The 56,770-nt window shown below is 56.5% G+C and carries 58 protein-coding genes, 6 tRNA genes and 3 rRNA genes (2 of these 67 running past the window's edge); 6 read left to right on the forward strand and 61 right to left on the reverse strand.

Annotated features, from left to right (window positions below):
* Nucleotides 1-1,315, forward strand: partial view of a DEAD/DEAH box helicase gene (locus MOQ67_RS28375; RefSeq protein ID WP_126589129.1) — the end only. 2,933 nt of this gene lie to the left of the window's left edge; the window shows 1,315 of its 4,248 coding nt (coding positions 2,934-4,248); its start codon lies off the left edge, out of view; the stop codon is at nt 1,313-1,315.
* 165 nt (nt 1,316-1,480) lie between these two features.
* Here MOQ67_RS28375 and MOQ67_RS28380 read toward each other — a convergent pair whose 3' ends face one another.
* On the reverse strand, nt 1,481-2,452 hold the full coding sequence (locus tag MOQ67_RS28380; RefSeq protein WP_126589130.1) for a GlxA family transcriptional regulator: 972 nt from the start codon (nt 2,450-2,452) through the stop codon (nt 1,481-1,483).
* Nucleotides 2,453-2,549: 97 nt separating this feature from the next.
* Here MOQ67_RS28380 and MOQ67_RS28385 point away from each other — a divergent pair, with 97 nt between their 5' ends.
* Nucleotides 2,550-3,113, forward strand: a complete 564-nt coding sequence (locus MOQ67_RS28385; protein ID WP_102617004.1) for a cysteine hydrolase family protein — start codon at nt 2,550-2,552, stop codon at nt 3,111-3,113.
* Between the two features lie 21 nt (nt 3,114-3,134).
* Here MOQ67_RS28385 and tam read toward each other — a convergent pair whose 3' ends face one another.
* On the reverse strand, nt 3,135-3,896 hold the full coding sequence (tam, locus tag MOQ67_RS28390; protein ID WP_046381880.1) for a trans-aconitate 2-methyltransferase: 762 nt from the start codon (nt 3,894-3,896) through the stop codon (nt 3,135-3,137).
* A 253-nt stretch (nt 3,897-4,149) separates the two neighbouring features.
* Here tam and MOQ67_RS28395 point away from each other — a divergent pair, with 253 nt between their 5' ends.
* On the forward strand, nt 4,150-4,974 hold the full coding sequence (locus MOQ67_RS28395) for an alpha/beta fold hydrolase (RefSeq protein ID WP_126589131.1): 825 nt from the start codon (nt 4,150-4,152) through the stop codon (nt 4,972-4,974).
* Nucleotides 4,975-5,054: 80 nt separating this feature from the next.
* Here the strand turns inward: MOQ67_RS28395 and MOQ67_RS28400 are convergent, their stop codons facing one another.
* Nucleotides 5,055-5,570, reverse strand: a complete 516-nt coding sequence (locus tag MOQ67_RS28400) for a single-stranded DNA-binding protein (protein WP_017849542.1) — start codon at nt 5,568-5,570, stop codon at nt 5,055-5,057.
* 9 nt (nt 5,571-5,579) lie between these two features.
* Nucleotides 5,580-6,974 (reverse strand): MFS transporter, encoded by a 1,395-nt coding sequence (locus MOQ67_RS28405; protein WP_017849543.1) that lies wholly within the window; start codon nt 6,972-6,974, stop codon nt 5,580-5,582.
* 178 nt (nt 6,975-7,152) lie between these two features.
* On the opposite strand from MOQ67_RS28405, the gene uvrA reads away from it, so the two are divergent.
* The gene (gene uvrA, locus MOQ67_RS28410; RefSeq protein WP_017849544.1) at nt 7,153-9,987 is read left to right on the forward strand and encodes an excinuclease ABC subunit UvrA; all 2,835 of its coding nucleotides are present in this window, start codon (nt 7,153-7,155) and stop codon (nt 9,985-9,987) included.
* Nucleotides 9,988-10,053: 66 nt separating this feature from the next.
* Here uvrA and bfr read toward each other — a convergent pair whose 3' ends face one another.
* From bfr to tyrS, 55 genes are all read right to left on the reverse strand, one after another.
* On the reverse strand, nt 10,054-10,518 hold the full coding sequence (gene bfr / locus MOQ67_RS28415) for a bacterioferritin (protein ID WP_017848805.1): 465 nt from the start codon (nt 10,516-10,518) through the stop codon (nt 10,054-10,056).
* A gap of 155 nt (nt 10,519-10,673) precedes the next feature.
* The gene (locus MOQ67_RS28420; protein ID WP_017848804.1) at nt 10,674-12,122 is read right to left on the reverse strand and encodes a catalase; all 1,449 of its coding nucleotides are present in this window, start codon (nt 12,120-12,122) and stop codon (nt 10,674-10,676) included.
* Nucleotides 12,123-12,361: 239 nt separating this feature from the next.
* Nucleotides 12,362-12,748, reverse strand: coding sequence for a 50S ribosomal protein L17 (rplQ, locus tag MOQ67_RS28425; protein ID WP_003176402.1), 387 nt, complete (start codon nt 12,746-12,748; stop codon nt 12,362-12,364).
* A 41-nt stretch (nt 12,749-12,789) separates the two neighbouring features.
* Nucleotides 12,790-13,791: a DNA-directed RNA polymerase subunit alpha gene (locus MOQ67_RS28430; protein ID WP_003176403.1), complete on the reverse strand. Its 1,002-nt coding sequence runs from the start codon at nt 13,789-13,791 to the stop codon at nt 12,790-12,792.
* Nucleotides 13,792-13,813: 22 nt separating this feature from the next.
* Nucleotides 13,814-14,434, reverse strand: coding sequence for a 30S ribosomal protein S4 (rpsD, locus tag MOQ67_RS28435; RefSeq protein WP_003176404.1), 621 nt, complete (start codon nt 14,432-14,434; stop codon nt 13,814-13,816).
* A gap of 18 nt (nt 14,435-14,452) precedes the next feature.
* Entirely contained in the window at nt 14,453-14,842 is a 390-nt protein-coding gene (rpsK, locus tag MOQ67_RS28440; protein WP_002555466.1) for a 30S ribosomal protein S11, read from the reverse strand.
* A gap of 30 nt (nt 14,843-14,872) precedes the next feature.
* Nucleotides 14,873-15,229 (reverse strand): 30S ribosomal protein S13, encoded by a 357-nt coding sequence (rpsM, locus tag MOQ67_RS28445; RefSeq protein ID WP_017848803.1) that lies wholly within the window; start codon nt 15,227-15,229, stop codon nt 14,873-14,875.
* Nucleotides 15,230-15,358: 129 nt separating this feature from the next.
* Entirely contained in the window at nt 15,359-15,475 is a 117-nt protein-coding gene (gene rpmJ / locus MOQ67_RS28450; protein ID WP_002555468.1) for a 50S ribosomal protein L36, read from the reverse strand.
* Nucleotides 15,476-15,502: 27 nt separating this feature from the next.
* Nucleotides 15,503-16,831, reverse strand: coding sequence for a preprotein translocase subunit SecY (gene secY, locus MOQ67_RS28455; protein WP_003176406.1), 1,329 nt, complete (start codon nt 16,829-16,831; stop codon nt 15,503-15,505).
* On the reverse strand, nt 16,832-17,269 hold the full coding sequence (rplO, locus tag MOQ67_RS28460) for a 50S ribosomal protein L15 (protein ID WP_003176407.1): 438 nt from the start codon (nt 17,267-17,269) through the stop codon (nt 16,832-16,834).
* 3 nt (nt 17,270-17,272) lie between these two features.
* Nucleotides 17,273-17,449 carry a 50S ribosomal protein L30 gene (gene rpmD / locus MOQ67_RS28465; RefSeq protein WP_003176408.1) on the reverse strand — a complete coding sequence of 59 codons (177 nt, stop codon included), beginning with the start codon at nt 17,447-17,449 and terminating at the stop codon, nt 17,273-17,275.
* A 2-nt stretch (nt 17,450-17,451) separates the two neighbouring features.
* Nucleotides 17,452-17,952, reverse strand: a complete 501-nt coding sequence (gene rpsE / locus MOQ67_RS28470; protein ID WP_003186035.1) for a 30S ribosomal protein S5 — start codon at nt 17,950-17,952, stop codon at nt 17,452-17,454.
* 3 nt (nt 17,953-17,955) lie between these two features.
* Nucleotides 17,956-18,306 (reverse strand): 50S ribosomal protein L18, encoded by a 351-nt coding sequence (rplR, locus tag MOQ67_RS28475; RefSeq protein ID WP_003186037.1) that lies wholly within the window; start codon nt 18,304-18,306, stop codon nt 17,956-17,958.
* 10 nt (nt 18,307-18,316) lie between these two features.
* Nucleotides 18,317-18,850 carry a 50S ribosomal protein L6 gene (gene rplF / locus MOQ67_RS28480; protein WP_003176412.1) on the reverse strand — a complete coding sequence of 178 codons (534 nt, stop codon included), beginning with the start codon at nt 18,848-18,850 and terminating at the stop codon, nt 18,317-18,319.
* Between the two features lie 12 nt (nt 18,851-18,862).
* On the reverse strand, nt 18,863-19,255 hold the full coding sequence (gene rpsH / locus MOQ67_RS28485; protein WP_017848802.1) for a 30S ribosomal protein S8: 393 nt from the start codon (nt 19,253-19,255) through the stop codon (nt 18,863-18,865).
* A gap of 207 nt (nt 19,256-19,462) precedes the next feature.
* A complete protein-coding gene (gene rpsN / locus MOQ67_RS28490; RefSeq protein ID WP_003176414.1) occupies nt 19,463-19,768 on the reverse strand; it encodes a 30S ribosomal protein S14 in 306 nt (101 codons plus the stop codon).
* Nucleotides 19,769-19,781: 13 nt separating this feature from the next.
* Nucleotides 19,782-20,321 (reverse strand): 50S ribosomal protein L5, encoded by a 540-nt coding sequence (rplE, locus tag MOQ67_RS28495; protein ID WP_003194642.1) that lies wholly within the window; start codon nt 20,319-20,321, stop codon nt 19,782-19,784.
* 22 nt (nt 20,322-20,343) lie between these two features.
* On the reverse strand, nt 20,344-20,658 hold the full coding sequence (gene rplX / locus MOQ67_RS28500; RefSeq protein WP_007896770.1) for a 50S ribosomal protein L24: 315 nt from the start codon (nt 20,656-20,658) through the stop codon (nt 20,344-20,346).
* A gap of 11 nt (nt 20,659-20,669) precedes the next feature.
* Nucleotides 20,670-21,038, reverse strand: a complete 369-nt coding sequence (gene rplN / locus MOQ67_RS28505) for a 50S ribosomal protein L14 (RefSeq protein ID WP_002555479.1) — start codon at nt 21,036-21,038, stop codon at nt 20,670-20,672.
* Nucleotides 21,039-21,061: 23 nt separating this feature from the next.
* The gene (rpsQ, locus tag MOQ67_RS28510; RefSeq protein ID WP_003176419.1) at nt 21,062-21,328 is read right to left on the reverse strand and encodes a 30S ribosomal protein S17; all 267 of its coding nucleotides are present in this window, start codon (nt 21,326-21,328) and stop codon (nt 21,062-21,064) included.
* A 2-nt stretch (nt 21,329-21,330) separates the two neighbouring features.
* Nucleotides 21,331-21,522 (reverse strand): 50S ribosomal protein L29, encoded by a 192-nt coding sequence (gene rpmC, locus MOQ67_RS28515; RefSeq protein WP_002555481.1) that lies wholly within the window; start codon nt 21,520-21,522, stop codon nt 21,331-21,333.
* Nucleotides 21,522-21,935, reverse strand: a complete 414-nt coding sequence (rplP, locus tag MOQ67_RS28520) for a 50S ribosomal protein L16 (RefSeq protein WP_003232424.1) — start codon at nt 21,933-21,935, stop codon at nt 21,522-21,524. The genes rpmC and rplP overlap by 1 nt, the downstream gene beginning before the upstream one ends.
* A gap of 12 nt (nt 21,936-21,947) precedes the next feature.
* The gene (rpsC, locus tag MOQ67_RS28525; RefSeq protein ID WP_003176422.1) at nt 21,948-22,634 is read right to left on the reverse strand and encodes a 30S ribosomal protein S3; all 687 of its coding nucleotides are present in this window, start codon (nt 22,632-22,634) and stop codon (nt 21,948-21,950) included.
* A 13-nt stretch (nt 22,635-22,647) separates the two neighbouring features.
* Nucleotides 22,648-22,980 (reverse strand): 50S ribosomal protein L22, encoded by a 333-nt coding sequence (gene rplV, locus MOQ67_RS28530; RefSeq protein WP_003103908.1) that lies wholly within the window; start codon nt 22,978-22,980, stop codon nt 22,648-22,650.
* An 11-nt stretch (nt 22,981-22,991) separates the two neighbouring features.
* The gene (rpsS, locus tag MOQ67_RS28535; protein ID WP_002555486.1) at nt 22,992-23,267 is read right to left on the reverse strand and encodes a 30S ribosomal protein S19; all 276 of its coding nucleotides are present in this window, start codon (nt 23,265-23,267) and stop codon (nt 22,992-22,994) included.
* Between the two features lie 16 nt (nt 23,268-23,283).
* Nucleotides 23,284-24,108 carry a 50S ribosomal protein L2 gene (gene rplB / locus MOQ67_RS28540; RefSeq protein WP_003210080.1) on the reverse strand — a complete coding sequence of 275 codons (825 nt, stop codon included), beginning with the start codon at nt 24,106-24,108 and terminating at the stop codon, nt 23,284-23,286.
* A gap of 14 nt (nt 24,109-24,122) precedes the next feature.
* Complete coding sequence (gene rplW / locus MOQ67_RS28545) at nt 24,123-24,422, reverse strand: 50S ribosomal protein L23 (protein ID WP_002555488.1); 300 nt, start codon at nt 24,420-24,422, stop codon at nt 24,123-24,125.
* Nucleotides 24,419-25,021, reverse strand: a complete 603-nt coding sequence (gene rplD, locus MOQ67_RS28550; protein ID WP_003210082.1) for a 50S ribosomal protein L4 — start codon at nt 25,019-25,021, stop codon at nt 24,419-24,421. The genes rplW and rplD overlap by 4 nt, the downstream gene beginning before the upstream one ends.
* Before the next feature lie 12 nt (nt 25,022-25,033).
* Nucleotides 25,034-25,669: a 50S ribosomal protein L3 gene (gene rplC / locus MOQ67_RS28555; protein WP_007253310.1), complete on the reverse strand. Its 636-nt coding sequence runs from the start codon at nt 25,667-25,669 to the stop codon at nt 25,034-25,036.
* Nucleotides 25,670-25,750: 81 nt separating this feature from the next.
* Nucleotides 25,751-26,062, reverse strand: a complete 312-nt coding sequence (rpsJ, locus tag MOQ67_RS28560; protein ID WP_003186070.1) for a 30S ribosomal protein S10 — start codon at nt 26,060-26,062, stop codon at nt 25,751-25,753.
* 158 nt (nt 26,063-26,220) lie between these two features.
* The gene (gene tuf, locus MOQ67_RS28565; protein ID WP_017848801.1) at nt 26,221-27,414 is read right to left on the reverse strand and encodes an elongation factor Tu; all 1,194 of its coding nucleotides are present in this window, start codon (nt 27,412-27,414) and stop codon (nt 26,221-26,223) included.
* Nucleotides 27,415-27,444: 30 nt separating this feature from the next.
* Complete coding sequence (fusA, locus tag MOQ67_RS28570; RefSeq protein WP_017848800.1) at nt 27,445-29,550, reverse strand: elongation factor G; 2,106 nt, start codon at nt 29,548-29,550, stop codon at nt 27,445-27,447.
* Between the two features lie 30 nt (nt 29,551-29,580).
* On the reverse strand, nt 29,581-30,051 hold the full coding sequence (gene rpsG, locus MOQ67_RS28575) for a 30S ribosomal protein S7 (protein WP_002555493.1): 471 nt from the start codon (nt 30,049-30,051) through the stop codon (nt 29,581-29,583).
* 118 nt (nt 30,052-30,169) lie between these two features.
* Entirely contained in the window at nt 30,170-30,541 is a 372-nt protein-coding gene (gene rpsL, locus MOQ67_RS28580) for a 30S ribosomal protein S12 (RefSeq protein WP_002555494.1), read from the reverse strand.
* 217 nt (nt 30,542-30,758) lie between these two features.
* Nucleotides 30,759-34,958: a DNA-directed RNA polymerase subunit beta' gene (gene rpoC, locus MOQ67_RS28585; RefSeq protein ID WP_017848799.1), complete on the reverse strand. Its 4,200-nt coding sequence runs from the start codon at nt 34,956-34,958 to the stop codon at nt 30,759-30,761.
* A 64-nt stretch (nt 34,959-35,022) separates the two neighbouring features.
* Nucleotides 35,023-39,096 carry a DNA-directed RNA polymerase subunit beta gene (rpoB, locus tag MOQ67_RS28590; protein ID WP_017848798.1) on the reverse strand — a complete coding sequence of 1,358 codons (4,074 nt, stop codon included), beginning with the start codon at nt 39,094-39,096 and terminating at the stop codon, nt 35,023-35,025.
* A gap of 219 nt (nt 39,097-39,315) precedes the next feature.
* Nucleotides 39,316-39,681 (reverse strand): 50S ribosomal protein L7/L12, encoded by a 366-nt coding sequence (gene rplL, locus MOQ67_RS28595; protein WP_017848797.1) that lies wholly within the window; start codon nt 39,679-39,681, stop codon nt 39,316-39,318.
* Nucleotides 39,682-39,759: 78 nt separating this feature from the next.
* A complete protein-coding gene (rplJ, locus tag MOQ67_RS28600; RefSeq protein ID WP_016969477.1) occupies nt 39,760-40,260 on the reverse strand; it encodes a 50S ribosomal protein L10 in 501 nt (166 codons plus the stop codon).
* A 165-nt stretch (nt 40,261-40,425) separates the two neighbouring features.
* The gene (rplA, locus tag MOQ67_RS28605) at nt 40,426-41,154 is read right to left on the reverse strand and encodes a 50S ribosomal protein L1 (RefSeq protein WP_448675731.1); all 729 of its coding nucleotides are present in this window, start codon (nt 41,152-41,154) and stop codon (nt 40,426-40,428) included.
* Entirely contained in the window at nt 41,154-41,585 is a 432-nt protein-coding gene (rplK, locus tag MOQ67_RS28610; protein WP_003176435.1) for a 50S ribosomal protein L11, read from the reverse strand. The genes rplA and rplK overlap by 1 nt, the downstream gene beginning before the upstream one ends.
* A 116-nt stretch (nt 41,586-41,701) precedes the next feature.
* Nucleotides 41,702-42,235 (reverse strand): transcription termination/antitermination protein NusG, encoded by a 534-nt coding sequence (gene nusG / locus MOQ67_RS28615; protein WP_003176436.1) that lies wholly within the window; start codon nt 42,233-42,235, stop codon nt 41,702-41,704.
* Between the two features lie 9 nt (nt 42,236-42,244).
* A complete protein-coding gene (secE, locus tag MOQ67_RS28620) occupies nt 42,245-42,613 on the reverse strand; it encodes a preprotein translocase subunit SecE (protein ID WP_003194658.1) in 369 nt (122 codons plus the stop codon).
* Nucleotides 42,614-42,658: 45 nt separating this feature from the next.
* Nucleotides 42,659-42,734: transfer RNA gene (locus tag MOQ67_RS28625), tRNA-Trp, on the reverse strand.
* A 161-nt stretch (nt 42,735-42,895) separates the two neighbouring features.
* Nucleotides 42,896-42,971, reverse strand: a tRNA-Thr gene (locus MOQ67_RS28630).
* 26 nt (nt 42,972-42,997) lie between these two features.
* Nucleotides 42,998-43,071: transfer RNA gene (locus MOQ67_RS28635), tRNA-Gly, on the reverse strand.
* A gap of 24 nt (nt 43,072-43,095) precedes the next feature.
* A tRNA-Tyr gene (locus MOQ67_RS28640) sits at nt 43,096-43,180 on the reverse strand.
* 142 nt (nt 43,181-43,322) lie between these two features.
* Complete coding sequence (locus MOQ67_RS28645; RefSeq protein ID WP_017848796.1) at nt 43,323-43,769, reverse strand: hypothetical protein; 447 nt, start codon at nt 43,767-43,769, stop codon at nt 43,323-43,325.
* 7 nt (nt 43,770-43,776) lie between these two features.
* Nucleotides 43,777-44,526 (reverse strand): pantothenate kinase, encoded by a 750-nt coding sequence (locus MOQ67_RS28650; protein WP_017848795.1) that lies wholly within the window; start codon nt 44,524-44,526, stop codon nt 43,777-43,779.
* Entirely contained in the window at nt 44,516-45,475 is a 960-nt protein-coding gene (gene birA, locus MOQ67_RS28655; RefSeq protein WP_017848794.1) for a bifunctional biotin--[acetyl-CoA-carboxylase] ligase/biotin operon repressor BirA, read from the reverse strand. Before birA ends, MOQ67_RS28650 begins: the two co-directional genes overlap by 11 nt.
* A gap of 168 nt (nt 45,476-45,643) precedes the next feature.
* Nucleotides 45,644-45,759: ribosomal RNA gene (gene rrf, locus MOQ67_RS28660) — 5S ribosomal RNA — on the reverse strand.
* 156 nt (nt 45,760-45,915) lie between these two features.
* Nucleotides 45,916-48,807 (reverse strand): 23S ribosomal RNA (locus tag MOQ67_RS28665).
* Between the two features lie 247 nt (nt 48,808-49,054).
* A tRNA-Ala gene (locus MOQ67_RS28670) sits at nt 49,055-49,130 on the reverse strand.
* A gap of 27 nt (nt 49,131-49,157) precedes the next feature.
* A tRNA-Ile gene (locus MOQ67_RS28675) sits at nt 49,158-49,234 on the reverse strand.
* 82 nt (nt 49,235-49,316) lie between these two features.
* Nucleotides 49,317-50,853: ribosomal RNA gene (locus tag MOQ67_RS28680) — 16S ribosomal RNA — on the reverse strand.
* Together the 16S, 23S and 5S rRNA genes with 2 tRNA genes alongside form the textbook arrangement of a ribosomal RNA operon.
* Before the next feature lie 552 nt (nt 50,854-51,405).
* Entirely contained in the window at nt 51,406-52,605 is a 1,200-nt protein-coding gene (gene tyrS / locus MOQ67_RS28685; RefSeq protein ID WP_017847777.1) for a tyrosine--tRNA ligase, read from the reverse strand.
* 209 nt (nt 52,606-52,814) lie between these two features.
* Between tyrS and MOQ67_RS28690 the strand changes: the two genes are divergently transcribed.
* Nucleotides 52,815-54,233, forward strand: coding sequence for a peptidoglycan DD-metalloendopeptidase family protein (locus MOQ67_RS28690; protein WP_126587668.1), 1,419 nt, complete (start codon nt 52,815-52,817; stop codon nt 54,231-54,233).
* Between the two features lie 3 nt (nt 54,234-54,236).
* Nucleotides 54,237-55,328 carry an anhydro-N-acetylmuramic acid kinase gene (locus tag MOQ67_RS28695; RefSeq protein ID WP_448675732.1) on the forward strand — a complete coding sequence of 364 codons (1,092 nt, stop codon included), beginning with the start codon at nt 54,237-54,239 and terminating at the stop codon, nt 55,326-55,328.
* Nucleotides 55,329-55,406: 78 nt separating this feature from the next.
* On the opposite strand, the gene erpA is transcribed toward MOQ67_RS28695, so the two are convergent.
* Nucleotides 55,407-55,757, reverse strand: a complete 351-nt coding sequence (erpA, locus tag MOQ67_RS28700) for an iron-sulfur cluster insertion protein ErpA (RefSeq protein ID WP_007906865.1) — start codon at nt 55,755-55,757, stop codon at nt 55,407-55,409.
* A 165-nt stretch (nt 55,758-55,922) separates the two neighbouring features.
* Nucleotides 55,923-56,770: the 3' portion of an N-acetyl-gamma-glutamyl-phosphate reductase gene (argC, locus tag MOQ67_RS28705; RefSeq protein ID WP_017847781.1), read on the reverse strand. 187 nt of this gene lie beyond the right edge of the window; 848 of the gene's 1,035 nt are visible here — the last part of the coding sequence; the start codon falls outside the window, past its right edge; it ends in the stop codon at nt 55,923-55,925.

Here is a 56,770-nt window from a genome sequence, read left to right on the forward strand (position 1 = left end):
ACTGCGCGCGCGCCTCGGGGGGTTCGGCCCGCTGAGCCTGATCGAAATCGCCGCGCCCCTTGGGCTGCCGGTGACCGACATCGCCCAGGCCCTGGCCCGCCTGGAGCAGGAAGGCTATGTGTTGCGCGGGCGTTTCAGCCCCGGCGCCCGCGAGGAGCAATGGTGCGAACGGCACCTGCTGGCGCGGATTCATCGCTACACGGTCAAGCGCCTGCGCCGGGAAATCGAGCCGGTGGCGTTGCAGGACTTCATGCGCTTTCTGTTCGATTGGCAGCACCTGTCCGACGGTACGCGTGGCCAGGGCAGCGCGATGTTGCCGCAGATCGTCGCCCAGTTCGAAGGCTACGCGGCGGCCACCTCGGCCTGGGACAGTGACTTGCTCAGCGCGCGGCTCAAGGATTACGCATCGACCTGGCTCGACGACCTGTGCCGCAGCGGCAAGCTGGTGTGGACACGCCTGAGCAACAAGCCCGGTGCCACCGCCCTGCGCAGCACGCCCGTGGTGCTGCTGCCGCGCAGCCAGGTGCCGTTGTGGAGCGGGCTGACCGAACAAACCGACAGCACGACGTTGTCGCCCAAGGCGCAGAAAGTCCACCAGACCCTGCGCGAACACGGCGCGTTGTTTTTCGATGAGCTGGCCCACGAAGCCCATCTGCTGCGCAGCGAGCTGGAAACGGCGCTGCAGGAACTGGTCGGCGCCGGCCTGGTGAACGCCGACAGCTTTGCCGGGCTGCGTGCGCTGACCACGCCCGCGAGTAAACGCCAGGCGCGCAGCAGCCGGCGCGGGCGCGGTGCATTTGTCGGCGGCATGGACGATGCCGGGCGCTGGGCGCTGATCCGGCGCCCGTCGACCGCCGCCGGCCCGCACTCGGCCGAAACCCTGGAGCATGTGGCGATGACCTTGCTGCGTCGCTACGGCGTGGTGTTCTGGCGACTGCTGGAGCGCGAGGCGGATTGGCTGCCAAGCTGGCGCGAACTGTTGCGCACCTTTCACCGCCTGGAGGCACGCGGGGAGATTCGCGGCGGGCGGTTCGTCAGCGGGTTGGCGGGCGAACAGTTCGCCTTGCCGGAAGCGATCCCGCTGCTGCGTGAGGTGCGGCGGCGGGCCCATGATGGAAGCCTGATCGCGGTGTGCGGGGCTGATCCGCTGAACCTGGTGGGCACGCTATTGCCGGGCAGCAAAGTGCCGGCGGTGAGTGGTAACCGGATTGTGTATCGCGATGGGCTGCCGGCGGCGGTGATGGTGGCTGGCAAGCAACAGATACTGCTGGATGTGGATCAGCAGGCGGTGCAGGAGAGGCTGATCAGGCATTGAGTCAGGGTGACTTTGAAGGCCTCATCGGGGGCAAGCCCCCTCCCACACGTTGATCTGTGAACACAATCAAATGTGGGAGGGGGCTTGCCCCCGATGAGGCCAGAACATCATCAGGCCTATAGGAAGCTGACGAGGCGAGCGCGGGCGGTGACGACGAAACATTCTTCACACACCAAACCGGCTGCGATACTCGCTGGGCGCCAGGCCGGTGATTTTCTTGAAGGTGGCGCGAAACGCGCTGGGGTCCTGATAGCCCACGGTCCAGGCGATATGGTCGATGGTGCCGTTGGTGAACTCGAGCATTTGCCGGGCTTTGCCCACTCGCAGGTGCTGGCAGTATTCGGTGGGTTTCAAACCCGTCGCGCCGCGAAAGCGCCGCAGGAACGTGCGTTCTTCGAGGCCGGCTTCCTGCGCCATCGCCGCCACCGAGACATCCACCGCGCCACTGGCTTGCAACCAGTGCTGCACTTTCAGGATCGCGCCGTCGCCATGCCCGAGAATCGGCGCAAAGTTGCTGCCGCACTGGCTGGCGCTGTCGCTGTGTTCGATCACCAGAAAGCGCGCCGTGTCCGCCGCAACGCTCGGCCCCATGAGGCGGTCGACCAGGCGCAGGCCCAGTTCGGACCACGCCATCAGCCCGGCGGTGGTGATCAGGTCGCCGTCATCGACGATCGGCTTATCCGCTTCCAGACGCACCGCGGGGTAATGCTCTGCGAACGTACTGGCGGAAGACCAATGGGTGGTGGCGCTGCGCCCGTCCAGCAAACCACTGCGCGCCAGCATGATCGAGCCAATGCACACGCCACCGAGCACGGTGCCCGCCGCGTGTTGTTGGCGTAGCCATTGCAACAACGCGGGTGGCGTCTGTTGCTCGGTGAATTCGCCAATCGACGGTGGCACCAGCACGGCCATCAGCGGTTGGCCGGGGCCGGGATGGCTGGCGAATACGCGCGCGGGCGTACCATCTGCCGCCACCTGCCAATGGCTGACCCGCAGCAGCGGCAATTGCGCGGATTGGTGCGCGCCGGCGATCCGGTTGGCCACCCCGAACAGATCGGTCAGGCCATGCACCGCCGCCAGTTGCGCGCCCTGATAGATCAACACACCCAACTCGATGATCGAGCGTTCCACGGCCATTGTCAGTTTTCCCCCTGCTATTGTCGGTGCAGCCAATCCCCGGTCGGTGCGCCAGCTAAGATACTGGCGCCCATCAACCCATCACGAGGCAACACACATGGCCAAGCAAGCGCTCATCCTAATCGATATCCAGAATGACTACTTCCCCCACGGCAAGTGGCCACTCGACGGCGTGGAAGCCGCGGCAGACAAGGCCGCGCAGGCGCTGCAGGCATTTCGCCAGGCGGGCGATGCGGTGATTCATGTGCGCCATGAGTTCACCTCGGAAGATGCACCGTTCTTCACCCCAGACTCCGAAGGCGCGCATCTGCACCCCAAGGTGCTGAACGAAGGCAGTGAGCCGGTGGTGCTTAAACATTTCGTAAATGCGTTTCGCGAAACCCAACTGCGCACGGTGCTGGAACAACGCAGCATCACTGACCTGGTCGTGGTCGGCAGCATGAGCCATATGTGCATCGACGCCGTGGTACGGGCGGCGGCGGACCTCGGTTACAAGGTCACCGTGCTCCATGACGCCTGCGCCACGCGGGATCAGGAGTTCAACGGGCAAGTGATTCCGGCGGCGCAGGTGCATGGGGCGTATATGGCATCGTTGGCATTTGGGTATGCGAGCGTGGTGTCGACGCAGGAATACTTGCAGGCGCAAGCGGCGGCGGCCTGACCGCCACATGCGGGCGTGGGGCTAGCGGGTTGCGATAATGAACAGGCGCGGGAAAGGCAGCAGCACGGTGCCATCAGCCAGGGCCGGATAAGCCTGGGTAATTCGCGCCTGATAGTCCTGCAGGAAAGCGGCTTTTTCGTCGTCACTCAACGGTGCGAGGAACGGCCGCAATGCCGAGGCCTTGAACCACTCCACCACAGCCGCGTGATCCGCCAGCGGGTGCAGGTAGGTGGTGCGCCACACATCGACGGCACTGCAGTGTTTGCTCAGCAGTTCGTAGTAATAGCTCGCCGTGTGCCGTTCATTGTGTTTGACCGCGCCGATCCTGGCGGACCATGGGCCATCGGCGGCGACTTCACGCGCCAGCCGATGGGCGGGCTCGTCGAGGTTGTCCGGGGTTTGCACCGCCAGGGTTCCGCCGGAGGTCAACTGGCTGACCAGGTGTGGGTAAAGCGTGGCGTGGTCCGGCAGCCATTGCAGGGAAGCATTCGCCAGGATCACATCGAACGGTTGCGCCGGGCTCCAGGCGCCGATATCCGCCCGTTCGAAGTTCAGCGTCGGCAGGCGCTTGCGGGCGTCGGCCAGCATGTCGTCGGAGCTGTCCATGCCGGTGACGCGAGCCTGCGGAAAACGCTCGGCCAACACTTGCGTGGAATTACCGGGGCCGCAGCCCAGGTCGACGGCGGTTTGCACCGCGGTATTGGGAATGGCCGCGACCAGATCACGGACGGGGCGTGTGCGCTGTTGTTCGAACAGCGTGTATTGCTTGGCGGACCAGGTCATCGCGGCGTTCCTTGTGCTTAAAGGTTGGCCACAGCCTAAATCGTGTGAGCCATGAGAACAAACGCCAGGGATCACCTCACCATCGGAAGATGCCTGCACACCCTGCGCAGCGTGCGCAAACCCGAACTAAGATTAGGTTAGACCTGCACGAGCCAAGTCCTCTGCGAATCGTTAATACCAATGCCAGCGTAGTGTCCACGGACGGCTTTCTGGTCTCCACCGCCAAGTCTGTTCACGTCAATGGAGCTACGCCATGACTTATCTGACAACTCGCGAAGGCAACGAGCTTTATTATAAAGACTGGGGCAGCGGCCAGCCTGTTATGTTCTGCCACGGCTGGCCACTGAACAGCGACAGCTGGGAATCGCAAATGCTGCATTTCGCCAACAACGGTTTTCGCGCCATCGCGCATGACCGCCGCGGGCATGGCCGCTCAAGCCAGCCGTGGGGCGGCAATGACATGGACCACTACGCGGACGACCTGGCGGAACTGATCGAGCACCTGGATCTGACCAACGTGATCCTCTTCGGTTTCTCCACCGGAGGCGGTGAAGTTGCACGCTATATCGCTCGCCATGGCACTTCGCGCGTGGCCAAGGCCGGCTTGATCTGCGCGGTAACGCCGCTGATGCTGAGAACCCCCAGTAACCCCCAAGGGACACCGATCGAAGTTTTTGACGGGATGCGTGCCGACTCCATCGCCAACCATTCGCAGCTCTACCTCGATCTGGCCAGCGGCCCTTTCTATGGATTCAACCGGGTAGGCGTCGAACCCTCGCAAGGCTTGATCAATTCATTCTGGATGCAGGGTGTAATGGGAGGGCACAAAAATACTTTTGACAGCATCAAGGCATTTTCGGAGACAGACTTTCGAGCGGACTTGAGGCGTTTCAGTATTCCCACCCTCATCATTCATGGTGATGACGATCAAATCGTGCCGATCCAATCTTCGGCACTGGAAAGCAAGCGCCTAATCCCGCATGCCCAGTTGCTGGTCTATACGGGCGCTCCGCATGGGTTGACCGACACGCACAAGCAACGAGCCAATGAAGATATGTTGCGTTTCGCAATGCTCTAGGCTGGGTACTGTACATAAACCGCACGACCTTCAAGGTCGTGCGGTTCTTTTAGTATGTAACTGTTTTGCTGCGGTATGCGCTAGAACGGAATATCGTCATCAAAGCTGTCGAAATCCGCAGCCGGTTGCGGAGCGGCCTGTTGTGGCGCTGGGCGCGACTCACGCTGTGGCTGCTGGCTTGGCTGCGGACGCGACTGCTGTGGACGCGGTGCCGAGTTGGACATGCCGCCCTGGCCCTGTTGGTCGCCCTGTGGACGGCCGCCGAGCAGTTGCATGGTGCCTTGCATGTCGACCACGATTTCAGTGGTGTAACGCTTGATGCCGTCTTTTTCCCACTCGCGGGTCTGCAGTTTGCCTTCGATGTAGACCTGAGAACCTTTGCGCAGGTATTCACCGGCGATCTCTGCCACTTTGCCGAACATCGACACACGGTGCCATTCGGTTTTCTCGACCTTCTGGCCGGTCTGCTTGTCGGTCCACTGTTCGCTGGTCGCCAGACTCAGGTTGGTCACGGCGTTACCGTTAGGCAAGTAGCGAACTTCGGGATCCTGGCCGCATGTACCGACCAATATGACTTTGTTAACCCCACGGGCCATAACGTTCTCCTAAGCTGGGCGCGCTGTCGGCACTGGGTTGACCAGTTGCTCGAGCGTCGCGCGATCCAATAATTCGGTGTCCAATTTGATGTAGATGGCGGCTTCTTCAGCAATAACCACAGCATCGGTAACCCCTGTAACGGCCTTAAGACGCTCGGCCAAGCCAGCTTCGCGTATCGCTTCAGGCGATAACGGCAAGCGCAGACTCGTCACATAGGGAGGTTCGCGCATGGTAACAGCAAAGGCTAGCCAGAGGGCAGCCAGACCTGCGCATCCGAGGAACACAACCGACAAACCGCCGTGCTGGAACATCCAGCCACCCATGATGCCGCCCAGTGCAGAGCCCAGGAACTGGCTGGTGGAATACACCCCCATCGCCGTGCCCTTGCCGCCGGCCGGTGAAACTTTACTGATCAGCGAAGGCAGCGAAGCCTCCAGCAGGTTGAACGCGGTGAAGAACACCACCGTACCGATTACCAGCGCCCGCAGGCTGTCGCCGAACTGCCAGAAGAATAGCTCAGTGAGCATCAGCGTCACGACGGCGCCGAGTAAAACTCGTTTCATTTTGCGTTTCTTCTCGCCATAGATGATGAACGGGATCATGGCGAAGAATGAAATCAGCAGCGCGGTCAGATAGACCCACCAGTGCTGTTCCTTGGGCAGCCCGGCTTTTTCCACCAGGGCCAGGGGCAAGGCAACGAAGCTGCTCATCAGCATCGCGTGCAATACAAAGATACCTAAATCCAGGCGCAGCAGGTCCGGGTGTTTGAGGGTCGGCAGCAGCGCCTGGCGCGCGACGCCGGATTCACGGTGCTGCAGAGTGCCGGTGGAACGCGGCACCATGAAGGCCACGATCACGATACCGAACAACGCCATGCCGCCGGTGGCCAGGAACAGCCCGTGCAAACCGAAGGCGCGGGTCAGCAACGGGCCGACCACCATCGCGACGGCGAACGACAGGCCGATGGTCATGCCGATCATGGCCATGGCCTTGGTGCGGTGTTGTTCGCGGGTCAGGTCCGACAGCAAGGCCATGACCGCTGCGGAAATCGCGCCAGCGCCCTGTAGGACACGCCCGGCGATCACGCCCCAGATCGAATCGGACTGGGCCGCGAGTACGCTGCCGAGGGCAAACACGATCAACCCGAGGTAGATCACCGGGCGGCGGCCGATGCGGTCGGAAATGATCCCGAACGGAATCTGGAAAATCGCCTGGGTCAGGCCATAAGCGCCAATGGCCAGGCCGATCAGGGCGGGGGTCGCGCCTGCGAGATCCATCCCGTAGGTCGCCAGCACCGGCAACACCATGAACATGCCAAGCATACGGAAGGCGAACACCAGGGCCAGACCGCTTGCTGCTCGGGTCTCGCCGCTACTCATGCGTTCGCTGTGGGGATCGTGCATGGAAAAACCTCGTGTGAACCGGCGGCGATTCTACCAGTCCCATCGATTGAGAGGGTATATGCGGCGGTTTGCCGCGCAGGTTTCATGTAAGGCTGCACCTGGCACCTTGACAGTGTATATTCATCCAGTCTTTAGCCGTATACTCCGGCATTATTTACGCCCGCCGTGCGAGGCCATCTTGGACAAGATCCTGATTCGTGGGGCTAGAACCCACAACCTGAAGAACATCGACCTGACCCTGCCCCGGGACAAACTGATCGTCATCACCGGTTTGTCCGGGTCCGGCAAATCGTCGCTGGCGTTCGACACGCTGTACGCCGAAGGCCAGCGGCGCTATGTCGAGTCGCTGTCGGCCTATGCCCGCCAGTTTCTGTCGATGATGGAAAAACCCGACGTCGACACCATCGAAGGCCTGTCGCCGGCAATTTCCATCGAGCAGAAGTCGACTTCCCACAACCCGCGCTCCACCGTGGGCACCATCACCGAGATCTACGACTACCTGCGCCTGCTGTATGCGCGCGTCGGTATCCCGCGCTGCCCGGACCACGACATCCCGCTGGAAGCCCAGACCGTCAGCCAGATGGTCGACCTGGTGCTGGCCCAGCCGGAAGGCGCCAAGCTGATGCTGCTGGCGCCGGTGATTCGCGAGCGCAAGGGTGAACACCTTTCAGTGTTTGAAGAACTGCGTGCGCAAGGTTTCGTGCGTGCGCGGATCAACGGCAAGCTGTACGAGCTGGACGAAGCGCCGAAGCTCGACAAGCAGAAGAAGCACTCGATCGATGTCGTGGTCGACCGCTTCAAAGTACGCGCCGACTTGCAGCAGCGCCTGGCGGAATCCTTCGAGACAGCCCTGAAGCTGGCGGACGGTATCGCCCTGGTCGCGCCGATGGACGACGAACCGGGCGAAGAGATCATCTTCTCCGCACGCTTTGCCTGCCCGATCTGTGGCCACGCCATCAGCGAGCTGGAACCCAAGCTGTTTTCCTTCAACAACCCGGCCGGCGCCTGCCCGACCTGCGATGGCCTGGGCGTGAAGCAGTTCTTCGACATCAAGCGCCTGGTCAATGGCGAGCTGACGCTGGCGGAAGGCGCGATACGCGGCTGGGACAGGCGTAACGTCTATTACTTCCAGATGCTCGGCTCATTGGCCTCGCACTATAAGTTCAGCCTGGAAGTACCGTTCAACCAACTGCCGGCGGATCAGCAGAAGGTCATTCTCAACGGCAGCGGCTCGCAGAACGTCGACTTCAAATACCTCAACGACCGTGGCGATATCGTCAAACGCTCGCATCCGTTCGAAGGCATCGTACCCAACCTCGAACGCCGCTACCGCGAGACCGAGTCGGCGAGCGTGCGGGAAGAACTGGCCAAGTTCCTCAGCACCCAGCCCTGCCCGGATTGCCGAGGCACCCGCCTGCGCCGTGAGGCGCGACACGTATGGGTTGGCGAGAAGACCCTGCCGGCGGTGACCAACCTGCCGATCGGCGACGCCTGTGAATATTTCGGCGTACTCAAGCTGACCGGACGCCGTGGGGAGATTGCCGACAAGATCCTCAAGGAGATTCGCGAGCGCCTGCAGTTCCTGGTCAACGTCGGCCTGGATTACCTGTCGCTGGACCGCAGCGCGGATACCTTGTCGGGCGGTGAAGCCCAGCGCATCCGCCTGGCCAGCCAGATCGGCGCCGGCCTGGTGGGCGTGTTGTATATCCTTGATGAGCCGTCGATTGGCTTGCACCAGCGCGACAACGATCGCCTCCTGGGCACGCTGAAACACCTGCGGGACATCGGCAACACGGTGATCGTGGTCGAGCACGACGAAGACGCGATTCGCCTGGCCGATTATGTGGTCGATATCGGCCCGGGGGCCGGCGTGCATGGTGGGCATATCGTCGCCCAAGGCACGCCTGCCGAGGTGATGGCTCATCCAGACTCGCTGACCGGCAAGTACCTGTCCGGGCGCGTGAGGATTGAAGTGCCGTCCAAGCGCACGCCACGCAACAAGAAGATGGCGTTGCACCTCAAGGGCGCGCGCGGCAACAACCTGCGCAATGTCGACCTGGAAATTCCGCTGGGTCTGCTGACCTGCGTGACCGGTGTTTCCGGCTCGGGCAAGTCGACGCTGATCAACAACACGCTGTTCCCGTTGAGCGCCACCGCCCTGAACGGCGCGACCACGCTGGAAGCGGCTGCGCACGACAGCATCAAGGGCCTGGAGCTCCTCGACAAAGTGGTCGATATCGACCAGAGCCCGATTGGCCGTACTCCCCGCTCCAACCCGGCGACCTATACCGGGCTGTTCACGCCCATTCGCGAGTTGTTCGCCGGCGTGCCGGAATCCCGCTCGCGGGGCTACGGGCCGGGCCGGTTCTCGTTCAACGTCAAGGGAGGGCGCTGCGAAGCGTGCCAGGGCGATGGCTTGATCAAGGTGGAGATGCACTTCCTGCCGGACATCTACGTGCCGTGCGATGTGTGCAAGAGCAAGCGCTACAACCGCGAAACCCTTGAGATCAAATACAAGGGCAAGAACATCCACGAAACCCTGGAGATGACCATCGAGGAAGCGCGGGTGTTCTTCGACGCGGTTCCGGCGTTGGCGCGCAAGCTGCAGACGCTGATGGATGTGGGCTTGTCGTACATCAAGCTGGGGCAATCGGCGACCACGCTGTCCGGTGGTGAAGCGCAACGGGTCAAGCTGTCCCGTGAGCTGTCCAAGCGCGACACCGGTAAAACCCTGTATATCCTCGATGAGCCGACCACGGGCCTGCACTTCGCGGACATTCAGCAATTGCTGGATGTGTTGCACCGCCTGCGTGACCACGGCAACACCGTGGTGGTGATCGAGCACAACCTGGATGTGATCAAGACCGCCGACTGGCTGGTCGACCTCGGGCCGGAAGGCGGTTCCAAGGGCGGTCAGATCATCGCGGTAGGTACGCCGGAGCAGGTCTCCGAGATGCCGCAATCGCACACGGGTTACTACTTGAAACCGTTGCTCGCGCGCGACCGGGCCTGATTTATCCGGCCCAATAAAAAGCCCCTGTCACTTCAACGGTGACAGGGGCTTTTTTACAGCCGGGAATCAGAACTGCGATTGCAGGTAATTCTCCAGGCCGACCAGCTTGATCAGGCCCAGCTGCTTTTCCAGCCAGTAGGTGTGATCTTCTTCGGTATCGGCCAACTGCACGCGCAGAATTTCACGAGTGACATAGTCGTTGTGCTGCTCGCACAGCTCGATGCCCTTGCAGAGCGCGGCACGGACCTTGTTCTCGAGGCGCAGGTCGGCGGCGAGCATCTCAGGCACCGTTGTGCCTACGTCCAAGTCGTCGGGACGCATGCGTGGCGTGCCTTCGAGCATCAGGATACGGCGCATCAGTGCGTCGGCGTGCTGGGTCTCTTCTTCCATCTCATGGTTGATACGCTCGTAGAGCTCGGTAAAGCCCCAGTCTTCGTACATACGCGAATGGATGAAATATTGGTCACGAGCCGCGAGTTCGCCCGTCAGCAACGTGTTGAGGTAATCGATTACGTCGGGGTGACCTTGCATCGCCCTACATCTCCCTGCTTGAAAGTCTTTAGTTTGAACCATGCTGACCCATAGGTCACGGAGCCAACGGCTGAAAAGTGAAGATTTCCTGAGAAAAGCAGCTGAATTAACGCAAAAACCGCCCAAATGAGGGCGGTTCTGCTTATCGTTTAGAGTCAGTTAATCGATACACCCAGCGCCTTTGCGATTGCTTCTCCATAAGCCGGATCGGCTTTGAAGAAGTGCTGCAACTGCCGCTGGACCACATCACTGGAAACCCCCGCCATGGCGCCGGCGATGTTGCCGGTGAGCAAGGCTTTCTGCTCATCGTTCATCAGGCGGAACAGCGCACCGGCGTGGCTGTAATAGTCGGTGTCTTCGCGGTGATCGTAACGATCCGCGGCACCGCTCAGGGCCAATGCGGGCTCGGCGTACTGTGGCGCTTGTTTCGGCGCGTCGGCGTAGCTGTTTGGCTCATAGTTGGGCGCCCCACCGCCGTTGCTGCCGAAGGCCATCGAGCCATCACGCTGGTAGCTGTTGACTGGGCTACGTGGGGCATTCACCGGCAGTTGCTGGTGGTTGGTGCCGATACGGTAGCGGTGGGCATCTGCGTAAGCGAAGACGCGACCTTGCAGCATGCGGTCCGGCGACAGGCCAACACCCGGGACCATGTTGCTCGGGCCGAACGCCGCTTGTTCCACTTCGGCGAAGTAGTTCTGCGGATTACGGTTGAGCTCCAGTTCACCGACTTCGATCAGCGGGAACTCCTTCTGCGACCAGGTTTTGGTCACGTCAAAGGGGTTCTCGTAATGTGCGTTGGCCTGGGCCTCGGTCATGATCTGAATGCAGACGCGCCATTTCGGGAAATCCCCGCGCTCGATCGCACCAAACAGATCGCGCTGTGCGTAATCAGGGTCGGTACCGGCCAAACGTGCCGCCTCGGCCGGTGCCAGGTTCTTGATGCCTTGCTTGGTCTTGTAGTGCCACTTCACCCAGTGCCGCTCGCCTTTGGCGTTGATCAAGCTGTAGGTGTGGCTACCGAAGCCGTGCATGTGGCGGTAACCGTCAGGGATACCACGGTCCGAAAACAGGATGGTGACCTGGTGCAGCGCCTCCGGGGAGTGCGACCAGAAATCCCACATCATCTGCGCGCTTTTCAGATTGCTTTGCGGCAGGCGTTTTTGAGTGTGGATGAAATCAGGGAACTTGAGTGGGTCGCGGATGAAGAACACCGGGGTGTTGTTACCGACGATGTCCCAGTTGCCTTCTTCGGTGTAGAACTTCAAGGCAAAGCCACGAGGGTCGCGCTCGGTATCCGCCGAACCACGTTCGCCACCGACCGTGGAGAAACGCAGAAAGGTCGGCGTTTGTTTACCAACGGCCTCGAACAGCTTGGCGCTGGTGTACTGAGTAATGTCCCGGGTAACGGTGAACGTGCCGTAAGCACCCGAACCTTTGGCGTGTACGCGACGCTCAGGGATGTTTTCGCGGTTGAAGTGAGCGAGCTTCTCGATCAGGTGAAAATCATCGAGCAACAACGGGCCACGCGGGCCGGCGGAACGGGAGTTCTGGTTATCCGCCACGGGAGCGCCGCTAGCGGTGGTAAGAATTTTGTTCTGGCTCATGTTCAATCTTCCTCAGGTCGGACTTGGAACTGCCGGCTAATCGGCTTGCAGTGAGTATTGATCATCAACATGACGTCTACAAATTCATTAAATTGTGGACATCAATAGAAAATTACTACCAATACACCCGACGCCCATAATGCCGCGGCCAGATCGATGCACGTTTGTATCCATGGCGCTTTTCTTACGCGCACAAAAAACCGGGCGCTAGGCCCGGTTCTTCGTTACAGACTGTCGTCTTACTCGGCGCTTACAGCTTCACCGGCAGTAGCACGATCAACCAACTCGACATACGCCATAGGCGCGTTGTCGCCAGCGCGGAAACCGCACTTGAGGATGCGCAGGTAGCCACCCTCACGGGTAGCGTAACGCTTGCCCAGGTCGTTGAAGAGCTTACCAACGATAGCTTTCGAACGAGTACGGTCGAAGGCCAGACGGCGGTTAGCCAGGCTGTCTGTCTTAGCCAAAGTGATCAGCGGCTCAGCAACGCGACGCAGTTCTTTAGCTTTCGGCAGTGTAGTTTTGATCAGCTCGTGCTCGAACAGCGACACCGCCATGTTTTGGAACATGGCCTTACGGTGCGAGCTGGTACGGCTCAGGTGACGTCCACTTTTACGATGACGCATGGTTCATTCCTTACCAAACTCACGTTCGGTGATTACGACGATCAGGCAGTCGCCTTGTCGTCCTTCTTAAGACTTGCAGGCGGCCAGTTGTCGAGGCGCATGCCGAGGGACAGACCGCGGGAGGCCAGAACGTCCTTGATTTCAGTCAAGGATTTCTTGCCCAGGTTCGGAGTCTTCAACAGTTCTACTTCGGTACGCTGAATCAGGTCGCCGATGTAGTAAATGTTTTCCGCCTTAAGGCAGTTAGCCGAACGTACAGTCAGTTCCAGATCGTCAACCGGGCGAAGCAGGATCGGATCGATCTCGTCTTCCTGCTCGATTACCACTGGTTCGCTGTCGCCTTTGAGGTCGACGAACGCAGCCAACTGCTGTTGCAGAATGGTTGCAGCGCGACGGATAGCCTCTTCAGGGTCCAGAGTACCGTTGGTTTCCAGATCAATAACCAGCTTGTCCAGGTTAGTACGCTGCTCGACACGGGCGTTTTCCACCACGTATGCGATGCGGCGAACCGGGCTGAACGAAGAGTCAAGCTGCAAGCGACCAATGCTGCGGCTTTCGTCTTCATCGCTCTGACGCGAGTCGGCCGGTTCATAACCACGACCACGAGCTACAGTGAGCTTCATGTTCAGGGCGCCGTTAGACGCCAGGTTAGCGATTACGTGATCGGGGTTAACGATCTCGACATCATGATCCAGCTGAATATCGGCAGCGGTAACCACCCCCGAACCCTTCTTCGACAAGGTCAGCGTAACTTCGTCACGGCCGTGCAGCTTGATAGCCAGACCTTTAAGGTTCAACAGGATTTCAATTACGTCTTCCTGTACACCTTCGATGGCGCTGTACTCGTGGAGCACACCGTCAATCTCGGCCTCGACTACTGCACAGCCGGGCATTGAGGACAACAGGATGCGGCGCAGCGCGTTGCCCAGGGTGTGGCCAAAACCACGCTCGAGAGGCTCGAGTGTGATTTTGGCGCGGGTTGGACTGACAACCTGCACATCAATGTGGCGGGGTGTCAGGAACTCATTTACCGAAATCTGCATGGATGCACCTATTTTCTAGCCCTTACTTGGAGTAGAGCTCGACAATCAGGCTTTCGTTGATGTCGGCGGACAGATCACTGCGAGCTGGAACGTTCTTGAAAACGCCCGACTTCTTCTCAGTGTCTACTTCTACCCATTCTACGCGGCCACGTTGGGCACACAGATCGAGAGCTTGGACAATGCGAAGTTGGTTTTTTGCTTTCTCGCGAACAGCGACCACGTCACCAGCACGAACCTGGTAGGACGGAACGTTTACGGTCTGGCCGTTAACGCTGATCGACTTGTGCGATACCAGCTGACGGGATTCGGCACGAGTAGAACCAAAGCCCATACGGTATACAACGTTGTCCAGACGGCATTCGAGCAGTTGCAGCAGGTTTTCACCGGTTGCACCTTTCTTGCCAGCAGCTTCTTTGTAGTAGCCGCTGAACTGACGCTCGAGAACGCCGTAGATACGACGGACCTTCTGCTTTTCACGCAGTTGGGTGCCGTAATCGGACTGGCGACCGCGGCGTTGGCCGTGGATACCAGGTGCTGCTTCAATGTTGCACTTCGATTCGATCGCGCGCACGCCGCTCTTCAGGAAGAGATCGGTGCCTTCGCGACGAGCGAGTTTGCATTTTGGACCAATGTAACGAGCCATTCTTTACAATCTCCTGGATTACACGCGGCGCTTCTTCGGCGGACGGCACCCGTTGTGCGGGATTGGCGTCACGTCGGTGATGCTGGCGATCTTATAGCCACAGCCGTTCAAAGCACGGACAGCGGACTCACGACCTGGACCTGGACCTTTGACGTTAACGTCGAGGTTTTTCAGGCCGTATTCCAGCGCAGCTTGACCAGCACGTTCAGCAGCTACTTGAGCAGCAAACGGGGTGGACTTGCGGGAACCGCGGAAACCCGAACCACCGGAGGTAGCCCAAGAAAGCGCGTTACCTTGACGGTCGGTGATGGTCACGATGGTGTTGTTAAAAGAAGCATGGATGTGGGCGATGCCATCAACCACTGTCTTTTTAACTTTTTTACGAGGACGAGCAGCAGGTTTTGCCATGATAATTTTCCTGTCGATTCGCGGGGGCGATTACTTGCGGATCGGCTTACGCGGACCTTTACGGGTACGCGCGTTAGTCTTGGTACGCTGACCGCGTACTGGAAGACCACGACGATGACGCAGACCGCGATAGCAACCGAGGTCCATCAAACGCTTGATTTTCATGTTGATTTCGCGACGCAGGTCACCTTCAGTGGTGAACTTCGCCACTTCGCCACGCAGCAATTCAACCTGCTCGTCGCTCAGATCCTTGATCTTAGCGGCTGGGTTTACCCCAGCGACCGCGCAAATTTTCTGCGCAGTAGTGCGACCAACACCATAGATGTAGGTCAGCGAGATAACAGTGTGCTTGTTATCTGGAATGTTAACGCCTGCAATACGGGCCATTCAGTGGGACTCCAATTGACAGCTACCTACGCCCCGGAAGCCAAGAAATAGGGCGCGAGATAATATCGCTGTAATAACAAATAATCAACCCGGCAGCGCACTAGCTGCCGGGCTTCAAGCGGATCACACTCAGCCTTGGCGCTGTTTGTGACGCGGTTCCGCGCTGCAAATTACTCGAACAACACCTTCGCGGCGAATAATCTTGCAGTTACGGCACAGCTTTTTCACCGATGCACGAACTTTCATCACCAACTCCTCGAACCTTATGGGTACTCAGCGCAACATGCCGCTGCCGTAACCCTTCAGGTTGGCTTTCTTCATCAGGGATTCGTACTGGTGCGAAACGAGGTGCGATTGTACTTGGGACATGAAGTCCATCACAACCACGACCACGATCAGCAACGAGGTCCCGCCAAGGTAGAACGGAACGTTTGCTGCAACCACCAGGAACTGGGGCAACAAGCACACGGCCGTCATATATAGAGCACCGAACAGGGTCAAACGAGTCAGAACGCCATCAATGTAGCGTGCAGACTGCTCACCTGGACGGATGCCCGGAATAAAGGCACCGGACTTCTTCAGGTTTTCCGCTACGTCTTTCGGATTGAACATCAACGCCGTATAGAAGAAGCAGAAGAAAATAATCCCTGCACTAAACAGCAGAATATTCAACGGCTGACCAGGAGCGATCGACTGAGAGAGGTCCTGCAGCCAGCCCATGTTTTCAGACTGACCAAACCAGGTACCCAACGAAGCCGGAAACAGCAAGATGCTGCTCGCGAAAATCGCCGGAATAACACCGGCCATATTCACTTTCAGCGGCAAGTGGCTGGTCTGCGCAGCAAAGACCTTACGGCCCTGCTGACGCTTGGCGTAGTGAACAGCAATACGACGCTGGCCACGCTCAATGAACACCACAAAACCGATAATCGCTACTGCCAGCAAACCGATGGCAACCAGGGCGAAAATGTTGATATCACCCTGACGTGCAGACTCGAAAGACTGCCCGATCGCTCTCGGAAGACCGGCGACGATACCTGCGAAAATCAACATCGAGATACCGTTACCAACACCACGCTCAGTAATCTGCTCACCCAGCCACATCATGAACATCGCACCAGCCACAAACGTGGATACCGCGACGAAATGGAAGCCAAAGTCACCAGTGAACGCAACACCCTGCCCCGCCAGGCCAACGGACATGCCGATAGCTTGAACCAGGGCGAGGATGACAGTGCCGTAGCGGGTGTACTGGCTAATCTTGCGACGGCCAGCTTCACCTTCCTTCTTCAACTGCTCCAGCTGCGGGCTGACGGCGGTCATCAGTTGCATGATGATCGATGCCGAAATGTACGGCATGATCCCCAGTGCAAAAATGCTCATCCGTTCCAGCGCGCCGCCGGAAAACATGTTGAACAAGCTAAGAATGGTCCCCTCATTCTGTCGAAACAGGTCTGCGAGTCGGTCCGGGTTGATACCTGGAACCGGGATGTGTGCGCCTATTCGGTAGACGATAATCGCCAGGAACAGAAAACGCAGACGAGCCCAAAGTTCAGACATACCGCCTTTGCCGAGCGCTGAGAGAGCACCTTGCTTAGCCATTTATTCCTCGAACTTGCCGCCAGCTGCTTCGATAGCCGAACGCGCACCTTTGGTGGCGCCGATTCCCTTGCCGATAGTGACAGCGCGAGTCACTTCACCGGACAGCATGATTTTCACACGCTGTACGTTGACGTTGATCACGTTGGCATCTTTCAGGGTCTGCACAGTAACGATGTCGCCTTCCACTTTAGCCAGCTCGGACAGACGCACTTCTGCGCGGTCCATGGCCTTCAGGGATACGAAACCGAACTTAGGCAGGCGACGATGCAGCGGCTGTTGACCGCCTTCAAAGCCTGGAGCAATGGTGCCACCGGAGCGGGAGGTTTGACCTTTGTGGCCACGGCCACCAGTCTTACCCAAACCGCTACCGATACCACGGCCCGGACGATGCTTTTCGCGACGGGAACCCGGCGCTGGACTCAGATCATTGAGTTTCATCGATTAACCCTCGACACGCAGCATGTAGTAAGCCTTGTTGATCATCCCGCGATTCTCGGGAGTATCCTGGACTTCTACAGTGTGACCGATGCGACGCAGACCCAAACCCTTAACGCACAATTTGTGGTTAGGGATGCGGCCGGTCATGCTTTTGATCAGCGTTACTTTAACGGTAGCCATGATCAGAAGATCTCCTTGACGCTTTTGCCACGCTTGGCGGCAATGGATTCAGGAGACTGCATTGCTTTCAAACCCTTGAAAGTGGCGTGAACCACGTTTACTGGGTTAGTCGAGCCGTAGCACTTGGCCAGAACGTTCTGAACGCCAGCAACTTCGAGGACAGCACGCATAGCGCCGCCAGCGATGATACCGGTACCTTCAGAAGCAGGCTGCATGTACACCTTCGAAGCGCCATGGGCGGACTTCATTGCGTACTGCAGAGTGGTGCCGTTCAGATCAACTTGGATCATGTTGCGACGAGCAGCTTCCATTGCCTTCTGGATCGCAGCAGGCACTTCACGTGACTTGCCACGGCCGAAGCCAACGCGCCCTTTACCATCACCCACCACGGTCAACGCGGTGAAAGTGAAGATACGGCCGCCTTTAACGGTTTTGGCTACGCGGTTAACTTGAACCAGCTTCTCAATGTAGCCTTCGTCGCGCTTTTGGTCGTTATTTGACATAACTTAGAACTCCAGCCCAGCTTCACGAGCAGCATCAGCCAGCGCCTTGACGCGACCGTGATACTTGAAGCCAGAGCGGTCGAAAGCCACCTGCGAGACGCCAGCGGCTTTAGCACGCGTAGCGACCAGCTGGCCAACCTTAGTGGCCGCGTCGATGTTGCCGGTGGCACCATCACGCAGTTCTTTATCCAAAGTCGAGGCGCTTGCCAGGACTTTGTTGCCGTCGGCCGAGATGACCTGGGCGTAGATGTGCTGCGACGAGCGGAACACGCAGAGACGCACGACTTCGAGTTCGTGCATTTTCAGGCGTGCTTTGCGAGCGCGACGCAGTCGAGTAACTTTTTTGTCGGTCATTTGCTATGCCCTACTTCTTCTTGGCTTCTTTACGACGGACGACTTCGTCCGCGTAGCGCACACCTTTGCCTTTGTACGGCTCTGGTGGACGGAAGTCGCGGATCTCAGCGGCCACCTGACCTACCAGCTGCTTATCGATGCCCTTGATCAGGATATCGGTTTGGCTAGGGGTCTCAGCGGTGATGCCTTCCGGCAGTTCGTAATCCACTGGGTGCGAGAAGCCAAGGGCCAGGTTCAAAACCGTGCCTTTTGCTTGCGCTTTGTAACCAACACCGACCAGCTGGAGCTTACGCTCGAAGCCTTGGCTTACGCCTTGGACCATGTTGTTTACCAACGCACGCGTGGTACCGGCCATTGCGCGAGTTTGTTGATCGCCATTGCGAGCAGCGAAACGCAGCTCACCAGCTTCTTCAACGATCTCAACGGACGAATGGATGTTCAGTTCAAGAGTACCCTTGGCACCCTTCACCGAAAGCTGTTGGCCTGCGAATTTTACTTCGACACCGGCTGGCAGCTTAACGGGGTTCTTAGCGACGCGAGACATGCTTATCCCCCCTTAGAACACAGTGCAAAGAACTTCGCCGCCGACACCGGCAGCGCGCGCAGCACGATCCGTCATCACACCTTTGTTGGTGGAGACGATAGACACGCCAAGACCGCCACGAACTTTCGGCAGATCTTCAACGGACTTGTACTGACGCAGGCCTGGACGGCTAACGCGCTTCACTTCCTCGATGACCGGACGGCCTTCGAAGTACTTCAGCTCGATGGACAGCAGTGGTTTGATTTCGCTGCTGATCTGATAACCCGCAATGTAGCCTTCGTCTTTCAGGACTTTGGCAACAGCTACCTTCAACGTGGAAGATGGCATGCTTACGACGGACTTTTCAGCCATCTGGGCATTACGGATACGAGTTAGCATGTCCGCTAACGGGTCCTGCATACTCATGGGCTAGACGCTCCTAATACAAAAAAATTAGCCTTGCGGCTACATATGTCGCTGAGTATCTCCGGGCATAGAAAACACGGGCTCAGGCGAGCCGGGTATTCTAGACACACTCCGGAAATGAAACAAGCCCCAAAAGGGGCTTGTTCCAGATTCAAGGTACCGGCGGTCAGTATCTTGCGATTCAGACCGTCCGGACTTTGAAAGTACTTACCAGCTGGCTTTAACCAGACCTGGTACGTCACCACGCATTGCCGCTTCACGCAGTTTGTTACGGCCGAGGCCGAACTTGCGGTAAACGCCGTGTGGACGACCGGTCAGGCGGCAGCGGTTACGCATGCGCGAGGCGCTTGCGTCACGTGGCTGCTTCTGCAGAGCTACTGTGGCTTCCCAACGTGCTTCTGGACTTGCGTTCAGATCAACGATGATTGCTTTCAGTGCTGCACGCTTCTTGGCGTACTTGGCAACCGTGAGCTGACGTTTCAGCTCGCGGTTTTTCATGCTCATCTTGGCCATGGTCCTACTCCAATCAGTTGCGGAACGGGAATTTGAAAGCACGCAACAGGGCGCGACCTTCATCATCGTTCTTGGCAGTGGTGGTCAGGGTGATGTCCAGACCGCGGAGAGCATCGATCTTGTCGTAGTCGATTTCCGGGAAGATGATCTGCTCTTTCACGCCCATGCTGTAGTTACCACGACCATCGAAGGACTTGGCATTCAGGCCGCGGAAGTCGCGGACCCGAGGCAGGGAGATCGACAGCAGACGATCCAGGAATTCGTACATACGCTCACGGCGCAGAGTCACTTTGACGCCGATCGGCCAACCTTCACGGACTTTAAAGCCAGCGATGGATTTCCGAGCGTAAGTCACAACGACTTTTTGACCGGTGATCTTTTCCAGGTCAGCAACAGCGTGCTCGATGACTTTTTTGTCGCCGATCGCTTCGCCCAGACCCATGTTCAGGGTGATTTTGGTAACGCGCGGAACTTCCATCACGTTCCCGAGCTTAAGTTCTTCCTTAAGCTTGGGGGCGATTTCCTTCCGGTAAATCTCTTGTAGTCGTGCCATGGTCTTATCTACCTAGCAGTGTTCAAGCATCAACCGCTTTTTGGGTCGACTTGAAGACACGAATTTTCTTACCGTCTTCTACTTTGAAACCAACGCGGTCAGCCTTGTTGGTTTCGCCGTTGAAGATGGCGACGTTAGAAGCGTGCAGTGGCGCTTCTTTCTCGACGATACCGCCTTGTACGCCCGACATAGGGTTAGGCTTGGTATGACGCTTGACCAGGTTCAGACCACCGACGACCAGACGGTCGTCAGCGAGAACCTTCAGCACCTTACCGCGCTTACCTTTGTCTTTGCCGGCGATCACGATGATCTCGTCGTCACGACGAATCTTTTGCATGTCGGATCTCCTTACAGCACTTCTGGGGCGAGCGAGACGATCTTCATGAACTTCTCAGTACGAAGTTCACGGGTCACTGGCCCAAAGATACGGGTGCCGATCGGCTCTTGCTTGTTGTTCAGAAGAACAGCAGCGTTGCCATCAAAGCGGATAATGGAGCCATCTGCACGGCGAACGCCGTGACGAGTGCGGACTACAACAGCAGTCATCACTTGGCCTTTTTTCACTTTACCGCGAGGAATTGCTTCCTTCACGGTAACTTTGATGATGTCACCGATACCAGCGTAACGACGATGGGAGCCACCCAGCACCTTGATGCACATAACACGGCGAGCGCCGCTGTTATCGGCCACATCGAGCATGGATTGAGTCTGAATCATATAATTTCTCCGACCCCTAGTCCTTAGACTTCCACAGCGCGTTCGAGAACATCAACCAGTGCCCAAGACTTGGTCTTGGCCAGCGGACGAGTTTCACGAATAGTGACTTTGTCGCCGATGTGGCACTGGTTGGTTTCGTCGTGCGCGTGCAGCTTAGTCGAACGCTTAACATATTTACCGTAGATCGGGTGCTTAACGCGACGCTCGATCAAAACGGTGATGGTTTTGTCCATCTTGTCGCTGACAACACGGCCAGTCAGCGTACGGACAGTCTTTTCGGCTTCAGCCATGATCACTTACCTGCCTGCTGGTTGAGCACAGTCTTCACGCGAGCGATGTCACGCTTAACTTGCGAGAGCAGATGAGACTGCCCCAACTGGCCAGTTGCTTTCTGCATGCGCAGATTGAACTGGTCGCGCAGCAGGCCGAGCAGTTGCTCGTTCAGCTGCTGTGCGGATTTTTCACGAAGTTCATTCGCTTTCATCACATCACCGTCCGTTTAACAAAGGCGGTGGCGAGCGGCAGCTTTGCAGCAGCCAGGGCAAAAGCCTCACGCGCCAGCTCTTCAGTTACACCCTCGATTTCATACAGGACTTTGCCTGGCTGAATCTGGGCTACCCAGTATTCCACGTTACCCTTACCTTTACCCATCCGAACTTCGAGGGGCTTTTTGGAGATCGGCTTGTCCGGGAATACACGGATCCAGATCTTGCCGCCACGTTTTACGTGACGGGTCAGAGCACGACGCGCTGACTCGATCTGACGAGCGGTGAGACGACCACGAGCTACAGACTTCAGCGCGAATTCGCCGAAGCTGACTTTGCTACCGCGCTGAGCCAGACCACGGTTGTGGCCTGTCATCTGCTTGCGGAACTTCGTACGCTTTGGTTGCAACATTTGGCGTACCCCTTACTTAGCAGCTTTTTTACGAGGCGCTGGTGCTTGTGGTTTCAGTTCTTCTTGGCGACCACCAATTACTTCGCCTTTGAAGATCCAAACCTTTACACCGATCACACCATAAGTGGTGTGAGCTTCGTAGTTGGCATAGTCGATGTCGGCACGCAGGGTGTGCAGTGGCACACGACCTTCGCGATACCATTCAGTACGTGCGATTTCAGCACCGCCGAGACGACCGCTCACTTGGATTTTGATGCCTTTGGCACCAATACGCATGGCGTTCTGTACGGCGCGCTTCATAGCGCGACGGAACATGACGCGACGCTCCAGCTGCTGAGCTACGCTCTGCGCAACCAGCATACCGTCGAGCTCCGGCTTGCGGATCTCTTCGATATTGATGTGCACAGGCACACCCATTTGCTTGGTCAGGTCCTGACGCAGTTTCTCAACATCTTCACCTTTCTTCCCGATAACGATACCTGGACGAGCGGTGTGGATGGTGATACGTGCAGTTTGTGCCGGACGATGGATATCGATACGGCTTACGGACGCGCTTTTTAGTTTGTCTTGGAGATACTCACGCACCTTCAGATCAGCGAACAAATAGTCCGCATAAGTCCGACCGTCTGCGTACCAGACGGAGGTGTGCTCCTTGACGATTCCCAGGCGAATGCCAATGGGATGTACTTTCTGACCCATCTCTTCGACTCCGTTACTTGTCAGCAACCTTGACAGTGATATGGCAAGACCGCTTGACGATGCGATCAGCACGGCCTTTGGCACGCGGCATGATACGCTTCAGCGAACGCCCTTCGTTGACGAAAACGGTGCTGACCTTCAGGTCATCAACGTCTGCGCCTTCGTTATGCTCGGCGTTGGCTACGGCCGACTCCAGCACTTTCTTCATGATCTCGGCGGCTTTCTTACTGCTGAAAGCCAACAGGTTGAGCGCTTCGCCCACCTTCTTCCCGCGGATCTGGTCGGCGACCAAGCGGGCTTTCTGGGCGGAGATTCGAGCGCCCGACAACTTAGCGGCTACTTCCATTTCCTTACCCCTTAACGCTTGGCTTTCTTGTCTGCCACGTGCCCACGATAAGTGCGGGTACCGGCAAACTCGCCTAGTTTGTGGCCGACCATGTCTTCGTTAACGAGAACTGGGACGTGTTGACGACCGTTGTGTACTGCGATGGTCAGACCGACCATTTGTGGCAGGATCATCGAACGACGCGACCAGGTCTTAACTGGTTTGCGATCGTTCTTTTCCGCCGCCACTTCGATCTTCTTCAGTAGGTGAAGATCAATAAAAGGACCTTTTTTCAGAGAACGTGGCACTGTCGTATCCCTCTATTTACTTGCGACGACGGACGATCATTTTGTCGGTACGCTTATTACCACGAGTCTTCGCGCCCTTAGTCGGGAAGCCCCATGGCGATACCGGATGACGACCACCAGAGGTACGACCTTCACCACCACCGTGTGGGTGGTCAACCGGGTTCATGGCAACACCACGAACGGTTGGGCGAACGCCACGCCAGCGTTTGGCACCAGCTTTACCCAGCGAACGCAGGCTGTGCTCGGAGTTCGAGACTTCACCCAGGGTCGCGCGGCATTCAGCCAGCACTTTACGCATCTCACCAGAACGCAGACGCAGGGTCACGTAGACACCTTCACGAGCGATCAGCTGAGCCGAAGCACCAGCGGAACGAGCGATTTGCGCGCCTTTACCTGGCTTCAATTCGATGCCGTGTACGGTGCTACCAACTGGAATGTTACGCAGTTGCAGAGCGTTGCCCGGCTTGATCGGTGCCAGAGCACCTGCGATCAGCTGGTCACCAGCACTCACGCCTTTAGGGGCGATGATGTAGCGACGCTCGCCATCTGCGTACAGCAGCAGAGCGATGTGAGCAGTACGGTTTGGATCGTATTCGATACGCTCGACAGTGGCAGCGATGCCATCTTTGTCGTTGCGACGGAAGTCGACCAGACGATAATGCTGTTTATGGCCACCACCGATGTGACGAGTGGTAATGCGACCATTGTTGTTACGACCACCAGTCTTCGATTTCTTCTCGAGCAGCGGTGCGTGAGGAGCGCCTTTATGCAGCTCCTGGTTGACCACCTTGACCACAAAACGGCGGCCAGGGGAAGTCGGTTTGCATTTAACGATTGCCATGATGCACCCCTTCCTTACTCAGCACTGCTGCTGAAATCGAGATCTTGGCCTGGCTGAAGGGAGATAACTGCCTTCTTCCAGTCATTACGCTTGCCCAGACCGCGAGCAGTGCGCTTGCTCTTACCCAGAACATTCAGGGTAGTAACACGCTCTACTTTCACGCTGAACAGGCTTTCGACGGCCTTCTTGATTTCCAGCTTGGTTGCGTCAGTTGCAACCTTGAAAACGAACTGGCCTTTCTTGTCAGCCAGAACCGTAGCCTTTTCGGAAACGTGCGGGCCAAGCAGAACTTTAAATACGCGTTCCTGGTTCATCCCAGCAGCTCCTCGAATTTCTTCACGGCCGACACGGTGATCAACACCTTGTCGTATGCGATCAGACTAACTGGATCGGAACCTTGCACGTCACGTACATCAACGTGTGGCAGGTTGCGAGCAGCCAGGTACAGGTTCTGATCAACAGCTTCAGACACGATCAAGACGTCAGTCAGGCCCATGCCGTTCAGCTTGTTCAGCAGATCTTTGGTTTTCGGTGCTTCAACAGCGAAGTCCTGAACCACGACCAGACGATCAGTACGCACGAGTTCAGCAAGGATGGAGCGCAGTGCTGCGCGGTACATCTTCTTGTTGAGCTTCTGAGTGTGATCCTGCGGACGAGCTGCGAAAGTGGTACCGCCGCCGCGCCAGATTGGGCTACGGATAGTACCGGCACGAGCACGACCAGTACCTTTCTGACGCCAAGGGCGCTTACCGCCACCACGAACGTCGGAACGGGTCTTTTGCTGCTTGCTACCTTGACGGCCGCCGGCCATGTAGGCCACGACTGCTTGGTGAACGAGCGTCTCGTTGAATTCGCCGCCAAATGTCAGTTCGGAAACTTCGATCGCTTGAGCGTCATTTACATTTAATTGCATGTCAGCTTCCCCTTAACCGCGAGCCTTGGCCGCTGGACGTACAACCAGGTTGCCGCCAGTAGCGCCAGGAACAGCACCCTTGACCAACAACAGATTGCGTTCAGCGTCGACGCGCACTACTTCGAGGGACTGCACGGTCACGCGCTCAGCGCCCATATGACCGGACATTTTTTTGCCCTTGAATACACGACCAGGAGTCTGGCACTGGCCAATAGAGCCCGGGACGCGGTGGGAAACGGAGTTACCGTGAGTGTTGTCTTGGCCACGGAAATTCCAACGCTTGATCGTACCCTGGAAGCCTTTACCCTTGGACTGACCGGTTACATCAACCAGTTGACCAGCGGCGAAGATTTCAGCGTTGATCAGATCGCCAGCCTGGTAGTCGCCTTCTTCAAGACGGAACTCCATAACAGTGCGACCAGCTGCAACGTTTGCTTTAGCGAAGTGACCTGCTTGAGCAGCAGTCACGCGCGAAGCACGACGCTCGCCGACAGTGACTTGCACTGCACGATAGCCATCGGTTTCTTCAGTTTTGAACTGGGTGACGCGATTCGGTTCGATCTCAATGACCGTGACCGGAATGGAGACACCTTCTTCGGTGAAAATACGGGTCATACCGCATTTACGACCGACTACACCAATAGTCATGTTGTAAACCTCATGAGTGTACGGGGCTTTCACCCGCTATGGCCGCCCATTTCAGAGCGTTACACGACTAAGACCCAAGTCTTAGCCGAGGCTGATCTGTACTTCCACACCGGCCGCCAGATCAAGCTTCATAAGTGCATCAACGGTTTTATCCGTTGGCTGGACGATGTCCAGTACGCGCTTATGAGTACGGATCTCGTACTGGTCACGCGCGTCTTTGTTGACGTGCGGGGAGACCAGAACGGTGAACCGCTCTTTACGGGTAGGCAGTGGAATTGGACCACGCACTTGAGCACCAGTACGTTTCGCGGTTTCCACGATTTCCTGGGTGGATTGGTCGATCAGGCGATGGTCAAAAGCCTTCAACCTGATACGGATTTGCTGATTTTGCATTGGATTTCAGACTCCGGCTGCTATTCCCAGCGAGCGCAATACGCCCGTTAAAAGGAGGCGCAATTCTATAGACGCCCCAGATAGGTGTCAACCCAATAAAAAAAGCCCCCGCTGAGCGGGGGCTTTTTCAAAACCTCGAAGCTAACTCAAAAAAGAGCTTACTCGATGATTTTAGCTACAACGCCAGCACCAACGGTACGGCCGCCTTCACGGATAGCGAAGCGCAGACCGTCTTCCATTGCGATGGTTTTGATCAGGGTAACAGTCATTTGAATGTTATCGCCTGGCATTACCATTTCAACGCCTTCTGGCAGTTCGCAGTTACCAGTCACGTCAGTAGTACGGAAGTAGAACTGTGGACGGTAGCCTTTGAAGAACGGAGTGTGACGACCGCCTTCTTCCTTGCTCAGAACGTAAACTTCTGCGGTGAACTTGGTGTGCGGCTTAACGGTACCTGGCTTAACCAGAACCTGACCACGTTCAACGTCATCACGCTTGGTGCCGCGCAGCAGTACGCCGCAGTTCTCGCCAGCACGACCTTCGTCGAGCAGCTTGCGGAACATTTCAACACCGGTGCAAGTGGTAACGGTGGTGTCACGCAGACCAACGATTTCCAGCGGGTCTTGAACGCGAACGATACCACGCTCGATACGACCAGTCACAACAGTACCGCGACCCGAGATCGAGAATACGTCTTCGATTGGCATCAGGAATGGCTTGTCGGTCAGACGAACTGGTTCTGGGATGTAGCTGTCCAGAGTTTCAACCAGTTTACGAACGGCAGTGGTGCCCATTTCGTTGTCGTCTTTGCCTTCCAGCGCCATACGAGCAGAACCGATGATGATCGGAGTGTCGTCGCCTGGGAAGTCGTAAGTGCTCAGCAGATCGCGCACTTCCATCTCAACCAGTTCCAGCAGCTCAGCGTCGTCTACCAGGTCAGCCTTGTTCAGGAAAACCACGATGTACGGAACGCCTACCTGACGGGACAGCAGGATGTGCTCACGGGTTTGTGGCATCGGACCATCAGCGGCCGAGCAAACCAGGATCGCGCCGTCCATCTGGGCAGCACCAGTGATCATGTTCTTCACATAGTCAGCGTGACCTGGGCAGTCAACGTGAGCGTAGTGACGAATCTTCGAGTTGTACTCGACGTGCGCGGTGTTGATGGTGATACCACGAGCTTTTTCTTCTGGTGCGCTGTCGATTTTATCGAAATCAACGATTGCGGAACCGAATACTTCGGAGCAAACGCGAGTCAGAGCAGCAGTCAGAGTGGTTTTACCGTGGTCAACGTGACCGATGGTGCCAACGTTGACGTGCGGTAGGGAACGATCAAATTTTTCTTTAGCCACGACAATTAACTCCTTGCCTAAAGGACTGAATCAGCCTTGTTTTTTGGATACAGTTTCAGCGATGTGCGCCGGAGCTGTGTTGTATTTTTTGAATTCCATAGAGTAGCTTGCGCGACCCTGGGACATGGAGCGAACGTCGGTCGCATAACCGAACATCTCACCCAACGGAACCTCGGCGCGAATCACTTTGCCGGAAACCGTGTCTTCCATACCCAAGATCATGCCGCGACGACGGTTAAGGTCGCCCATGACATCACCCATATAGTCTTCAGGTGTAACAACTTCTACCGCCATGATTGGCTCAAGCAACTCACCACCGCCCTTCTGGGCCAGTTGCTTGGTTGCCATGGAAGCAGCCACCTTGAACGCCATCTCGTTGGAGTCGACGTCGTGGTAAGAACCGTCAAAAACGGTTGCTTTCAGGCCGATCAGCGGATAGCCGGCGACAACACCGTTCTTCATCTGCTCTTCGATACCCTTCTGGATAGCAGGGATGTATTCCTTAGGAACAACACCACCTACTACTTCGTTCACGAATTGCAGACCTTCCTGACCTTCGTCAGCAGGAGCAAAACGGATCCAGCAGTGACCGAACTGACCACGACCGCCGGACTGACGAACGAACTTGCCTTCGATTTCACAGTTCTTCGTGATGCGCTCACGATAGGAAACCTGAGGCTTACCGATGTTGGCTTCGACGTTGAACTCACGGCGCATCCGGTCAACCAGGATGTCCAGGTGCAACTCGCCCATGCCGGAGATGATCGTTTGACCAGTCTCTTCATCAGTCTTGACGCGGAAAGATGGATCTTCCTGAGCAAGTTTGCCCAGAGCGATACCCATTTTTTCCTGGTCATCCTTGGTCTTAGGCTCTACGGCAACCGAAATAACCGGCTCCGGGAAGTCCATACGAACCAGGATGATTGGCTTAGCAGCGTCGCACAAAGTCTCACCAGTGGTGACGTCCTTCATGCCGATCAGGGCCGCGATGTCACCAGCGCGCACTTCCTTGATCTCTTCACGGGCGTTTGCGTGCATTTGCACCATACGACCCACGCGCTCTTTCTTACCTTTAACCGAGTTGATCACGCCGTCGCCGGAGGCCAACACGCCCGAGTAAACGCGGACGAAAGTCAAGGTACCCACGAATGGGTCGGTTGCGATCTTGAACGCCAGAGCCGAGAACGGCTCGCTGTCATCGGCGTGACGCTCCATCTCTTCTTCCTCGTTATCAGGGTTGGTACCCTTGATAGCAGGAATGTCGGTTGGAGCAGGCAGGTAGTCGATAACGGCGTCGAGAACCAGGGGAACACCCTTGTTCTTGAAGGAAGAACCACAAACAGCCAAGACGATCTCACCAGCGATAGTACGCTGACGCAGAGCGGCCTTGATTTCCGCGTTGGTGAGTTCTTCACCTTCGAGGTACTTGTTCATCAGCTCTTCGCTGGCTTCGGCAGCAGCCTCAACCATGTTGTTACGCCATTCGTCAGCCAGCTCCTGCAGTTCAGCAGGGATAGGCTTACGAACAGGAACCATACCTTTGTCGGCGTCATTCCAGTAGACGGCTTCCATGGCGATCAAATCGATCTGGCCCTGGAAGTTATCTTCGGAACCGATTGCCAATTGAATTGGCACCGGAGTGTGACCCAGACGCTGCTTGATCTGACCGATCACGCGCAGGAAGTTGGCACCAGCACGGTCCATCTTGTTTACGTAAACAAGACGTGGAACGCCGTATTTGTTGGCTTGACGCCATACGGTTTCCGACTGAGGCTCAACACCCGAGGTACCGCAGAACACAACGACAGCGCCGTCGAGTACACGCAGGGAACGTTCAACTTCAATAGTGAAGTCTACGTGGCCCGGGGTATCGATAACGTTGAAGCGGTGCTCGTCTTTGTACTGCTTCTCGGAACCTTTCCAGAAGGCGGTAATAGCAGCAGAAGTAATGGTAATACCACGCTCCTGCTCCTGAACCATCCAGTCTGTGGTCGCGGCGCCGTCATGCACCTCGCCCATCTTGTGACTTTTGCCGGTGTAAAAAAGGACGCGCTCGGTGGTGGTGGTTTTACCAGCATCCACGTGAGCAACGATACCAATGTTACGGTAGCGATTAATCGGTGTAGTACGAGCCATAAAGCCCTCGCAAATTGAGTGACGCTGGATTTAGAAGCGGTAGTGCGAGAAAGCCTTGTTAGCTTCAGCCATACGGTGCACGTCTTCACGCTTCTTAACAGCAGCGCCTTTACCTTCAGCAGCGTCCAACAGTTCGCCAGCCAAACGCAGAGCCATAGACTTCTCGCCACGCTTACGGGCGAAGTCTACCAACCAGCGCATTGCCAGGGCGTTACGACGGGACGGACGAACTTCAACCGGAACCTGGTAAGTAGCACCGCCTACACGGCGCGACTTCACTTCGACCAGCGGAGCGATGGCGTCGAGAGCTTTCTCGAAGATTTCCAGGGGGTCGCTGTTCTTGCGTTCTTTAACCTTTTCCAGCGCGCCATAAACGATACGCTCGGCAACGGCTTTCTTGCCGCTTTCCATCACGTGGTTCATGAACTTGGCCAGGATTTGGCTTCCGTATTTTGGATCGTCAAGCACTTCGCGCTTGGCTGCTACGCGTCTTCTTGGCATGGATAAGCCCTCAAACGGTCTTCAGGTTCGCTCGGAATCGGTGCCCTTTCGGGACGCCTCCGACCTTACTCTTATCGACTCAGAAAATAAGATGATTCAGTTTTACAAAAAGCCGCTACTACTTAGGCTTCTTGGTACCGTACTTCGAACGACCCTGGTTACGACCTTTAACGCCGGAAGTATCCAAGGAGCCGCGTACGGTGTGGTAACGAACACCTGGCAAGTCTTTTACACGACCGCCGCGGATCAGTACCACGCTGTGCTCTTGCAGGTTGTGGCCTTCACCGCCGATGTACGAGGAAACCTCGAAACCGTTGGTCAGACGCACACGGCATACTTTACGCAGTGCCGAGTTAGGTTTTTTCGGCGTAGTGGTATACACGCGAGTGCATACGCCACGACGTTGCGGGCAGTTCTGCAGCGCAGGTACGTCGGATTTCTCGACGATACGCTTACGCGGCTGACGTACCAGCTGGTTGATAGTTGCCATCTACTAGCTCCACTGTTGTCTTGCGACGCTATTGTCTTGCAAGAAAAGCAAAATGGCAGGAACGAATTCCCGCCAAATTTAGGGGTACAAGAGTCTAAAGAGGATCTTGCCCCCAGTCAAGGCAAGGCCCCGACCTCCCCTCTCAACGAACCGGGGCAAAACTGCCTCGATCCGACGAATGGGGGCTGCCAGGGCCCAGACTTATTTATCGCAGAACTCAGTTACCGCTTGAGTTCAGCGCTTCGGTCAGTGCAGCTTCCACTTCACTGGCGCTTACGCGCAACGGCTTGTCAGCATCACGGCGGCGCTTGCGCTCGCTGTGGTAAGCCAAACCGGTACCGGCTGGGATCAGACGACCCACAACCACGTTTTCTTTCAGGCCGCGCAGGTAATCGCGCTTGCCGGTTACCGCTGCTTCGGTCAGTACGCGAGTGGTCTCCTGGAAGGAGGCCGCCGAGATGAACGACTCAGTGGACAACGACGCCTTGGTGATACCCAGCAGTACACGAGTAAATTTGGAAACAAATTTCTCGTCGGCTGCCAGACGTTCGTTTTCTACCAGTACGTGAGTCAGTTCCATCTGGTCGCCCTTGATGAAACTGGAATCGCCGGATTCAGCGATTTCAACTTTACGCAGCATCTGACGCAGGATGGTCTCGATGTGCTTATCGTTGATCTTCACGCCTTGCAGACGGTAAACGTCCTGGATCTCGTTAACGATGTACTTGGCCAGCGCACTCACACCCAGCAGACGCAGGATGTCGTGTGGATCGCTCGGACCGTCGGAGATAACTTCGCCGCGGTTTACCTGTTCGCCTTCGAACACGTTCAGGTGACGCCACTTCGGAATCAGCTCTTCATACGGATCGCTACCGTCGTTCGGGGTAATGACCAGACGGCGCTTGCCCTTGGTCTCTTTACCGAACGCGATGGTGCCGCTGACTTCAGCCAGAATCGACGCTTCTTTCGGACGACGAGCTTCGAACAAGTCGGCAACACGCGGCAGACCACCGGTGATGTCACGGGTCTTCGAAGTCTCTTGCGGGATACGCGCGATAACGTCACCGATCGCGATCTTCGCACCATCCGCTACACCGACCAGGGCGTTGGCTGGCAGGAAGTACTGAGCGATTACGTCAGTGCCTGGCAGCAACAGATCCTTGCCGTTGTCATCGACCATCTTCACGGCAGGACGGATGTCTTTACCGGCAGCTGGACGATCTTTCGCGTCGAGGACTTCAATGTTGGTCATACCGGTCAATTCGTCAGTCTGACGCTTGATCGTGATGCCTTCTTCCATGCCCACGTAGGTCACGGTACCTTTCATTTCGGTAACGATTGGGTGAGTGTGCGGATCCCACTTGGCCACGATTGCGCCAGCGTCGACCTTGTCACCTTCTTTAACCGAAATCACAGCACCATACGGCAGCTTGTAGCGCTCACGCTCACGACCGTAGTCATCAGCGATTGCCAGCTCACCGGAACGGGACACCGCAACCAGGCAACCATCCACTCGCTCAACGTGCTTGAGGTTGTGCAGGCGGACGGTACCGCCATTCTTCACCTGAACGCTGTCGGCTGCGGAGGTCCGGCTTGCCGCACCACCGATGTGGAATGTACGCATGGTCAGCTGGGTACCCGGCTCACCGATGGACTGGGCAGCGATAACGCCGACCGCTTCACCGATGTTCACCTGGTGACCACGAGCCAAGTCACGGCCATAGCACTTGGCGCAAATGCCGAAGCGGGTTTCGCAGCTGATCGGCGAACGAACGATCACTTCGTCGATGCTGTTGAGTTCGATGAACTCGACCCACTTCTCGTCAACCAGGGTGCCGGCAGGAACGATAATTTCCTCGGTACCCGGCTTGAATACGTCACGGGCAATAACACGGCCCAATACGCGCTCACCCAGCGGCTCTACAACGTCACCGCCTTCAATGTGCGGTGTCATCAGCAGGCCGTGCTCGGTGCCGCAATCGATCTCGGTTACAACCAGATCTTGTGCAACGTCTACCAGACGACGAGTCAGGTAACCGGAGTTAGCGGTTTTCAACGCGGTATCCGCCAGACCTTTACGAGCACCGTGAGTAGAGATGAAGTACTGAAGTACGCTCAAACCTTCACGGAAGTTCGCAGTAATCGGCGTTTCGATGATGGAACCGTCCGGCTTGGCCATCAGGCCACGCATACCGGCGAGCTGACGGATCTGCGCAGCAGAACCCCGTGCGCCCGAGTCGGCCATCATGTACATCGAGTTGAAAGACTCTTGATCGACTTCTACGCCATGACGGTCGATAACCTTCTCTTTCGAGAGGTTAGCCATCATCGCCTTCGACACTTCGTCGTTGGCCTTGGACCAAAGGTCGATCACTTTGTTGTACTTCTCGCCCTGGGTTACCAGGCCGGAGGCGTACTGGCTTTCGATCTCTTTCACTTCATCGGTGGCAGCACTGATGATGCGGGCTTTTTCATCCGGGATAACGAAGTCGTTAACACCGATGGAAACGCCGGAAATGGTCGAATAGGCAAAACCGGTGTACATCAACTGGTCAGCGAAGATCACGGTCTCTTTCAGACCAACCACGCGGTAGCACTGGTTGATCAGCTTGGAGATCGCCTTTTTCTTCATCGGCAGGTTGACGACGTCGTAAGACAAACCTTTTGGCACAACCTGGTACAACAGCGCACGGCCGACAGTGGTGTCGACGATACGGACATTGCTCACGCTGCCGCCGTCACGGTCGTTCACGGTTTCGTGAATCCGCACTTTGACCTTGGCGTGCAGTGCGGCTTCGCCGGCACGGAACACACGGTCAACTTCCTGCAGGTCAGCGAACACACGACCTTCGCCCTTGGCGTTGATCGCTTCACGGGTCATGTAGTACAGACCCAGTACAACGTCCTGCGACGGAACGATGATTGGCTCACCGTTAGCTGGCGACAGGATGTTGTTGGTCGACATCATCAACGCACGCGCTTCCAACTGGGCTTCCAGTGTCAGCGGTACGTGCACGGCCATTTGGTCGCCGTCGAAGTCGGCGTTGTACGCAGCACAGACCAGAGGGTGCAGCTGGATAGCCTTACCTTCGATCAGTACCGGTTCAAACGCCTGGATACCCAGACGGTGAAGGGTCGGTGCACGGTTGAGGAGAACCGGGTGTTCGCGGATCACTTCAGCGAGAACGTCCCAAACCTCTGGCAGTTCGCGCTCGACCATTTTCTTGGCCGCTTTGATCGTGGTCGCGAGACCGCGCATTTCCAGCTTGCCGAAGATGAACGGCTTGAACAGCTCAAGGGCCATCTTCTTAGGCAGACCGCACTGGTGCAGACGCAGGGTCGGGCCTACGGTAATTACCGAACGACCGGAGTAGTCAACACGCTTACCGAGCAAGTTCTGACGGAAACGACCTTGCTTACCCTTGATCATGTCAGCCAGGGATTTCAGAGGACGCTTGTTCGAACCGGTGATAGCGCGGCCACGACGACCGTTGTCGAGCAGGGCATCGACGGCTTCTTGCAACATACGCTTTTCGTTGCGCACGATGATGTCCGGAGCGGACAGATCGAGCAGGCGCTTCAAGCGGTTGTTACGGTTGATCACGCGGCGGTACAGGTCGTTGAGGTCGGACGTCGCGAAACGACCACCGTCCAACGGTACCAGCGGACGCAGGTCTGGCGGCAGAACCGGCAGAACGGTCAGCACCATCCACTCTGGCAAGTTGCCGGAACCCTGGAAGGCTTCCATCAACTTCAGACGCTTGGACAGCTTCTTGATTTTGGTTTCGGAGTTGGTTTGCGGAATTTCTTCACGCAGACGGCCAATCTCGTGTTCCAGGTCGATAGCGTGCAGCAGTTCGCGGACAGCTTCGGCACCCATGCGGGCATCGAAATCGTCGCCAAACTCTTCCAGCGCTTCGAAGTACTGCTCGTCGTTCAGCAGCTGACCTTTTTCAAGGGTGGTCATGCCTGGATCGATAACGACATAGCTCTCGAAGTAGAGAACGCGTTCGATATCACGCAGGGTCATGTCCATCAGCAAGCCGATACGGGACGGCAGCGATTTCAGGAACCAGATGTGGGCAACCGGCGAAGCCAGTTCGATGTGCGCCATGCGCTCACGACGAACCTTGGCCAGTGCAACTTCAACGCCGCACTTCTCGCAGATCACACCACGGTGCTTCAAGCGCTTGTACTTACCGCACAGGCACTCGTAATCCTTTACCGGGCCAAAGATCTTGGCGCAGAACAGGCCGTCACGCTCGGGTTTGAACGTACGGTAGTTGATGGTTTCCGGCTTTTTAACTTCACCGAACGACCACGAACGGATCATCTCAGGCGATGCCAGTCCAATACGGATGGCGTCGAACTCTTCGACTTGACCCTGGTTTTTCAGCAAATTCAGTAGGTCTTTCAAGGCCTTTCCTCCTGGCGGAGCAGAGAGCGGGCCAAATAGCCCCGCTCTCGATTCGCGTCACGTGTTATTCGGTTTCCAGATCGATATCGATGCCGAGGGAACGAATTTCTTTGATCAACACGTTGAAGGACTCGGGCATGCCCGGCTCCATACGGTGATCGCCGTCCACGATGTTTTTGTACATCTTGGTCCGACCGTTCACATCGTCCGACTTCACTGTGAGCATTTCTTGCAGAGTGTAAGCAGCACCGTATGCTTCCAGTGCCCAGACCTCCATCTCCCCGAAACGCTGACCACCGAACTGAGCCTTACCACCCAGCGGCTGCTGGGTAACCAGGCTGTACGAACCGGTAGAACGAGCGTGCATCTTGTCGTCTACCAAGTGGTTCAGCTTCAGCATGTACATGTAGCCAACAGTAACCGGGCGCTCGAACTTGTTGCCGGTGCGGCCGTCGAACAGCTGCATCTGGCCGCTTTCGGGCAGGTCTGCCAGTTTCAGCATGGCCTTGATTTCGCTTTCCTTGGCACCGTCGAACACCGGGGTAGCCATTGGAACGCCGCCGCGCAGGTTCTTCGCCAGATCCAGGATTTCCTGGTCGGAGAAGGTATCCAGCTCTTCTTTGCGGCCGCCGATCTCGTTGTAGATCTCGTGCAGGAACTTGCGCAGGTCAGCAACCTTGCGCTGCTCTTCGATCATACGGTTGATCTTCTCGCCCAGACCTTTGGCCGCGAGGCCCAGGTGGGTTTCGAGGATCTGACCAACGTTCATACGCGAAGGTACGCCCAACGGGTTGAGGACGACGTCGACCGGGGTGCCATTGGCATCGTGCGGCATGTCTTCAACCGGCATGATCACGGAGACCACACCCTTGTTACCGTGACGACCGGCCATCTTGTCGCCCGGTTGGATGCGGCGACGGATTGCCAGGTAAACCTTGACGATTTTCAGCACGCCTGGAGCCAGGTCATCGCCCTGCTGCAGTTTGCGCTTCTTGTCTTCGAACTTGTCGTCCAGCAGACGGCGGCGATCGACGATGTAGGCCTGGGCCTTCTCGAGCTGCTCGTTCAGAGCGTCTTCAGCCATGCGCAGTTTGAACCACTGGCCGTGCTCAAGACCGTCGAGGACTTCGTCGGTGATGTCCTGACCTTTCTTCAGGCCCGCGCCGCCTTCGGCCTTGTGGCCTACCAGAGCGGAACGCAGACGTTCGAAGGTCGCGCCTTCAACGATACGGAACTCTTCGTTCAGGTCCTTGCGGATCTCGTCGAGCTGGGTCTTCTCGATGGACAGCGCACGAGCATCACGCTCAACGCCGTCACGGGTGAAGACCTGTACGTCGATGACAGTACCTTTGGTACCGGTCGGTACGCGCAGGGAGGTGTCTTTAACGTCGCTGGCTTTTTCACCGAAGATGGCACGCAACAGCTTCTCTTCCGGAGTCAGTTGGGTCTCGCCTTTCGGAGTGACCTTACCGACCAGGATGTCGCCTGCGCCAACTTCAGCACCTACGTAAACGATACCGGCTTCGTCCAGCTTGTTCAGTGCAGCTTCACCCACGTTCGGGATGTCTGCAGTGATTTCCTCTGGCCCAAGCTTGGTATCACGCGCCACACAGGTCAGTTCCTGGATGTGGATCGTGGTGAAGCGGTCTTCTTGAACCACACGCTCGGACAGGCAGATGGAGTCTTCGAAGTTGAAGCCGTTCCACGCCATGAACGCGATACGCATGTTCTGGCCCAGCGCCAGTTCACCCATGTCGGTGGACGGGCCGTCAGCCATGATGTCGCTGCGCTGAACGCGATCACCCTTACGCACCAGCGGACGCTGGTTGATGCAGGTGTTCTGGTTCGAGCGGGTGTATTTGGTCAGGTTGTAGATGTCGACACCGGCTTCGCCAGTTTCAACTTCGTCATCGGCAACACGCACCACGATACGGCTGGCATCAACGGAGTCGATCACGCCGCCACGACGAGCCACGACGCAAACGCCGGAGTCACGGGCTACGTTACGCTCCATGCCGGTACCTACCAGCGGCTTGTCAGCACGCAGGGTCGGTACAGCTTGACGCTGCATGTTGGAACCCATCAACGCACGGTTGGCGTCATCGTGTTCCAGGAACGGGATCAGCGACGCGGCGACCGAAACTACCTGCTTGGGCGATACGTCCATCAAGGTGACGTCTTCCGGCGCCTTGACGGTGAACTCGTTCAAGTGACGAACAGCTACCAGCTCGTCGACCAGGACTTTCTTCTCGTTCATCGTGGCCGAAGCCTGGGCGATCACGTGATCGGCTTCTTCGATGGCGGACAGGAATACGATCTCGTCGGTGACCAGAGCGTCTTTCACCACACGGTACGGGCTCTCAAGGAAGCCGTACTGGTTGGTGCGCGCATAGGCGGCCAGGGAGTTGATCAGACCGATGTTCGGACCTTCCGGCGTTTCGATCGGGCAAACACGACCGTAGTGCGTCGGGTGTACGTCACGGACTTCGAAGCCAGCACGCTCACGGGTCAGACCGCCCGGGCCCAGTGCAGATACACGGCGCTTGTGGGTGATCTCGGAGAGCGGGTTGTTCTGGTCCATGAACTGCGAGAGCTGGCTGGAACCGAAGAACTCTTTCACCGCCGCAGCCACTGGCTTGGCGTTGATCAGGTCTTGCGGCATCAGGCCTTCGCTTTCAGCCATCGACAGACGCTCTTTGACCGCACGCTCAACACGTACCAGGCCAACGCGGAACTGGTTCTCGGCCATTTCGCCTACGCAGCGAACACGACGGTTACCCAGGTGGTCGATGTCATCGACGATGCCTTTGCCGTTACGGATGTCGACCAGAGTCTTCAGGACCGCAACGATGTCTTCCTTGCACAGCACGCCCGAACCTTCGATCTCGGTACGACCGATACGACGGTTGAACTTCATCCGGCCGACCGCAGACAGGTCATAGCGCTCAGGGCTGAAGAACAGGTTGTTGAACAGGGTTTCGGCAGCGTCTTTGGTCGGTGGCTCGCCAGGACGCATCATGCGATAGATCTCGACCAGCGCTTCCAATTGGTTGCTGGTGGAGTCGATCTTCAAGGTGTCGGAGACGAACGGACCGCAGTCGATATCGTTGGTGTACAAGGTCTCGATGCGAACAACCTGGGCCTTGGCGATTTTTGCCAGGATCTCGGTGTTCAGCTCGGTGTTGCACTCAGCCAGGATTTCGCCTGTGGCCGGGTGAACGATGACCTTGGCGGTCGTGCGACCCAGGACGTAGTCCAGAGGCACTTCCAGCGACTTGATACCGGCTTTTTCGATCTGGTTGATGTGGCGCGCAGTGATACGGCGGCCGGCTTCAACGATGACCTTGCCATTTTCGTCCTGGATATCCAGGACAGCAATTTCACCACGCAGACGCGAAGCGATCAGTTCCAGGCTGAGGGTTTCGTCCTTCAGGCTGAACACGTTGGTGGTGTAGAAAGCATCAAGCACTTGCTCAGTGGTATAGCCGAGCGCGCGCAGCAGTACCGAGGCCGGCAGCTTGCGACGACGGTCGATACGCACGAACACGCAGTCTTTCGGGTCGAACTCGAAGTCCAACCACGAACCACGGTACGGAATGATCCGCGCGGAGTACAGGAGCTTACCGGAGCTGTGCGTCTTGCCGCGGTCGTGGTCGAAGAACACGCCCGGGGAACGGTGCAGCTGGGAAACGATAACACGCTCGGTACCGTTGATAACGAAGGTACCGTTTTCAGTCATCAATGGGATTTCGCCCATGTAGACTTCTTGCTCTTTGATGTCCTTGATCGCTTTGTTCGACGATTCTTTGTCGAAAATGATCAGACGGACTTTTACCCGCAAAGGTACGGCGTACGTAACACCGCGCAACACGCATTCTTTGACATCAAATGCCGGTTCGCCCAGGCGATAACCGACGTACTCCAGCGCAGCATTGCCGGAGTAGCTGATGATCGGGAAAACGGATTTGAAGGCCGCATGCAGGCCCACGTCGCGGAACTGATCTTTGGTCGCTCCCGCCTGCAAGAATTCACGATACGAATCCAGCTGGATAGCCAGAAGGTACGGGACATCCATGACGTCCGGCAACTTGCTAAAGTCCTTGCGGATACGTTTTTTCTCAGTATATGAGTAAGCCATCAGCGTTCCCCAGCTTGGTCACCTGCTTGTTTGGCCCTCCCGACGGGAGCAGCCAGAAAATCTTGCAAACCCCTTGGTTTGCACCACCGCACCGGGTGGCTACAGCACGTTAATGGCGGCGACCGAGTCGACAGCCAAGAACGGAAAAAGGCCGGTGGCAAGAGCCACCAGCCATCAGCCTTCAGCTTAACGCTTGGGCTGGAGACGCAAGGTCGATGCTTACTTCAGCTCGACTTTAGCGCCTGCTTCTTCCAGAGTTGCTTTGGCTTTGTCAGCTGCGTCTTTGGCAACAGCTTCCAGAACCATGGCAGGAGCGCCGTCAACTACAGCCTTGGCTTCTTTCAGGCCCAGACCGGTCAGTTCACGAACTGCCTTGATCACGTTTACTTTCTTCTCGCCAGCTTCCAGCAGCATGACGTTGAATTCGGTTTGCTCTTCAGCAACAGCAGCAACAGCGGCTGGGCCAGCGGAAGCAGCGGCAGCAGAAACGCCGAATTTTTCTTCGAAAGCTTTGATCAGCTCAACAACCTGCAGAACCGACATTTCAGCTACGGCGTTGAGGATATCTTCTTGGGAGATAGACATTATTGTATTTCCTGAATTGGGGGACGGCCTACGCGGCCATCGAAATAAACAAAAATACGCGAGAGAAAATGCTCAGCCTTAGGCTGCGGCAGCTTCTTTTTGCTCGCGAACTGCAGCCAGAGTACGAGCCAGCTTGCTGGTAGCGCCTTGAATCACGCTCATCAGTTGCGAAATAGCTTCGTCACGGGTCGGCAGTGTTGCCAGTACGTCGATTTGGTTAGCTGCGAGGAACTTGCCCTCGAACGCAGCTGCCTTGATCTCGAACTTGTCCTGACTCTTGGCGAACTCTTTGAACAAACGGGCAGCAGCGCCTGGATGTTCTTTGGAGAACGCGATCAGAGTCGGGCCGGTGAACACGTCGTTGAGGACACTGTATTCAGTGTCAGCAACAGCGCGTTTGAGCAGGGTGTTACGTACAACACGTACGTATACGCCAGCTTCACGAGCCTCTTTACGGAGTCCGGTCATAGCGCCTACTGTCACACCACGGGCATCAGCCACGACAGCGGACAGAGCAGCTTTGGCAGCCTCGTTGACTTCAGCGACGATGGCCTTCTTGTCTTCGAGATTAATTGCCACGGGTTTAACTCCTGCTTGTTACCGTTTCATCTGGCCGAAGCCGGATGTCGTTTTGGTGTCTGATTCGGTAAGGAACCGGGAGCACCATCTGCGTAGGCTTGAGGTTTAAGACTTGCGTCGCCTACGGTCTTGGATAGCCCCCGCCAGGCAGGGACCCCAATTTTTTCAATTGGCGCGATCGCTCACGCCAACTTGTGTCTTAACGTCCAGCGAGCCTTGGTCGATGACCAGACCTGGGCCCATAGTGGTGCTCAGGGTAACGCGCTTGACGTAGATGCCTTTCGAGGAAGCTGGTTTGATACGCTTCAGATCAGCGATCAGGGCTTCAACGTTTTCCTTCAGCTTGACGGCATCGAAGCCGACTTTGCCAACGGAAGTGTGAATGATGCCGTTTTTGTCGGTGCGATAACGAACCTGACCAGCCTTGGCGTTTTTAACCGCGGTAGCGACGTCTGGGGTTACGGTGCCGACTTTTGGGTTAGGCATCAGGCCACGTGGACCAAGGATCTGACCCAACTGACCTACAACGCGCATTGCATCCGGGGAAGCAATAACGACGTCATAGTTCAGGTCGCCGCCTTTCATTTCGGCAGCCAGGTCGTCCATGCCAACGCGATCGGCGCCGGCGGCCAGAGCAGCTTCAGCTGCTGGACCTTGGGTGAAGACAGCAACACGTACAGTCTTGCCAGTACCGTGTGGCAGCACAGTAGCGCTACGAACGACCTGGTCGGATTTACGTGGGTCAACACCCAGGTTCACAGCAACGTCAACCGACTCGCTGAACTTGACAGTCGACAGCTCGGTCAGCAGGGCAGCAGCGTCTACAAAGTTGTAGGCCTTGCCTGCTTCGATTTTGCCGGCGATAGCCTTTTGGCGCTTGGTCAGCTTAGCCATTACACACCCTCCACGTTAAGGCCCATGCTACGAGCAGAACCGGCGATGGTACGCACGGCTGCATCCATATCAGCTGCAGTCAGATCCGCGTTTTTGGTTTTCGCGATTTCTTCCAGCTGAGCACGAGTCACGGTGCCAACCTTAACGGTGTTAGGACGAGCGGAACCGCTAGTCAGACCAGCAGCTTTCTTCAACAGAACCGAAGCCGGGGTCGACTTGGTTTCGAAGGTGAAGCTACGGTCACTGTATACAGTGATGATCACTGGAGTCGGCAGACCTGGCTCAAGACCCTGAGTACGGGCGTTGAAGGCCTTGCAGAATTCCATGATGTTCACGCCGTGCTGACCCAGAGCTGGACCGACGGGTGGGCTAGGGTTGGCCTGAGCGGCCTTCACTTGCAGCTTGATGTAAGCGGTAATCTTCTTGGCCATGAGGCACTCCAATTACGGGTTCGAACGCCTCGAAAGGCTCCCCGGTTACTTGCGCGTTTATCCCAGTGACGACAAAACCCCACAGCCTAGGCTGCGGGGTTGGGATGCTTGCTCAGTTAGACCTTTTCGACCTGACTGAACTCCAACTCTACCGGAGTAGAGCGTCCGAAAATGAGCACTGCCACTTGGATCCGGCTCTTTTCGTAGTTAACTTCTTCGACGGTGCCGTTGAAATCAGCAAACGGACCATCGGTAACACGAACAACCTCACCTGGCTCGAACAACGTCTTCGGCTTAGGCTTGTCGCTACCGTCAGCAACACGACGCAGAATCGCTTCTGCTTCTTTGTCGGTGATCGGAGCAGGCTTATCGGCCGTACCGCCAATGAAGCCCATGACACGAGGGGTATCCTTGACCAAGTGCCAAGTACCTTCATTCATGTCCATCTGAACCAGCACGTAGCCAGGGAAGAACTTGCGTTCACTCTTGCGCTTCTGCCCATTCCGCATTTCAACCACTTCTTCAGTGGGAACCAGAATTTCGCCGAAGCCATCTTCCATGCCTGCCAGCTTTACGCGCTCCAGCAAAGAGCGCATAACATGCTTCTCGTAACCCGAGTAAGCATGCACAACGTACCAACGCTTAGCCACGGGACACCCTTAGCCAACAATCAAGGAAACAAGCCAGCCGAGCAGGGAATCAAGCCCCCACAACAGCAACGCCATAACCAGAACAACAGCCACAACAATCAACGTGGTCTGCGTGGTTTCTTGGCGAGTCGGCCAAACGACTTTACGAATCTCGGTGCGAGCTTCCTTTACCAGGACCGCGAAAGACTTGCCTTTGGCAGTCTGCAGGCCTACAAAGGCAGCTACAGCAGCGAGGGCGAGCAAAGCGAGTACGCGGTACAGGATCGGCGAAGCAGAATAGTACTGATTGCCAACAACGCCTACGACCACCAATGCGACTACAGCGAGCCACTTGACCAGATCGAAACGAGAGCTTTGAGCTTCAGCCTTAGGAGTCATCTATGAAGATCCTGTGAAAAGAAAGCCAGATACACCACGTGAATCTGGCAGGTCAGGAGGGAATCGAACCCCCAACCTACGGTTTTGGAGACCGTCGCTCTGCCAATTGAGCTACTGACCTAAAACAAAATCAGGCCGACCATTATGCAGGCCTGAAAAAGACTTTACAACAGCCAACCCCTAGAGACTTGAAACCAACCGGCGAAAACGCCCGCTACAACAGAATCAAGCCGAGATAGCCGTTAAAACAAAGGCAGATATTTTCATATCTGCCTTGTTATATGGAGCTCTTGAGCGGATTTGAACCGCTGACCTCACCCTTACCAAGGGTGTGCTCTACCAACTGAGCTACAAGAGCAAAACACGCTGCACAACCTGCAAACTTGGAGCGGGTAGCGGGAATCGAACCCGCATCATCAGCTTGGAAGGCTGAGGTTCTACCACTAAACTATACCCGCGGAGCTTGCAGCTCACGCTAAAAATGGTGGAGGGGGAAGGATTCGAACCTTCGAAGTCGTAGACGTCAGATTTACAGTCTGATCCCTTTGGCCGCTCGGGAACCCCTCCTAAGCGAGCCGGCATTCTACATCATGCCAGCCTTCTGTCAAGCATTTTCTCATTAAAAATATGAGGTTAGCTGCGTTGACCTTCGCTTCACACTGTAGGCCTTAAAGGTCTTCACTGCGAAGCGGGCGCCATTCTATGCAAACTATTCGAGAGTTGCAATGCCTTCGCACAGCATTATTTTATGTTTTAACTCATTGAATTCCTTAGCAAGGTTTTCAAACGGCAGATCCTCAGCCAGACGCCGGCTTTCAGGGGCCACACGAAGCCAGTAACCGGACGCTTCAGGTGTGCTCAACAGTTGAACCTTGACCTTTATATCCAGGCTCGTGAGGCGCTGCTCAAGCGACTGCGCCTGGCGCTGGTCGGCAAAGCCGCCGATGTATAAGCAGGTATTCTGCGCCTCGGGCGCTTTTGCTCGGTCACGCCGGGACACCGAGTCCGAGGACTCGCTTAGCAGTCGAATATCCTGCTGAGGGCCACGATACAGACTCAGGGGCGTGACATCCTTGGCGCGCAACGGCGCCTCTTGCTGATGCCAAACGTAATAGAAGGCATTAAGAACGAGTAAAAGTAAAAACAGCCAACGCATAAACACCTCAGGACAATGGACACGCCATGGCCAGACCAACGAAAACCAGGTCCGGGATCAACCGCGCCTGCGGCACGGCGTCCGAGACCAGATCAGCATCCCCACCCGTCAGGAATACGGTGAAATCATCACCCCAGTAGCTGCGGGCCAACTCGAGCTGGGTCAACACGAAGCCCCTGAGCATCAGCGTACAACCACGCTCGACAGCCTCCGCGGTCGTGCGCCCGGGGGAGAGCCGCTCCAGGGCACGCTCAGCCGCCGCGTCGTCGTAGCGTATCTTGCGGGTGTGCGTGCGCAACTGGTTGCGCATCAACGGCATGCCGGGGCAAATGAAGCCGCCCAGGTGCTGGCCGTCTGCCGCGATGAAATCGGCGGTGGCTGCGGTACCAAAATCGAGTACCAGGCACGCGCCCGAAGCCAACTTGAAGCCACCCAGCATCGCCAGCCAGCGATCAAGACCAAGGCGTTCGAAGTCTTGATAGCCATTGCGCACTCCAGCCATCTCACGCGCGGGGACAGCACAGGAGACGACAACACCGAAAGCCCCTTGCAAAGCCTCGACCAGCTTATTGGTCTCTTCTGAAGCCCGAACACTCACCAATCGGCAACGCGCCAACGACAGGCCTGGTAGCGCCGCCAGGCTTTCAATCAATGCGAGGTCCGACCCCACAACACCTTCGGCGCAAGCTTTCGCCTGATCCGATTCAAGTACGCGCCATTTGATAAAGCTATTCCCACAGTCGAGCTCAAGAATCATCACGCAACCTCAGGCTTAGCTCACCACCGCTGTATATTTTTTCAACACCATCGACGCTCAAACGCAACGCACCCTGGCGGTCGACCCCCAGAACCACCCCGTCAACCTGATTGACTCCAGCAATGAGGGACACCGCCCTGCCCTGCCATAAGTGATTCTGCTCCCACTCCTCCTGAAGCGCCGCAAAGCCGGAGGCGGCGTGTCGCTCCAAGTAACGTTGCAACTGCAGCCCCAGCCGCGCCACCAGTAGATTGCGATCTACGGGAGAGCCCGTTTCAAGCTGCACCGACGTCCACTGCTGATCGATTGCCGCGACTTTCTGCATATTTACGTTGATGCCGATCCCGAGCACAACGTGACAGATATCAGCAGGATCGCCGACCAACTCCAGCAGGATACCGGCAATTTTCTTCTGCCCCACCAAGACATCGTTTGGCCATTTCAAGGCAGCTCCTTGCACGCCCGACTCGCGCAAGGCCTGCATGACCGCAAGCCCCACAACCAGGCTCAGCCCCTCTAGCTGCCGCAGACCGCCCTCGATGCGCAGCACGAGGCTGTAATACACATTCTGAGCGAACGGGCTGACCCACTTGCGCCCCCGTCGACCTCGTCCGGCGCTCTGCTGCTCGGCGAGCACCAGGAATGGTGCCGCGCACCCCGCATCGACAAGGCGCAAGGCTTCAGCATTGGTGGAGTCAATGGAATCGGATATGTGGACGGGCCACGCCAGAGAAGGCGCCTTCAGCGCGATGTCTTCGGCATTCAAGAACACCAGCGGCGATGCCAATTGGTACCCCCTGCCACGCACTTTGTGGATGGGCAGGTTTAACTCAGCCTCAAGATGCTGAAGCTGCTTCCATACAGCACTGCGACTGACGCCCAGGGCAGCGCCCAGCGCTTCCCCGGAGTGGAATCGACCATCTTTCAGAAGTTTTAACAACGTCAGCATGCAAGTATCGCCTCACAATGAGGCACGCATGATAGCCATGCGCAGGGTCATTGCATAGAAAGGCCGGGCCTTAGCACTGACAGCCGTCGCAATGAACCACTTGACCCTTTCCGACCGCCCAAAACAAAACCCCTGTCTGCGTAAGCAAACAGGGGTTCTGGAATTTAATCTTGACGATGACCTACTCTCACATGGGGAAACCCCACACTACCATCGGCGATGCATCGTTTCACTGCTGAGTTCGGGATGGGATCAGGTGGTTCCAATGCTCTATGGTCGTCAAGAAATTCGGGTACTGAGTCGTGGCCAGCTGGCCTCGCTTCAGCAAATTGGGTATGTGATAGCTTTCGGTGTTTTGTAAGAGTCGAACTTTCGGTTCGTTTCGTCTTCACACACCGCAATCTGGTCTCTTTCGAGTTCGCAAATTGCTTGGGTGTTATATGGTCAAGCCTCACGGGCAATTAGTATTGGTTAGCTCAACGCCTCACAGCGCTTACACACCCAACCTATCAACGTCGTAGTCTTCGACGGCCCTTCAGGGGACTCAAGGTCCCAGTGAGATCTCATCTTGAGGCTAGTTTCCCGCTTAGATGCTTTCAGCGGTTATCTATTCCGAACATAGCTACCCGGCAATGCCACTGGCGTGACAACCGGAACACCAGAGGTTCGTCCACTCCGGTCCTCTCGTACTAGGAGCAGCCCCTCTCAAATCTCAAACGTCCACGGCAGATAGGGACCGAACTGTCTCACGACGTTCTAAACCCAGCTCGCGTACCACTTTAAATGGCGAACAGCCATACCCTTGGGACCGGCTTCAGCCCCAGGATGTGATGAGCCGACATCGAGGTGCCAAACACCGCCGTCGATATGAACTCTTGGGCGGTATCAGCCTGTTATCCCCGGAGTACCTTTTATCCGTTGAGCGATGGCCCTTCCATACAGAACCACCGGATCACTAAGACCTACTTTCGTACCTGCTCGACGTGTCTGTCTCGCAGTCAAGCGCGCTTTTGCCTTTATACTCTACGACCGATTTCCGACCGGTCTGAGCGCACCTTCGTACTCCTCCGTTACTCTTTAGGAGGAGACCGCCCCAGTCAAACTACCCACCATACACTGTCCTCGATCCGGATAACGGACCTGAGTTAGAACCTCAAAGTTGCCAGGGTGGTATTTCAAGGTTGGCTCCACGCGAACTGGCGTCCACGCTTCAAAGCCTCCCACCTATCCTACACAAGCAAATTCAAAGTCCAGTGCAAAGCTATAGTAAAGGTTCACGGGGTCTTTCCGTCTAGCCGCGGATACACTGCATCTTCACAGCGATTTCAATTTCACTGAGTCTCGGGTGGAGACAGCGCCGCCATCGTTACGCCATTCGTGCAGGTCGGAACTTACCCGACAAGGAATTTCGCTACCTTAGGACCGTTATAGTTACGGCCGCCGTTTACCGGGGCTTCGATCAAGAGCTTCGCGTTAGCTAACCCCATCAATTAACCTTCCGGCACCGGGCAGGCGTCACACCCTATACGTCCACTTTCGTGTTTGCAGAGTGCTGTGTTTTTAATAAACAGTCGCAGCGGCCTGGTATCTTCGACCGGCATGAGCTTACGGAGCAAGTCCTTCACCCTCACCGGCGCACCTTCTCCCGAAGTTACGGTGCCATTTTGCCTAGTTCCTTCACCCGAGTTCTCTCAAGCGCCTTGGTATTCTCTACCCAACCACCTGTGTCGGTTTGGGGTACGGTTCCTGGTTACCTGAAGCTTAGAAGCTTTTCTTGGAAGCATGGCATCAACCACTTCGTCATCTAAAAGATAACTCGTCATCAGCTCTCGGCCTTAGAATCCCGGATTTACCTAAGATTCCAGCCTACCACCTTAAACTTGGACAACCAACGCCAAGCTGGCCTAGCCTTCTCCGTCCCTCCATCGCAATAACCAGAAGTACAGGAATATTAACCTGTTTTCCATCGACTACGCTTTTCAGCCTCGCCTTAGGGACCGACTAACCCTGCGTCGATTAACGTTGCGCAGGAAACCTTGGTCTTTCGGCGTGGGTGTTTTTCACACCCATTATCGTTACTCATGTCAGCATTCGCACTTCTGATACCTCCAGCAAGCTTCTCAACTCACCTTCACAGGCTTACAGAACGCTCCTCTACCGCATCACTTACGTGATACCCGTAGCTTCGGTGTATGGTTTGAGCCCCGTTACATCTTCCGCGCAGGCCGACTCGACTAGTGAGCTATTACGCTTTCTTTAAAGGGTGGCTGCTTCTAAGCCAACCTCCTAGCTGTCTAAGCCTTCCCACATCGTTTCCCACTTAACCATAACTTTGGGACCTTAGCTGACGGTCTGGGTTGTTTCCCTTTTCACGACGGACGTTAGCACCCGCCGTGTGTCTCCCATGCTCGGCACTTGTAGGTATTCGGAGTTTGCATCGGTTTGGTAAGTCGGGATGACCCCCTAGCCGAAACAGTGCTCTACCCCCTACAGTGATACATGAGGCGCTACCTAAATAGCTTTCGAGGAGAACCAGCTATCTCCGAGCTTGATTAGCCTTTCACTCCGATCCACAGGTCATCCGCTAACTTTTCAACGGTAGTCGGTTCGGTCCTCCAGTTAGTGTTACCCAACCTTCAACCTGCCCATGGATAGATCGCCCGGTTTCGGGTCTATTCCCAGCGACTAGACGCCCTATTAAGACTCGCTTTCGCTACGCCTCCCCTATTCGGTTAAGCTCGCCACTGAAAATAAGTCGCTGACCCATTATACAAAAGGTACGCAGTCACCTAACAAAGTAGGCTCCCACTGCTTGTACGCATACGGTTTCAGGATCTATTTCACTCCCCTCTCCGGGGTTCTTTTCGCCTTTCCCTCACGGTACTAGTTCACTATCGGTCAGTCAGTAGTATTTAGCCTTGGAGGATGGTCCCCCCATATTCAGACAAAGTTTCTCGTGCTCCGTCCTACTCGATTTCATGACTAAGAGATTTTCGCGTACAGGGCTATCACCCACTATGGCCGCACTTTCCAGAGCGTTCCGCTAATCTCAAAGCCACTTAAGGGCTAGTCCCCGTTCGCTCGCCACTACTAAGGGAATCTCGGTTGATTTCTTTTCCTCAGGGTACTTAGATGTTTCAGTTCCCCTGGTTCGCCCCTTACACCTATGTATTCAGTGTAAGGTAACCATCTTATGATGGCTGGGTTCCCCCATTCAGACATCTCCGGATCAAAGTCTGTTTGCCGACTCCCCGAAGCTTTTCGCAGGCTACCACGTCTTTCATCGCCTCTGACTGCCAAGGCATCCACCGTATGCGCTTCTTCACTTGACCATATAACCCCAAGCAATCTGGTTATACTGTGAAGACGACATTCGCCGAAAATTCGAATTTCTCAATTAAGAGAACTCACAAATTTTACCTTAGCCTGATCCGTTACCAGTGAAAGTAACGTTCAGTCTATCTTTCTATCACATACCCAAATTTTTAAAGAACGATCTAATCAAAGACTAGAAATCAACATTCACCATCATCACGATGGAATGCTCATTTCTAAGCTTTTAACTTCTAGAAGCAGTAGTGGTGGAGCCAAACGGGATCGAACCGTTGACCTCCTGCGTGCAAGGCAGGCGCTCTCCCAGCTGAGCTATGGCCCCGTATTTCTACAGGTTCCCACACAAAATTGGTGGGTCTGGGCAGATTCGAACTGCCGACCTCACCCTTATCAGGGGTGCGCTCTAACCAACTGAGCTACAGACCCAATTTCGGGCTGCTTCTTATCGTCTTCTTCAATGAATCAAGCAATTCGTGTGGGAACTTATGGAGCAGCTGATGTCGTCGATTAAGGAGGTGATCCAGCCGCAGGTTCCCCTACGGCTACCTTGTTACGACTTCACCCCAGTCATGAATCACACCGTGGTAACCGTCCCCCCGAAGGTTAGACTAGCTACTTCTGGTGCAACCCACTCCCATGGTGTGACGGGCGGTGTGTACAAGGCCCGGGAACGTATTCACCGCGACATTCTGATTCGCGATTACTAGCGATTCCGACTTCACGCAGTCGAGTTGCAGACTGCGATCCGGACTACGATCGGTTTTCTGGGATTAGCTCCACCTCGCGGCTTGGCAACCCTCTGTACCGACCATTGTAGCACGTGTGTAGCCCAGGCCGTAAGGGCCATGATGACTTGACGTCATCCCCACCTTCCTCCGGTTTGTCACCGGCAGTCTCCTTAGAGTGCCCACCATTACGTGCTGGTAACTAAGGACAAGGGTTGCGCTCGTTACGGGACTTAACCCAACATCTCACGACACGAGCTGACGACAGCCATGCAGCACCTGTCTCAATGTTCCCGAAGGCACCAATCTATCTCTAGAAAGTTCATTGGATGTCAAGGCCTGGTAAGGTTCTTCGCGTTGCTTCGAATTAAACCACATGCTCCACCGCTTGTGCGGGCCCCCGTCAATTCATTTGAGTTTTAACCTTGCGGCCGTACTCCCCAGGCGGTCAACTTAATGCGTTAGCTGCGCCACTAAGAGCTCAAGGCTCCCAACGGCTAGTTGACATCGTTTACGGCGTGGACTACCAGGGTATCTAATCCTGTTTGCTCCCCACGCTTTCGCACCTCAGTGTCAGTATCAGTCCAGGTGGTCGCCTTCGCCACTGGTGTTCCTTCCTATATCTACGCATTTCACCGCTACACAGGAAATTCCACCACCCTCTACCATACTCTAGTCAGTCAGTTTTGAATGCAGTTCCCAGGTTGAGCCCGGGGATTTCACATCCAACTTAACTAACCACCTACGCGCGCTTTACGCCCAGTAATTCCGATTAACGCTTGCACCCTCTGTATTACCGCGGCTGCTGGCACAGAGTTAGCCGGTGCTTATTCTGTCGGTAACGTCAAAACAATCACGTATTAGGTAACTGCCCTTCCTCCCAACTTAAAGTGCTTTACAATCCGAAGACCTTCTTCACACACGCGGCATGGCTGGATCAGGCTTTCGCCCATTGTCCAATATTCCCCACTGCTGCCTCCCGTAGGAGTCTGGACCGTGTCTCAGTTCCAGTGTGACTGATCATCCTCTCAGACCAGTTACGGATCGTCGCCTTGGTGAGCCATTACCTCACCAACTAGCTAATCCGACCTAGGCTCATCTGATAGCGCAAGGCCCGAAGGTCCCCTGCTTTCTCCCGTAGGACGTATGCGGTATTAGCGTCCGTTTCCGAACGTTATCCCCCACTACCAGGCAGATTCCTAGGCATTACTCACCCGTCCGCCGCTCTCAAGAGAAGCAAGCTTCTCTCTACCGCTCGACTTGCATGTGTTAGGCCTGCCGCCAGCGTTCAATCTGAGCCATGATCAAACTCTTCAGTTCAAACATCTTTGGGTTTTTAAGAAACCCTAAACTTGGCTCAGCAATCGTTGGTTACATCTTTGATTTCTCGCGGAGTAACTTGTGATGCTGATAATCTTGTTGACTATCAGTCTGACTCCACAAGCACCCACACGAATTGCTTGATTCAGTTGTTAAAGAGCGGTTGGTTAAGATCTTTCGTCTCAACCGAGGCGCGCATTCTACAGCAGCCTCATTTGCTGTCAAGTGATTATTTTCAGAAGTTTTCAAAGTTTCCTTTGTAACTTCAACCACTTGCGCTTCCGATCTCTCGTTAGCGGGAGGCGAATTCTACAGCGTTACACGCTGCTGTCAACACCTCTTTTTCTCCGCTTTCGACCGAGAAGATCGAAACGTCAATAGAGCCAAACAACACTGCTCTACCAACTCCTTCCAGGCTTCGATGAACTGAAGCAGGTCGCTGTCGAATCTTGCGTAACTCTTTGTTTACCAAGGAGTTTTCCGTTTCGACTGCGCCGGAAGTGGGGCGAATTATAGACAGATATAAATCGCCGTCAACAGTTAATTTCAGACTTATTCGGATTTAAGCGTAATACGCGCAAATGCCTTCTTCCCAGCCTGGCAAACATGGGTCGCACCCAGCGCGTATATAAAGGTGCGATCAACCACTTCACCATCGATACGCACACCACCGGAACCCAAGAGGTCACGCGCGACCGCCGAGTTCTTCACCAGGCCTGCCTTATTAAGGACGGCCGCGATCGGCATTGCCTCGGCAGCAGTCAGCTCGATCTCCGGCAGATCATCCGGCAGCTCACCATCCTTCATCCGGTTGCCCGCCGCACGGTGAGCACTGGCCGCTGCCTCCTCGCCATGGAAACGCGCAACAATCTCTTCAGCCAGCTTGATCTTCACGTCGCGAGGATTGGCACCCGCCTCGACATCCGCACGCAGCGCATTGATCTCATCCATCGAGCGGAAGCTCAACAGCTCGAAGTAACGCCACATCAGCGCATCCGGAATCGAAACCAGCTTGCCGTACATCACGCCCGGCGCTTCCTGGATACCGACATAGTTGCCCAGGGACTTGGACATCTTCTTGACGCCGTCCAACCCCTCCAGCAACGGCATGGTCAGAATGCACTGAGCCTCTTGCCCATACGCACGCTGCAGCTCACGCCCCATCAGAAGGTTGAACTTCTGATCGGTGCCACCCAACTCAACGTCAGCGCGCAACGCCACCGAGTCATAGCCCTGGACCAGCGGGTACAGGAACTCATGAATCGCGATCGGCTGATTGGTCGAATAGCGCTTGTCGAAGTCATCGCGCTCAAGCATGCGCGCCACGGTGTATTGGGATGTCAGACGAATGAAGTCCGCCGGCCCCATCTTGTCCATCCAGGTGGAGTTGAACGCCACCTCGGTCTTGGCCGGATCGAGAATCTTGAACACCTGGGTCTTGTAGGTCTCGGCATTCTCGAGAACCTGTTCACGGGTCAGCGGCGGACGCGTGGCGCTCTTGCCGCTTGGATCACCGATCATCCCGGTGAAATCCCCTATAAGGAAGATCACCTGATGCCCCAGGTCCTGGAACTGGCGCAGCTTATTGATAAGCACGGTATGGCCCAGGTGCAGATCCGGCGCAGTCGGATCAAAGCCGGCCTTGATACGCAGGGGCTGGCCACGCTTGAGCTTTTCGATCAGCTCCGCCTCGACCAACAGTTCTTCCGCACCACGTTTTATCAGCGCTAGCTGCTCTTCAACCGACTTCATAACAGACCCGCAAGGCTCAGATTCAAAAGGGAACCAACCATACAAGATCAGGGACTAATTACAAGTTTTGCCCTGCGCACGGACACCGTTCGACAAGCCCGGCGTTCGCGAGCTTGCGTCACAGATGATTTGGTTATATTTTATACAGTTATTTCATCTTCATCATGTCAGTCATCTTTTCCATTTCATCTTCAAAGTCAAAATTACCTATGACCACAGAACCGTCTAAAGCGCCGCCGCTTTACCCAAAGACCCACCTGCTCGCTGCAAGTGGTATCGCCGCCCTTCTGAGCCTGGCACTCCTGGTATTCCCTTCCAGTGACGTAGAAGCCAAACGAACGTCCCTGAGCCTTGACCTGGAAAGTCCCGCAGAACAACTGACACAAGATCAAGACGCTTCCGACGCGCAACAAGCCACAAATGCCCCCATCGATTCGCCGTTTGCCCAGATCGAAAGCGCCCCGGACGAAACCGACAAAACCGCCCAGCAGCAGGCTGCACCTGCCGTAGCGCAGGCCAAGAACCCCCAGCATCGCGAGGTGCTCGTCGGCAAGGGCGACACGCTTTCCACCCTGTTCGAGAAGGTCGGCCTACCTGCCACTACGGTTAATGAGGTCTTGGCCAGCGATAAACAAGCCAAGCAATTCACCCAGCTCAAACGCGGTCAAAAACTCGAATTCGAGCTGACCCCAGATGGCCAGCTGAACAACCTGCACAGCAACCTCAGCGACCTGGAAAGCATCACCCTGACCAAGGGTGCCAAGGGTTTCGCGTTCAATCGCATCACCACCAAGCCAGTGATGCGCTCCGCCTACGTACATGGCGTCATCAACAGCTCGCTGTCGCAATCGGCCGCCCGTGCCGGCTTGTCCCACAGCATGACCATGGACATGGCCAGCGTGTTTGGCTACGACATCGACTTCGCCCAGGACATCCGCCAGGGTGACGAATTCGACGTGATCTACGAGCAGAAGGTCGCCAACGGCAAAGTGGTCGGCACCGGCAATATCCTCTCCGCGCGCTTTACCAACCGCGGCAAGACCTACACCGCCGTGCGCTACACCAACAAACAAGGCAACAGCAGTTACTACACCGCTGATGGCAACAGCATGCGCAAGGCCTTTATCCGCACACCTGTGGATTTCGCCCGCATCAGCTCGCGCTTCTCCATGGGACGCAAGCACCCCATCCTGAACAAAATCCGCGCCCACAAAGGCGTCGACTATGCAGCGCCGCGCGGCACGCCCATCAAGGCCGCAGGTGACGGCAAGGTACTGTTGGCTGGACGTCGCGGCGGTTACGGCAACACCGTGATCATCCAGCACGGCAACACCTACCGCACGCTGTATGGCCACATGCAAGGCTTCGCCAAGGGCGTACAGACCGGCGGCAACGTGAAGCAGGGCCAGGTGATCGGTTATATCGGCACGACCGGCTTGTCCACCGGCCCACACTTGCACTATGAATTCCAGGTCAATGGCGTACACGTCGACCCGTTGGGCCAGAAACTGCCGATGGCCGACCCGATCGCCAAGGCCGAACGCGCGCGTTTCATGCAACAAAGCCAACCGCTGATGGCACGCATGGATCAGGAGCGCTCTACCCTGCTGGCTTCGGCGAAGCGCTAAGGTATGCCGCTCTATATAGGCGTGATGTCAGGGACCAGCCTCGATGGCCTGGATATCGCCCTGATCGAACAAGAGGCGGCGATCAAGCTGATCGCCACTCACTACATCCCTATGCCAGACAGCTTGCGCGCGGAGCTGCTTGGCCTGTGTGCCAGCGGCCCGGATGAGATCGCCCGCTCGGCAATGGCCCAGCAACGCTGGGTGACACTCGCCGCCCAGGGCATCCATGCCCTGCTCGACCAGCACAACCTCAAGCCCCAGGACATTCGCGCGATCGGCAGCCATGGGCAGACTATCCGCCATGAACCGGCACGCGGTTTCACCGTACAGATCGGCAACCCTGCCTTGCTCACCGAATTGACCGGCATCACCGTGGTCAGCGACTTCCGCAGCCGCGACGTTGCTGCAGGTGGCCAGGGTGCGCCGTTGGTACCGGCCTTTCATGAAGCACTGTTTTACGAACGCAGCGGGAATCGTGCGGTTTTGAATGTCGGAGGTTTCAGCAACCTCAGCCTGATCGAGACCGGCAAACCCGTAGCCGGCTTCGACTGCGGCCCGGGCAATGTCTTGCTGGATGCCTGGATTCATCAACAGCGCGGTGAACACTTTGATCGCGAGGGTCAATGGGCCGCCAGCGGCAAAGTCGAACCTCAGTTGCTCAACGCGCTGCTCAGTGACCCCTTTTTCTTGACCAAAGGCCCGAAAAGCACCGGGCGCGAAGTGTTCAACCTGGGATGGCTGCAACAACACCTGGCGCGCCTACCCGCCTTCGCCCCCCAGGACATCCAGGCCACGCTGCTGGAACTGACGGCCCTGACCATCGTCGAGGCCCTGCAAACCGCCCAACCCCAGACAAACACCCTGCTTGTCTGCGGCGGCGGCGCGCATAACCGCACGCTGATGAAACGCCTGGCCACGCTATTGCCATCGACCCAGGTCAGCAGCACCGCCACCTGCGGCGTAGACCCCGATTGGGTCGAAGCCATGGCCTTCGCCTGGCTGGCCCATTGCTGCCTCGAAGGCATCGCCGCCAACCGCCCCAGCGTCACTGGCGCACGCGGGCTACGGGTGCTGGGCGCGATCTACCCCGCCTGACTGCCCGCCAGAATCCGCAGACAGCAAAACGCCGCTTGGCCGATCAAAGCCAAGCGGCGTTTTTGTATCCGCTACCGATCAGATCGAGAACGAAGACCCGCAACCACACGTAGTCGTGGCATTAGGGTTCTTGATCACGAAACGCGAACCCTCCAGACCTTCCTGGTAATCCACCTCGGCGCCTGCCAGGTATTGGAAACTCATGGGGTCCACAACCAGGCTCACGCCCTCGCGCTCGACGATGGTGTCGTCATCGGCCACTTCTTCATCGAAGGTAAAACCGTACTGAAACCCTGAACAACCGCCGCCCGTAACAAATACGCGCAGCTTCAAGCGATCATTACCCTCTTCATCGACCAGGCTCTTCACCTTGTGCGCAGCACCGTGGGTGAATTGCAAAGCCGTGGGGGTGAAGGACTCAACGCTCATGCTGATAATCTCCCGGCGTACCGCCGCCATATGCGTAATGGTCGGTATTATCCGCTTCTCCTAGAAAAGCGGTCAACTATTGTTACGGTATATCAATCTGCGCAGCCGCCATTAAAAACACAAAAGGCCCGATCGACGGGCCTTCTGCTTGGCGACCTGACAGCCTTACGGCAGCATGCCTGCGTGGGACAAGCCCAGCTTCTCATCCAGGCCGAACAGGATGTTCATGTTCTGCACCGCCTGGCCCGAAGCGCCCTTGACCAGATTGTCGATCACCGACAGCACCACCACCAGATCACCGTCCTGCGGCCGATGCACGGCAATCCGGCACACGTTGGCGCCGCGCACGCTGCGGGTTTCCGGATGGCTGCCGGCCGGCATCACATCGACGAACGGCTCGTTGGCGTAACGCTTTTCAAACAGCGCCTGCAAATCCACCGAGCGATCCACCACCGTCGCATACAGTGTCGAGTGAATACCACGGATCATCGGAGTCAGGTGCGGCACGAAGGTCAGCCCCACATCCTTACCGGCGGCGCGACGCAGCCCCTGGCGGATTTCCGGCAGATGACGATGCCCTTTTACCGCGTAGGCCTTCATGCTTTCCGACGTCTCGGAGTACAGCGACCCCACCGCCGCCCCACGCCCGGCGCCGCTGACGCCCGACTTGCAGTCGGCAATCAAGCGCGAAACGTCGGCCAGCCCGGCTTCGAGCAATGGCAGGAAGCCCAACTGCGTCGCGGTCGGATAGCAACCCGGCACGGCGATCAGGCGCGCTTGCTTGATCTGCTCACGATTGACTTCCGGCAGGCCGTACACCGCCTCTTCCAACAGCTGCGGCGCGCCGTGTGGCTGGCCGTACCATTTGGCCCACTCGTCGGCATCCTGCAGGCGGAAGTCCGCCGACAGATCGATGACCTTGGTGCCCGCGGCCAGCAACTCGCCGGCCAGCGCATGGGCCACGCCGTGGGGGGTGGCAAAGAACACCACGTCACAGGCGCCGAGGGTCTTGA

The organism is Pseudomonas sp. LY-1 (genome assembly GCF_053502595.1).

Bases quoted from the DNA above. Each gene is read 5' to 3' on its own strand.
- rplL (WP_017848797.1), bottom strand. From the start codon at position 39,681: ATGTCTATCTCCCAAGAAGATATCCTCAACGCCGTAGCTGAAATGTCG.
- rplQ (WP_003176402.1), bottom strand. From the start codon at position 12,748: ATGCGTCATCGTAAAAGTGGACGTCACCTGAGCCGTACCAGCTCGCAC.
- rplE (WP_003194642.1), bottom strand. From the start codon at position 20,321: ATGGCACGACTACAAGAGATTTACCGGAAGGAAATCGCCCCCAAGCTT.
- rpsN (WP_003176414.1), bottom strand. From the start codon at position 19,768: ATGGCCAAGATGAGCATGAAAAACCGCGAGCTGAAACGTCAGCTCACG.
- rplP (WP_003232424.1), bottom strand. From the start codon at position 21,935: ATGTTGCAACCAAAGCGTACGAAGTTCCGCAAGCAGATGACAGGCCAC.
- rpsG (WP_002555493.1), bottom strand. From the start codon at position 30,051: ATGCCAAGAAGACGCGTAGCAGCCAAGCGCGAAGTGCTTGACGATCCA.
- rplN (WP_002555479.1), bottom strand. From the start codon at position 21,038: ATGATTCAGACTCAATCCATGCTCGATGTGGCCGATAACAGCGGCGCT.
- rplX (WP_007896770.1), bottom strand. From the start codon at position 20,658: ATGCAAAAGATTCGTCGTGACGACGAGATCATCGTGATCGCCGGCAAA.
- rplW (WP_002555488.1), bottom strand. From the start codon at position 24,422: ATGAACCAGGAACGCGTATTTAAAGTTCTGCTTGGCCCGCACGTTTCC.
- MOQ67_RS28385 (WP_102617004.1), top strand. From the start codon at position 2,550: ATGGCCAAGCAAGCGCTCATCCTAATCGATATCCAGAATGACTACTTC.
- birA (WP_017848794.1), bottom strand. From the start codon at position 45,475: ATGCTGACGTTGTTAAAACTTCTGAAAGATGGTCGATTCCACTCCGGG.
- tam (WP_046381880.1), bottom strand. From the start codon at position 3,896: ATGACCTGGTCCGCCAAGCAATACACGCTGTTCGAACAACAGCGCACA.
- rplR (WP_003186037.1), bottom strand. From the start codon at position 18,306: ATGACCGACAAAAAAGTTACTCGACTGCGTCGCGCTCGCAAAGCACGC.
- fusA (WP_017848800.1), bottom strand. From the start codon at position 29,550: ATGGCTCGTACTACACCGATTAATCGCTACCGTAACATTGGTATCGTT.
- rplC (WP_007253310.1), bottom strand. From the start codon at position 25,669: ATGACTATTGGTGTAGTCGGTCGTAAATGCGGTATGACCCGTATTTTC.
- rpmJ (WP_002555468.1), bottom strand. From the start codon at position 15,475: ATGAAAGTTCGTGCATCGGTGAAAAAGCTGTGCCGTAACTGCAAGATT.
- tyrS (WP_017847777.1), bottom strand. From the start codon at position 52,605: ATGAAGTCGGTTGAAGAGCAGCTAGCGCTGATAAAACGTGGTGCGGAA.
- MOQ67_RS28405 (WP_017849543.1), bottom strand. From the start codon at position 6,974: ATGCACGATCCCCACAGCGAACGCATGAGTAGCGGCGAGACCCGAGCA.
- rpsQ (WP_003176419.1), bottom strand. From the start codon at position 21,328: ATGGCTGAAGCCGAAAAGACTGTCCGTACGCTGACTGGCCGTGTTGTC.
- MOQ67_RS28645 (WP_017848796.1), bottom strand. From the start codon at position 43,769: ATGCGTTGGCTGTTTTTACTTTTACTCGTTCTTAATGCCTTCTATTAC.
- rpsD (WP_003176404.1), bottom strand. From the start codon at position 14,434: ATGGCTCGTTACATTGGTCCAAAATGCAAACTCGCTCGTCGCGAAGGC.
- rplB (WP_003210080.1), bottom strand. From the start codon at position 24,108: ATGGCAATCGTTAAATGCAAACCGACTTCCCCTGGCCGCCGTTTTGTG.
- erpA (WP_007906865.1), bottom strand. From the start codon at position 55,757: ATGAGCGTTGAGTCCTTCACCCCCACGGCTTTGCAATTCACCCACGGT.
- rplA (WP_448675731.1), bottom strand. From the start codon at position 41,154: ATGGCTAAGCTGACCAAGCGCCAAAAGGCTATCGCCGGCAAAATCGAA.
- rplV (WP_003103908.1), bottom strand. From the start codon at position 22,980: ATGGAAGTAGCCGCTAAGTTGTCGGGCGCTCGAATCTCCGCCCAGAAA.
- MOQ67_RS28420 (WP_017848804.1), bottom strand. From the start codon at position 12,122: ATGAGCCAGAACAAAATTCTTACCACCGCTAGCGGCGCTCCCGTGGCG.
- MOQ67_RS28395 (WP_126589131.1), top strand. From the start codon at position 4,150: ATGACTTATCTGACAACTCGCGAAGGCAACGAGCTTTATTATAAAGAC.
- MOQ67_RS28690 (WP_126587668.1), top strand. From the start codon at position 52,815: ATGACCACAGAACCGTCTAAAGCGCCGCCGCTTTACCCAAAGACCCAC.
- rpoB (WP_017848798.1), bottom strand. From the start codon at position 39,096: ATGGCTTACTCATATACTGAGAAAAAACGTATCCGCAAGGACTTTAGC.
- secE (WP_003194658.1), bottom strand. From the start codon at position 42,613: ATGACTCCTAAGGCTGAAGCTCAAAGCTCTCGTTTCGATCTGGTCAAG.
- MOQ67_RS28650 (WP_017848795.1), bottom strand. From the start codon at position 44,526: ATGATTCTTGAGCTCGACTGTGGGAATAGCTTTATCAAATGGCGCGTA.
- rpsC (WP_003176422.1), bottom strand. From the start codon at position 22,634: ATGGGTCAGAAAGTACATCCCATTGGCATTCGCCTGGGAATCGTCAAG.
- secY (WP_003176406.1), bottom strand. From the start codon at position 16,831: ATGGCTAAGCAAGGTGCTCTCTCAGCGCTCGGCAAAGGCGGTATGTCT.
- rplO (WP_003176407.1), bottom strand. From the start codon at position 17,269: ATGAAACTCAATGATCTGAGTCCAGCGCCGGGTTCCCGTCGCGAAAAG.
- rpsM (WP_017848803.1), bottom strand. From the start codon at position 15,229: ATGGCCCGTATTGCAGGCGTTAACATTCCAGATAACAAGCACACTGTT.
- bfr (WP_017848805.1), bottom strand. From the start codon at position 10,518: ATGCAAGGTCACCCCGACGTAATCGATTACCTCAACACGTTGCTGACG.
- MOQ67_RS28380 (WP_126589130.1), bottom strand. From the start codon at position 2,452: ATGGCCGTGGAACGCTCGATCATCGAGTTGGGTGTGTTGATCTATCAG.
- rpsJ (WP_003186070.1), bottom strand. From the start codon at position 26,062: ATGCAAAATCAGCAAATCCGTATCAGGTTGAAGGCTTTTGACCATCGC.
- rplK (WP_003176435.1), bottom strand. From the start codon at position 41,585: ATGGCCAAGAAGATTACCGCTTACATCAAGCTGCAAGTGAAGGCCGCT.
- MOQ67_RS28430 (WP_003176403.1), bottom strand. From the start codon at position 13,791: ATGCAGATTTCGGTAAATGAGTTCCTGACACCCCGCCACATTGATGTG.
- rpsK (WP_002555466.1), bottom strand. From the start codon at position 14,842: ATGGCAAAACCTGCTGCTCGTCCTCGTAAAAAAGTTAAAAAGACAGTG.
- rpmD (WP_003176408.1), bottom strand. From the start codon at position 17,449: ATGGCTACCGTTAAAGTAACGCTGATCAAAAGCATGACCGGCCGCATC.
- rpsL (WP_002555494.1), bottom strand. From the start codon at position 30,541: ATGGCAACTATCAACCAGCTGGTACGTCAGCCGCGTAAGCGTATCGTC.
- MOQ67_RS28400 (WP_017849542.1), bottom strand. From the start codon at position 5,570: ATGGCCCGTGGGGTTAACAAAGTCATATTGGTCGGTACATGCGGCCAG.
- rplF (WP_003176412.1), bottom strand. From the start codon at position 18,850: ATGTCTCGCGTCGCTAAGAACCCCGTTAAGCTGCCAGCCGGTGTCGAA.
- rplD (WP_003210082.1), bottom strand. From the start codon at position 25,021: ATGCAATTAAATGTAAATGACGCTCAAGCGATCGAAGTTTCCGAACTG.
- rpmC (WP_002555481.1), bottom strand. From the start codon at position 21,522: ATGAAAGCGAATGAACTTCGTGAAAAATCCGCACAGCAGCTGAACGAG.
- MOQ67_RS28695 (WP_448675732.1), top strand. From the start codon at position 54,237: ATGCCGCTCTATATAGGCGTGATGTCAGGGACCAGCCTCGATGGCCTG.
- rpsH (WP_017848802.1), bottom strand. From the start codon at position 19,255: ATGAGTATGCAGGACCCGTTAGCGGACATGCTAACTCGTATCCGTAAT.
- rpsE (WP_003186035.1), bottom strand. From the start codon at position 17,952: ATGTCAAATAACGACCAAAAGCGCGACGAAGGCTACATTGAGAAGCTG.